This is a genomic window from Streptomyces sp. NPDC102279, from assembly GCF_044766365.1.
GTDB lineage: Bacteria > Actinomycetota > Actinomycetes > Streptomycetales > Streptomycetaceae > Streptomyces.
On the sequence record NZ_JBIWLU010000002.1, the window covers coordinates 624,610 to 667,272 of the forward strand.

Sequence of the window (42,663 nt, forward strand, 5' to 3'; positions counted from 1 at the left end):
AGCTGGGCCGTGGACAACGAGAGCCGGGGTGTCAGTGGGGGCCAGTACGCTGCAGGCAAGATCGGGGCAGCGCGTGCAGGGGGAGATCCATGGCCGACGAGTACCCGGAGTTCCGGCTGAGGTTGCCGAACGGCCGGATGGTGGCCCGGGGGCGGCTACTGCAGGAGAGGGGTGCGAGGGGAAGCCGGAAGTTCCTCGTGTTGGCGGGGTCCCCGGTACGAGCCAACACCGTGCCATCGTTCGCCACGCGGAGGCCGCCGTCGTATTACACGCGACAGCAGCTGATCGACACAGGGGCCATCCGCAAATCCGACCGTTGGCCCGGATGTCTGGAAACCATGTCAGACATCGAGTGCACCTCGCCGTCGACCGCCGCTGAAGTCCTCATGGGATGCAGTGTCAACGGGTGGGGAGTGTGGAAATCCGCCGATGGCCGCTCGCTCATCGAACATCTCGGACAGTCGTCGGCCGTGCCTAACCGACCATGGCTCGTGCGTGGTTCGAACGTCACCGGCCTCGACCTGGTCCAGCGCTTGTGGCTTCCTGACGGACTCGTCACTCTCGCCGCTGCCCGCCTGCGCCAGGGCGTTCGGCAGGGCATCAGCAAGGACGAGCTGCGCGCTCTGGTCCAAGAGGACTACGAGTCCACGGCCACATACAGCCAACAGCAACAACTTGTGGAGGACCTGCACGCCTTCCTTTCCCGGATGAAGCCGGGCGACACCGTGTGCACCATCTCCGGCGGACATTTGTACGTCGGTGAAGTCACCGGCGAGCCGGAGCAGAATCAGTCCGAGGACAGGCGGTCCAACCTGCGTCGGCCAGTGGAATGGCAGCCGGCCGGACACCCGTACGACGAACTTCCGGAGGAACTCCAGCAGAAGCTGTCCAACCAGCACGACGTCGTGGACCTCACCTCGGTCCAGGCCCACATCGAGGGCCTCGGCTTGACCGACCAGGAGTTGGTCGAGGAGGCGGAAGCCATAGAGCGCGACCCGAGCGTGGAGATCCCGGCGCTCACCGCCCGCCGCGAGCTGGAGCTGCCCGAGCCGACGGACGAACTGGCCGCGGAACTCCTCGTACACGACACCGAGTGGCTGCGCGAAGTTCGCGATCTGCTGTGGGACGAACGGCAGATGGTCTTGTACGGGCCGCCCGGCACTGGCAAGACGTACCTGGCGCTGAAGCTTGCCGAGTTCCTCGCCGGCGGGCCCGAGCAGGTCAAGCTCGTTCAGTTCCACCCGTCGTACGCGTACGAGGACTTCTTCGAAGGCTTTCGGCCTCAGGAGGATCCACAAACCAGGGAGGTCGCCTTCCGGCTGACCGCGGGCCCGCTGCGCGAACTCGCCGACCTCGCCTCCCGCGAGGGCAACCGCCACATTCCACACTTTCTGATCATCGACGAGATCAACCGAGCCAACCTGGCAAAGGTCTTCGGAGAGCTCTATTTCCTGCTGGAGTACCGCAACAAGTCAGTGCGGCTCACCTACTCCGGCGACGACTTCGCGCTGCCGCCCAACCTCTTCGTCATCGGCACGATGAACACCGCCGACCGGTCCATCGCCCTCGTGGACGCGGCGATGCGTCGCCGCTTCGCCTTCGTGGAACTGTCGCCGCGGACGGAGCCGACCCGCGGCCTGCTCCGCCGCTGGCTGGCCAAAGAGGGCAAGGACGAGGCACCGGCCGATCTGCTCGATGCGCTCAATTCCCGTATCGACGAGCCTGATTTCCGCATCGGCCCCTCGTACCTGATGAAGAAAAGCGTCTACCGGGAAGCCGGCCTGGAGCGAACCTGGCGGACGAAGATTCTTCCGCTGATGGAGGAGCATCACTACGGGGAAGGCGTGGACATCGACAAGAGGTACGGGCTGGCCGCGCTACGAGAGTCACTGGGGTGACATCCGCAGCGGAGTCCGTGGTCTCCGTCGAACTGGTCGAATATGCGCCGGCGACACGGCTCACCTTGCCGGACGCCGTCGGCCGCGCCCTCGCCGCTTCCGACATCGTGGACGCGACCCCCGACCCGTACACACCCGGGTACTGGTTGCTGCGGGCCGGCAGCAAGGTCGGGGCCGTGGCCGTCGCGACACCGGGCGGCGGTGCGCCGGCCACCGTACGTGTCACGCCCAAGGTGCCCATCGTCCGGCTCTTCTTCCTGCTCGGCTACAGCCTTGATCCGAAGAGGAGTTGGCGGGACGGCGAGGTGGAGGTCGCCGAGCATCGGGATCTCCTGCCCGCACTTGCCCACGCTGTGGAACGGCAGATGGACCGGGCGCTTCGGCAGGGACTGTTGCAGGGCTACCGGGTGACTGAGGAAGCAGCCCTCGTTGTCCGTGGCCGGATCAGGGAGGCCGAACAGATCAGGAGGCGCTTCGGGGCGATGCTGCCGATCGAGGTGGCGTACGACGAGTTCACCACCGACATCCCCGAGAACCGCATCCTGCGCACCGCTGTCGAGCGCCTCCTGTGCCTGCCCGGCGTCCCGCGCGATGTCCGTCGTAGGCTCCTTCACCAGCGCACCCGCCTGGCTGACGTCGCCGCGATCGTGGGTGGGCAGCCGATCCCCAACTGGCTTCCCACCCGCCTCAACTCCCGGTATCACCAGGCCCTGCACCTCGCCCGAGCGGTCCTGGACGGGTCCTCCCCCGAACACACCCCGGGCGGGCTCCGCATCGACGGATTCCTCTTCGACATGAACAAGCTCTTCGAGGACTTCGTGACGGTGGCCCTGCGTGAGGCCTTCCGGGGCACGGGTCACACGGCACGGCTCCAGGATTCGCACCATCTCGACCAAGCCGCCGCGATCCGCATGAGACCCGACTTCGTGCTGTACGGCGCGGACGGGATGCCGTCTGCCGTGGTGGACGCCAAGTACAAAGCGGAGAAGCGGCACGGCTTCCCGGACGCCGACCTCTACCAGATGCTCGCGTACTGCACGGCCCTCGGCCTGCCGGAAGGGCACCTGGTCTATGCGAAAGGCAACGCCGCACACGCCGCTCACCAGGTACGTCATGCGGGCATCGTCATCCATCAGCATGCCCTCGACCTCGATCAGGAACCGGCCGGGCTGCTCGCGGACCTAGAGAAGGTAGCCGAGCGGCTGGTGAACACCTCGCGCGTATGATCGACCACGGAGTGTCCGTCCAGGGTGGGGAGTGCACCTCGTGCCGCAGCTCGCGTTCGCCAGCAGTTTCTGGGAAAGCTTCGACGTCTTGGAGAAGCCCGTAAAAGCCGGCGTCCGCAAGGCGATGCAGAAGTTCCAGCGACTCACCGTGTCCGAACTCCACGCGGACAAGGGGCTGCACCTGGAGTCCGTGGAGAAGGCGCGCGACCCTCGTATGCGGACGATTCGCATCAACGACTTCTGGCGGGGCGTCGTCCTTGCGCCGGACGACGGCAGTGATGTGTTCTTGCTCGTCAACGTGGTCCGGCACGACGACGCCTACACCTGGGCGGCCAAGCGGCTGTACACGACGAACTCCGCGACGCGGGGGCTCGAAGTGCGCAATGTCGTCGCGATCGAGCAGCTGACTCCCGCCTTGGAGAAGGCCGCCGCGACCGCCGAGTCGCTGCTCTTCGCGAAGTACTCCGACACCGTGCTGCGCCACCTCGGCATCGACGACCAGGTCCTCAAAGCCGTACGGACGATCGTCGACAAGGCACAGCTGCAGGCGTTCGAGACATTGCTCCCGGAGGACCAGTGCGAGGTGCTGCAGTACCTCGCCGAGAAGTTCAGCCCGGACGACGTGTACCGGGACGTGGTCGCGGTGCGCCGCCCGGTGGACGCCGGACCGGATCCGGACGAGAGCCTGGCCGTCGTCATCGCCAACACCAAGAGCCGTATCACTCTGGTCACCGGTCCTGAAGAACTCGCCGAAATCTTGGAGAAGCCGTTCGCGGCCTGGCGGGTGTTCCTGCACCCCTCGCAGCGCCGAGTCGCCTACCGGGTGTCGTACGGCGGCCCCGTGCAGGTCACCGGCGGGCCGGGCACCGGCAAGACGGTCGCAGCATTGCATCGCGTGAAGCATCTCCTCACGCGCTCACCGGACGCTCGTGTCTTGCTCACCACCTACACGAACGCGCTCGCCGCCTCGCTGCGGGAGAACCTCTCGTTCCTCCTCGACCACGATCCGGCCCTGCTCGGCCGCGTCGACGTCACCACGGTCAACGCCTTTGCCCATGGCGTCGTGACCCGCCTCGACGGCAAAGCCCCCTCCCCGATCGGGGACCGGGACGAGCGTCTCCTGTGGCAGCGCGTGGCCAAGAAGCTCACGCTGCCGTGGACGGAGCAGTTCCTGTCACAGGAGTACCGGCATGTCGTCCTCGCTCAGGACCTGCGGACCCTGGGCGACTACCGCACGGCCGTACGCCGTGGCCGCGGCAGCGCCCTGTCGTCCGCGCGTCGTGAGCAGTTGTGGCCGGCCGTCGAGCTGTTCGAATCGATGATGCGCGACCAGAAAGCCACCACTCATCTGAAGATGTGCGCCCGCGCCGCGGAGCTCCTGGCAGCCTCGACGCCCACGCATGACCATGTCGTGGTCGACGAGGCGCAGGACCTGCACCCGGCGCAGTGGCGTGTCCTGCGTGGCGCGGTGGTCCCCGGCAGCGACGACCTGTTCATCACGGGGGACCCGCACCAGAGGATCTACGACGCGAAGGTCTCACTCGGTTCACTGGGCATCCCGGTGGCCGGCCGCACGCATCGCCTGCGCATCAACTACCGGAGTACGGAGGAGATCCTCACCTGGTCCACCGGCATCCTGAGCCCGGTGTCCGTCGACGACCTCGGTGGCGAGGGGAACGACACTCTGGCCGGCTACCGCTCGCTCCTGCACGGGCGTCGACCACAGACCTCGGGCTACGGCACCGAACAGGCAGAGGTCACTGCGCTGGTCGAGCGCGTCGAGGACTGGATCGCGCAAGGCATCCGGCCTTCCGAGATCGGGGTGTGCGCGCGCTTCAACGTGCTGCTGGACAAGGCGTACGACAAGCTGGCCGCGACCGGGATTCCCGTGGCCCGGGTCAGGGAGAATCCTGGCCCGGATGTGAACGGGGTGCGCCTCGCCACCATGCACGCCATGAAGGGGCTGGAGTTCCGCTGCGTCAGTGTCCTGGGGGTGACGGCGGGCGCCCTGCCGTTCTCCCGCGAGGTGACACCGGCTTCCGTCGACACGCTGCAGCACGACTCGGATCTACTGCGAGAGCGGTGCTTGCTGTTCGTGGCATGCACGCGATCGCGGGAGGCGTTGGCAGTGACATGGAGTGGGGCGGTCAGCTCGTTCGTTCCGCAGCCTGATTCACGCCGTGGGGCAATGGTGTGACGTTCCGTCATTTCTCAGGGGCAAGAGCGCCGCTGTCGAGACCGTCCCTGGCCAGTGCCGCGGCGTCCCGGCTAAGTTCCACCACCCTGCGCGCTCGCTCCTCGAACTCCTGGAGTTTACGAAAAGCTACCCCGTACCGTCGTTGCTCGGCGATGTCCATCTGTGGGATGCGAGCACCCTTGCCGTCGAGGCGGAAGGTGCCGCTGGAACTCGTGGAACGCCGGGTGTTGGCCGCGCCGCGCAGGAAGCCTTGAAGGTAGTCGGTGTCGAGCTGGTCGCTGACTGAGACCGGCTCTGGATCGCCGAGCGCGACAAGCCCTGCGCGCAGAAGGTCAGCGACGCTGACGGTAGGCCCGTCCAGAGAACTGGGGCCGTCGCCCGCGACCAGGGTCGGCAACAACCCCATCAACAGGCGTACCTGCTCGGTCAGTTCCGTACTCAAGACCTGATACTCAACCGCGTAGTCGCGATGGTGGTCCTCGACGTGGCGACCGGGCGTGAGGTCCACGACGTCGTCAAGCAGATCGATCAGGGGCACTTCCGCCATTTGCTCGGGGCGCGGTTCCAGGGGGCCATCCGGATCGCTCGCTGTCAGATCGACCATGTGGACACTGGTGACGGCGTCCCCAAGGGCCCGCGGGCGTCGCAGGTGCCAGATGTGAACCGGTAGCGCGTGTGAGGCCGCCGAGCCGGATGGAAGAGCGGTCACCTGGGTGAGGGCGCCCCGTCGCACTATTTCGGCGCGAATGCGGCGGCCGGCCTTGCGGTAGGCGACAGAGGCGGGGAGGACCATGAGGACGCGCCCGCCGGGCGCCGTATGCGCGTAGGCATGCTGCAGCCAGGCGAGTTCGCCTTCGGCACGAGACGGGATGCCGAACTCCCAACGCGAGTCGAGCAGCAGGTCCGCGCGACCCCAGTCGGGTTCACCGACAGGGGGATCACAGACCACCACGTCGGCCTTGAGATCCGCCCAGTGGTCATCGCGCAGCGAGTCCCCCGCGACGATGTCGACGTCGGTACGTCCCGTGAGTTCGGCCCGAAGTTGCGCGAACAGAGCGCTGCGGGCGTCGGCCTCCTGCCCTCGACACCTGGGTCCCTGCTCCGCACCGACCGCGAGCAGCAAGGTGCCGATACCGCAGGCCGGATCGAAGAGGGTCGCATCGGACGCGATCGCGCCGGCGAAGTGGCGCACGGCACGGACGATGCGCGTTGAGGTGACCCGATCGGATCCGGCCCGGCGTACAGAATCGGTGAAGCGCTCAGCGAGAGCGCTCACCGCTGCGGCCTCGCCATCGCTCCCAGCCAGATCATGCGCGAACCGGACGGCGTCCTCTGTAAGCCCGTCGGTCACCTCTCCCTTGGCAAGGAAGCGGGCGACAGCCACGAGCCCGCCGACCATGTCGTCACCGTAGACACGTCGCAACGCCTGCCACAACTGCACCTCGACTGAGGATTCTTGCCCCTTACGCTGCCCGTCCAGCCAATTCTGCACCTCGGCCAGGTCGAACAGCGGACTGTTGACACCACCTCCGGACGGCGTCGGGAAATCGGCGTACCGTCGCCGCCAGTTCGAGACGGCGGCGCGGGTGACACCCGCCAGCCTTGCGATCTCGGATCCGGTGACCAGCGGGCCGGCCGGTGGGGCAGGGTTGTCGGTCATACGGCCCACCGTACACAGCGTCAAATCACTCATCAACGCACGACATCGTTGACGGCGTTAACAACAGTGATTGTCGCTCTCTGTGCACAGATCCTGTCGGTGTGCTATCCAGAACGAGCCGCACCGCACATCAGGCCCCCGTAGAGAGCGAACCCTCGCTGGTCTGGCGCATTGCGCCCGTACCTCTGTGGCGCCTTCACCGTCGCCTACCGCACCGGCATGGGCGCCACGACCCTCAGCGCCCCCGGGACCACGTCCAGTGTGAAGCGCTCCCCCGGGGTCTCCAGTACGTCACCGTCGTACTCGAAGACGAGGGGCTGATCGTCCGTGCGCTCCACGACGACGCTCCGGCCGCGCGCGTAGACCACTCCCTCGCGGCCGACGTGGCCGCCGTCGCGGGAGAGTGCGGGGAGTTCGCGCAGCGGGAGGGCGGTGCCGACGACGCATACGTCGAGGAGGCCGTCGTCCATGACGGAGTCCGGGAGCAGTTTGAACCGGCCGCCGCGATGCCGGCCTCCGCCGACGTTCGCGAAGACGGTCGGGCCCTCCTGCACCACCTCGCCGTCGACCAGGACCCGGCCCGGGTACGGGGTGAACGTACGCAGGGACGTGGCGACCGCCTTCTCGTAGCGTTCGCGGCCGGCGTCGGTGATGTCGCGGGCCGTGATGAGGGACTGGGCGACGACGCCGGTGGAGGCCCCGAGCAGGGCCAGCGCTCCGTTCTCGGCGACGCGCGCCAGGTCGATCGCGCGGAAGTGCGGTGCCGTCACGGCGAGTTCGAGGACTTCACGCCAGGGACGGTCGGCCCAGATCTCGCGGTAGAAGGAGTTGCCGGTGCCGGTGGGGAGGATCAGCAGCGCGGGGACCCGGGCAGTGCGCGGGGATGCGGGGTCACCGTCGTTCGCCAGGCCCGCCGCCACGTCGTGCGCCGTCCCGTCGCCGCCGAGCGCGACCACGATGTCGGGTCCGCCGGGTGCCAGCGCCTCGGCGGCCAACTTACGTGCGTGGCCGGGCTGTTCGGTGACGGCGAGGGTGACGGCGTGGCCCGCGTCGGCGAACCGGCGGCGTACCGTCTCGGCCGTCTCGGGCAGGTACGTACCCGATACGGGGTTGGCTATCACCAGGACCGATGCGAACGGGGCGCTCATGACGACGGGCACTCCTAGCCGGGGTGGACAACACGGCGGCGCCGCCGGGATCCGGCGGCGCCGCTCGGGAACACGCTGCGGAGAGGGCAGGATTCGAACCTGCGCGGGCCGAAACCCGAACCAAGTTGCCTCGGTACCCCGTTGGGCCGCTTCGGGTACCTCTCCTCGCTCCGGTCCGCGGGCTCTCGTCCGCTTCCCGGTGCACCGCAGACATTTCCGCATCCGCCTGACATTCGCCTGAGACGGGCGCCTCAGGACGCTCGCAGTACGGCGCCCTTGGATCGGCGACGTGGTGGAGAACGCGCGGGAGCGCGCCCCGGCGGGACGCGCTCCGTTGGATTGCGGACGATCTCCCGGTTCAGTCGAGGTCCGGGTCACCTAGGCCGCGGTGGGCCAGTTCCAGGATGGACGCGGTGACCGCTTCGAGGTCGATGGGTTCGTCGCGGCTGATCAGGTCGTCGAGGAGGCCGTCCGCGGCGTGGAAGACCAGACGGCAGGCGAGGCCGGTGTCGCGGGCGCGGAAGGCTCCGACCAGCGAGCCTCGGGCGACGAAGTCGCACATCAGGTCCACCACGCGCTGGTTGGAGGCGTGGCAGAGCTCCAGGGCCTTGGCGTTGGCGGAGCGGTAGACGACGCGGTGCAGGTCGGCGTTGTGGACGGCGTGCTCGACCATGGTGCGGATCAGGCGGTCCAGGCTCGGCCACCAGGCGCCGCCCTCGTCGAGCATCGCGCGGGTGTCCCGCAGGAAGCCGTCGACGTACTCCTCCCACATCGCTCCGAGCAGGTGGTCCTTGGAGTCGAAGTAGAGGTAGAAGGTGCCCTTGGCCACCTCTCCCGCCTCGGCCAGCTCGGCGACCGTGGCCGCCGCGAAGCCCTTCTCCCGGAAGACCTCGGAAGCGCCTCTGATGAGCGCCGAGCGGCGGTCGTCGGGGCTCATGGTCCGGCGCTTGCGGCGCGCGGGCTTCACGGGGTGGGCCTCTGCTGCCGTCGCCATGGGCTCGCCTCCTGTCAGGGGATCCTCCGCCGGGTCCGTGAGGATCGCCTCCAATCTACCTTCCCCCACTGACTGACCGTCGGCCAGTTGACTGACTGACCGTCGGTCATTAGCCTCGAAGAGTCCTGACGTACAGCCGAAACACGCCCCGCACCGTCCTCGAGACCCGTCCCCCAAACCTTGATACGAGGGAACCGCGATGAGCGACACCACCGCCCCGGGCCAGCGGAAGGGGCTTCTGCTCGCCTTCCTCTGCTTCGGCGTGTTCATGGTCTATCTCGACGCCACGATCGTGAACGTGGCGCTGCCCGACATCCAGGAAGACCTGTCCACGGACATCACCCAGCTCCAGTGGATCATCGACGCGTACACGTTGACCTTCGCGTGCCTGCTGCTGACCTCCGGCACCCTGGGCGACATCCTCGGCCGCAAGAAGATCTTCCTCGCGGGCCTGATCGGCTTCACCCTCAGCTCCGTGATCTGCGCGCTGTCCGACTCGATCGGGGTGCTGCTCCTCGGCCGCACCCTCCAGGGTGTCTGCGGCTCCATCATGATCCCGGTCTCGCTCGCGCTGGTCTCGGCCGCGTACACCGCCCCCGCCGACCGCGCCAAGGCGATCGGCATCTGGGCCGGCGTCGGCGGCATCGCGCTGTCGACCGGTCCCGTGCTCGGCGGAGTGCTCGTCGACCACTACGGCTGGCAGAGCATCTTCTGGGTCAACGCGCCCGTCGGTGTGATCGCCACCGTCGTCCTCGCCAGACTGCTCACCGAGAACCGCTCCCCGCGGAAGCGGCAGCTCGACCTCGTCGGACAGCTGCTGTTCATCGCGACGATCGCGTCGTTGGCGTACGGACTGATCGAGGGCAACAGCGAGGGCTGGACGTCCGGGATCATCCTCGGGTCGTTCGCCGGGTCGGTCGTGACCCTGCTGCTCTTCGTGCTGTGGGAGCTGCGGCACCCCGACCCGATGCTGCCGATGAGCTTCTTCCGCAGCCCGATCGTCGTCGTCGCGGGCATCGTCAACTTCCTCAGCCTGTTCGGCCTGTTCGCGGCGATCTTCCTGCTCACGCTCTATCTGCAGACCATCAACCAGCTCAGCTCCATCGAGACCGGGGTACGGTTCCTCGCGCTCACCGTGCCGATCATGATCGCCTCGTTCGCCGCCAGCATCGTGGCCGCGAAGGTCGGGCCGCGGCTGCCGATCGCCATCGGTTCCGCGCTGTCCGCGGGCGGTCTCCTCGGGCTCACGGTCCTGGAGGTCGGTTCCGGATTCGGCAGCTACTGGTGGTCGCTGGCCCTGCTCGGCGTGGGTGTCTCGTTCACCGGCGCGCCCGCCACGGTCGCGCTCCTCGGGTCCGTACCGGCGGAACAGGCCGGGACCGCGTCCGGCGTCTCCAACACGTTCCGCCAGGTCGGCACCGTCTTCGGTGTCGCCCTCGCCGGCGCCCTGCTCCTGCGGCACCTGCGCGGCGGGATGCCCGACGCGCTGGCCAAGACCGACGTGCCCGCCCAGGCGCAGGCCAAGGCCGTCGAGCTGCTCGGCGACGGCGACCTGTCCCGTGTCGCCGCCCTCCCGCCGCAGATCCGGGGAACGGTGATGGAGGCGGTCAGCCCGGTCTACGTGGAGGGCATGCACATCGCCATGGAGATCGCCGGAGCAGGCGCCCTGGTCGGCGGGCTGTTCGCGCTGATCTTCCTCAAGGGCAGGCAGCCGGCCGCCCAGGCCGGGTCCGCCGCGGTGGACGACCACGGGCAGGACGGCCTCCCGGTCGAGACCGCCCGACAGCACTCCTGATGTCCGGCTCCGGTACGACTCCCGTGGGGCAGGACGCTTCCGGCGCCCCGCCCCGCGGGCAGGGCCCGGCGAAAGGTCCCGCCCGTGTCCGGCCAGCGTCCCGGGCACCCGGCGGAGACAGCATCATCCGCCAACTCGCCCGCTGGGGCAGCCGACTCGACCTCGGCGACGCACCCGATCGGGTCGTCGCGCACCTCAAGAGCCAGATCCTCAGCCAGCTCGGCGCCGCCCGCTCCGGATACGGGCACCCGCTCGGCAGGCGCATCAGCCGGGCCTACGGCAGCCCGCTGCAGGACGATCCGAAGCATGCCGTGCACTCGCTCTCCATGGCGACCGTCTGCCTGGACTTCGACGACACGGCCTACGCGGGCCACTTGTCGCACTCCACGGTCAACGTCCCCCTGGTCTACGCCAGTTCACTCGGTCTCGACGGGCGGCAGCTGTTGACCTCGGTACTCGCGGCCAACGAGACCGCCGCCCGTATCACCGCCGCCGCCACCCTCGGACCCTTCCGCGGCCAGACCGCGGGGCACACCCATCTCGCGGGGGCGGTCGCCGGCCGGCTGCGCGCGGAGGACGCCTCCGCCGACATCTGGGCGCACGCGCTGGGCATGGCGTTCTCGGTGCCGACGTGGAGCCTGTCGCGCGGGTTCTTCAGTACGGACGCCAAGCTGCTGGTGGCCGCCGTGCCGGTGCAGATCGGGCTGAGCGCGTGCGACGGGGCCCGCTTCGGGCTCACCGGGCCCGAGGACGTCCTCGAACACCCACAAGGATTCCTGCACCGGTTCGCGGACATACCGCTCCCCGAAGAGGCACTGGCCGGACTCGGCAGCCTCTGGCACACGGAGACCTTCTCGTACAAGATCCACCCGGGCAGCGCCTACACCAGTGCCGCCGTCGACTGCGCGGTCGAACTGCACGGCGCGCTGGGGGAAGTCGACCAGCGGGACATCACCGAGGTCGTCGTGGAGGGCTCGATCTTCACCGCCGGGCTCGACCGGATCGCCCGGCAGCACCGGATCGGCCCCGACTCCAGCGTGGCCGCCCTGAACTTCTCCCTCCCCTACAACGTCGCCACCGCGCTGCTCACCGGCTCCCTCCTCCCCGCCGACCTCGCGCACCCGGCGGTGGACGGCCCCGACCGCTGGGAACTCGCCGCCCGCGTACGCACCGAGCACGACCCGGCGTTCAGCCGGCTCGCTCTGCTGGCCACCGCCCCGCTGGGCCAGGCGCTGCGTCGCGCGGGTGAGCGGGCCGAGGCCTGGGTACGGGCCATCGACGCCCAGGCCGCCGAGGCCCTGCCGCCGGCCTGGCTGGAACCGGAGACCGACTTCCGGTGGGCCACCAAGAACCTCGGTGCCCGCGTCACCGTCCGGCTGCGCGACGGCCGCGAGCTGCGCGTCGAGCGGCGCGGCGCGGTGGGTGCCGCGAGCGGCGCCGACGGGACCGACCACGCCGCGCTCGCGCGCGCCAAGTTCCTCGCGTGCGGCGGCGATCCGGAGGCCGCCGACCTGGTCGGCCATCTCGACCACCTGAGTCCCGAGGAGGTCCGGCGCCTGGTGAACCTGGCACTCGCCGGGCCCGACGACGACCACACCTCGGGCCCACCCACAGACGCCCATGTCACCCGCGATGTCCGGGACATCCGAAAGGACCCAGCAATGGAGACCGCCGTTCTGGACGAGGCCTACGTGGCCCTGATCGCCGCCGCCACCACCGCCGCGACACCCGGCGACCGGGCGTCCGCGTCACAGCCGGGTGAACGCGACGCGGACTGGACCCTTGCCCATATCGCCCTCAGCGACCGGCTGTTGGCCTCCACGGCCCGACAGGTGCTGGCGGGAGGCGCTGCCGGACTGGACAACGGCCCCGCCATGGACCCGAAGGCCATCGAGGAACTGACCTCCTCGGTCGATCGCGACGTCCTGGTCGAACTCGTCCGCCGCAACGCCGCCGAACTCGTTGGCCTCCTCGCCCAGACGCCCCAGAATCAGCGGGCGACGCCGGTCACCGTGCGTCTCGTCGGCGACAAGGGCGAGGAACTGTTCAGCGGAGCCGTGCCGTGGGGCGAGATCGTGCGCCTGCGCGCCGAGGACCACATCCCCGGGCACACGGACCGGCTCCGGCGTACGGCGCGGGCGCCACAGGAGTCGTGAGAGGGAGCGCCCTTGGCGTACGCGCTCGTATCACCGCGGCCCGCCCGGCTCATCGGGAGAGTGGGGGCCGTCGACCCAGGGGGGATGTCCGATGGCTGGGCCAGGACAGGCAAGAGACCGGATACGGAACGAGGCACCGGGAGAGGACCGGATCGAACGGCAAAATGGTGGCCGGGCGCCGGGCGGAGCGCCGCGGAAGGGCGTCGGGGAGGTCGGCGCGGCTCCTGCCGGCGAGCACGCGGATCCGCGGTGCCTGGGGCGGGGTGAGGGCGCCGAGCTGCTCGCCGACGCCGGCTGGCGGCGGGCGGTGGTGCTCGGCGACAGCACCACCGACTCCGCCGGGATGACCGTCGTACCGGGCTGGGCACGCGCCCCGTGGACCGACCGCGTCACCTCCGCGCTGCGTGAGGCGCATCCGGGGTTCGCCTGTCTCCATCCACGGGGAAGGCGGGAGCTTCCGCTCTCCCACGTACGGTCCACCCAGCTCGGGGACGCCCTCGACTTCAACGGTGATCTCGCGCTGCTCGCCTGCGGCGGACCGGAGTTGAGGGCGCGCTCCTTCGACCCGGACGCCATGGAGTTCGAGTTGAGCAGGATCCTGGCCGCGTTGCGCGGCGCGTCCTGCCACGTGGTGCTGGTGGTCAGCCCGTTCGACCTGACGAGGGCCGGTGAGGTGCCCGCCGCCCAGCACGCCGGCCTACGGGCCCGGCAGCGCCTGCTCGCCGAGCGCATCGAAGCGGTGGTCCAGCGCCACGGATGCGTCCACGTCGACCTCGCCGCGCACGAGGGCACGTCCTCCGCCGATCTGTGGGGCGCGCGCCCGGGGCGGCTGAGCAGCCGGGGGCACGCGGTGGCGGCGGCCGCCGTGGTGCGGACGCTGGGAGGCCTGACCGCGAACTGAGGAAGGGGCACCGCGGTTCCCCGCCGGAGGTGACCGGCGGGCAACCGCGGTGCCCCTTCACCGTTGCTCTCTGCTCCCTACTGCTCCAGCGCCGCCTTCAGCCGCCCCAGGGTCGCCCGCATCCCCGCAGTGTTCGCCCGGTGCCGTACGGCAGGCTTGGTGCCCGTGAAGAATCCGAGCAGTTCGGCCGGCCGGCCCTTGCGTCCCGTACGCAGGTCCTCCCAGTACTCGGTGACCCGGGTGCCGTCCTCCTCGGGCGTGAACCGGTAGCCCCAGAGCGCGATCGGCAGGCCGAAACTGGTGACGCGGAAGGCGAAGTCGCGCCCCTCCTCGGCCCGCACGACACGGCAGTCGGTGAACCAGAGCCAGAGGCCCTTGCGGTTGAAGCCGGTGAACCTGGTGCCCTGGACGGCCGGACCACGGCCGCGCACCCGGACCCCGACGCACTCGGGGGAGAACGTGGCCATCCTCCGTACGTCGCTGATCGCGCGGTAGGCCCGCTCGGGGGTGGCGTGCACCAGCACGCTCTCCTCGACCTGCCATCTGCGTTCCTCGGACACGTCCCACGGCTCCCGTCCGGTGTCAGGCCTTGCTGAACACGAGTACGGCGTTCTGGCCGCCGAACCCGAAGGAGTTGCTCACCGCGACCTCGACCGGCAGCTCGCGGCCCGCCTTGGCCACCACGTCCAGGTCGACCTCCGGATCGAGGCTCTCCAGGTTCGCGGTGGGCGGGACGAAGCCGCTCTCGATCGTGAGCACCGTGGCCACGGCCTCGATCGCCCCCGCGGCGCCGAGTGCGTGACCCACCACCCCCTTGATGGAGGTTACCGCCGGGTGCTGTCCGACGACCCGACGGATCATGCGTGCTTCGGACACGTCGTTGAGCGGCGTGGAGGTGCCGTGCGCGTTGACGTGCGTCACGTCCGACCCGTCGACTCCCGCGTCCGACAGGGCGCTGCGGACGGCGAGTTCGGCGCCGGCGCCCAGCGGGTCGGGGGCCGTGGCGTGGTGGGCGTCGGCCGAGGCTCCGTAGCCGCTGACCATGGCCCGTATCCGGGCTCCGCGGGCCCTCGCGTGCTCGGCGCGTTCGAGTACGAGGACGGCGGCGCCCTCGGCCGGAACGAAGCCGTCACGGTCGGCGTCGAAGGGCCGGGAGGCCGTGGACCGGTCGTCGCGGCGCTTGGACAGGGCGCCCATCTGGCTGAAACCGGAGACGATCGACGGGACGAGGGGAGCCTCGGTGCCGCCGGTCACGACGATGTCGCACAGACCGCTGCGGAGCAGTTCGCGTGCCATGCCGATCGCGGTGGTCCCGGAGGCGCAGGCGGTGGCGGTCACGAAGTTGGGGCCGCGCGCCCCGCACTCCATCGCCACGTAGCCGGCGGACATGTTGATGGACAGCATCGGGATGAGCAGCGGCGAGACCTTGAGGGGGCCCTCGTCGCGCAGGACGGTGTGCTGCTTCTCCCAGGCGGCGGCGCCACCGATGCCGTTCCCGAGGACGACGCCGACCCGGGTGCCGTCCCAGGTGGACGGGTCGAGGCCGGCGTCCGCGATGGCCTCCGCGGCCGCGGCGATCGCGAACTGGTTGCAGCGGTCGAGGCGCCAGGCCTTGCGCCGGCCGACCGCCTTGGCCGGGTCGAAGTCCGGCACGGCGCAGCCGAAGTCGGCGGGTGTTCCCTCGAGTGCGGGGACCGGGCCGGCGGCCGTTCCCTCTCCCTCGCGGATGCGCTTCCAGGACGTCGGGACCCCGATCCCCGCGCAGCTCACCATCCCGACCCCGGTGACGGCGGCGTCGAAGCGGGAGGTGCCCGCCATCAGACGGCCACGCCCTTCGCCTCTATGACCTCCGCGGCGCGGGAGATGGTGTCCCGCGAGCTGATGTCCTCGTCGTTCACCGGCACCCCGAACTCCTCCTGGGCGGCCAGGGACAGTTCCACCATGGCCAGCGAGTCCAGTTCCAGGTCGTTGAAGGTCTGTTCGGGGCTGATCTCGTCGGCTTCCAGACCGAAGCCGGCCTGCAGCAGCTTGACCATACGGTTGTAGACGTCGCTCATGACTGCATCTCCTGTTGGTGTCGTGGTCGGTTCGCGGTTGATCGCTGATGAACACGGTCGGTCAGGCCGGTTGGATGTCCGGCCAGGTCAGCGTGCACGCGCCCCAGGTCAGGCCGCCACCGAAGGCGGTCAGGAGGACACGGCGGCCGGCGCTCAGGGCTCCGGAGCGGTCCGCGTCGCCGAGGGCGAGCGGGATGGACGCGGCGGCGGTGTTGCCGACACGGTCGATGTTGACGAAGCAGTCCGCGCGGTCGACGCCGATCCGGTCGGCGACGGCGTACAGGATCCGCAGGTTGGCCTGATGCGCCACGACGAGGTCCGGCAGCCCTCCGGTCCAGCCCGTGCGGTCCAGCACCCGGCGCGAGGACTCGGCCATCCGCTCGACGGCGTTGCGGAAGACCGCCTTGCCGTTCATCCGGAAGTACGGGTCCGCCGCGTCCCCGGCTGTCGGGTACGGGTCACGGGATCCGCCGGTGCGTACGGTGATCAGGTCGCTGCCTGTTCCGTCGCTCCCCAGGTCGAAGGGGCCGAGCGCGCCCGGCTCGTCCGGTTCCCCGGCGCGCAGCACCACCGCTCCGGCCCCGTCTCCGAAGATGGCGCGGCTGGAACGGTCCTCGGGGTCGAGGATGCGCGAGAAGGTCTCGGCGCCGATCACGAGGACGCGTTCCACGGTGCCGGCGGCGATCAGCCCCGCCCCGGCGGCGAGTCCGTAGAGGAAACCGGTGCACACCGCCGCCACGTCGAACGCCGGCACTGTGCCGAGGCCCAGTCGCGCGGCCACCAGGGGGGCGGTCGCCGGGCAGGGGTGGTCCGGGGTGGTCGTCGCGACGATGACCGCGTCGACTGCGGAACTCCCGCGCGCCGCAGCCGACTTCAGGGCCCGGCCGCCCGCCTCGACGGCGAGGTCGCTCGTGGCGGTCGAGGCGTCGGCGATGTGCCGCTGTCCGATGCCGGTGCGGCTGCGGATCCACGCGTCGGAGGTGTCGACGAGCTTCGACAGTTCCTCGTTGGTCAGCGCGTACGGAGGGACACAGGTGCCGAGTCCGCACACGACCGCCGCCCGGCCCGCGCCCGCGGCGTTCATGAGACCCCGCTCTCCAGCCGCGCCACCTCGTTGCTGACCTCGTCGAGATGGTCGGCCACCGCGGAGTAGGACTCGATGATCGACACCTCCACGTACGGCAGCCCGCTGCGCAGGCAGAACTCCTTGACGATGGGCTGCGCCTTGCGCAGGTTGGTGCGGGGCATCGACGGGAACAGATGGTGTTCGATCTGGTAGTTGAGGCCGCCGTAGAAGAAGTCGCTGAACCGGCTGGGCTTGAGGTTGCGGGAGGTGACCACCTGCCGGGTGAGCCAGTCCAGGTCCTCCTTCTCGCCGTCGCGGACCGGCATGCCCTTGTGGTTCGGCGCGAACATCAGGCCCATGTAGAAGCCGAACACGGCCTGGTGGAGGGCGAGGAAGGCGATCGCCTTGCCGGGCGGCAGCACCGTGAACAGCGCGGCGACGTAGAGCACCAGGTGCAGGGTGATGACGGTGAGTTCGGACTTCTTGTACTTGGTGATCGCGCCCCTGCTCGCGGCCACGTAGCCCGACATGTGCAGGCGCAGGCCTTCGAGCGTGATCAGGACGAAGAACATCCAGGACTGATGGCGGACCACGAACCGCTGGAACGGCGTGGTGCGCTTGACCCGGTCGCCGGCCTCGAAGATGACCTGCCGGCGCAGGATGTCGGGGTCCATCGAGAGGTGGTTGGGAAAATTGTGGTGGGCCGTGTGGTGCTTGACCCACCAGCCGAAGCTGACGCCGGTGAACAGGTTGCCGTGCACATAGCCGATGATGTTGCTGGCCTTGCGGGTCCGCACGATCTGCCGGTGGCCCGCGTCATGGCCGACCAGGTCGGTCTGGCCGAACATCAGGCCGAGGAACACGGCCACGGCCAGCTGCCACCAGGTGTCGCCCAGCAGCGCGAAGGCCGTCCAACCAGCGGCCAGGAGCAGGAAGTTGAACGCGATCTTGTAGACGTACCAGCTGGGGCGGGTATCCATCAGGCCGGCGTCCTTGACCAGCCGGGTGATCTCCTCCAGGGTGCCGGAGCCCTCGGCGTCCCGTACTCCCCTCTCGTTGACGGTGGTCATATCGCTTCCTCCAGGCCCATGTGGACGAGCCGCTTCCGCTGCATGGACTCGGACCACTCGTGGGCCGTGCCCACCCGTTCCTCGATGGTGGTGTCGACGAGGCGGCGGCCCGGCCAGATCTCGTAGTCGCCCGCGAGGTCGCGGTGCGCGTCCAGGCCCTCCTGGAAGAGGGTCTCGCGGCGCAGGGTCATCTCCGTGGCGGGCAGGTTCTCCCACAACTTCCGTCCACGAGTGATGAGTTCGAGGATGCGCCCCTTGTCCTCGGGGTGCGCGAGCAGGTGCTCGCGGGCGACGGAGCTACCCACCGTGAGGTGGCGGATCTCGTCGATGCCCGCGCCGCGCTCGACATCGGCGGCGGCCGGGTCGAAGACGCGCCACTTGAGCTCGGAGAGCTGTGCGGCGGGCGCGAGGACACCCTCGACGAGGATCGTCAGGACGACCACCCCGCCGATGAAGTCCTGCTGATCCCGAAGGACTTCGAGACCGAGGTTCTCCAGCGGCACGAGCACGGCGTCCCGGTCGGCGGCGGCGAGCCTGTCGATGGTGGCGAAGAGGTCGTGCTCGGCGACACCGAGGCTCAGCAGATGGCTGCGGAACACCATCGAGTGCCGGGCCTCGTCCATCAGCTGGGTCGTGTAGAACTCCATCGTCGCCGTGTCGGGCGCGAGGGCCACCATGTAGCCGAGCGCGCGCGTCGCCTTGTCCTCGGCGATGGAACGGAACGCCAGCTCCTGGGTGAGCGCCTCGTTCAGCGGCCCGGGACGCCGGGTCACCTCGTGCGGTCGTACGTTCTCGTCGTGGCCGAGGACCTTGCCGCGCAGCGTGCCCTGCGGCACCGCACGCAACCAGTACCGCAAGTCGCATTCGGCGGCGGTCAGTTCGAGGGAGTTGGCACCGTCGACCAGCGACGGCGCGTGGTCCCAGTCGGCTTCCGACGGAATGGCGGGATCGGGGGCCGTCCCCGTGGTGGTGTCGGTCATGATCAGCTCCGGGTCGTGTCGTCGGGCGGGGCGGCGGCCGGGGTGGAAGGGGCCAGGGCTCCGGAAGCCGGGGCGGAGGGGGCCGGTAGCCGGTGCAGGGCTCCGGCGAAGTTGAGCAGCGGGACCTCCGCGGTGCCGAGCCGGGCGTCGGTCACCAGGCCGAGGACCAGCTCGTGGTCGCCGGCCGGCACGGTGCGCGTCACCCGGCACTGCAGCCAGCCGACGGCCCCGCCGATCACCGGCACCCCGTCGGCGGTGTGTCCCGCCCAGACGCCGCGGCCGGGTCGGGTGAGCCCCTCACCCCGGTCGGAGCGGGCGAAGTGCCGTGCCAGCGGGTCCTGTTGGCTGCCCAGGACGTTGACGGCGAAGGTGCCTGCCGCCAGCAGGGCGGCGAGGCCCTGGCTGTCCCGGCGCAGCGCGACCGAGACCATCGGCGGCTTCATCGAGGCGAGTGTCAGAGTGCTGACGGTGACCCCGTGGGTGCCCTCATCGCGACTGCACGTCAGGACGGTCACCCCGGTGGCGAACTTTCTGGTGGTGGCGCGGACCGACGCGGTGCGGCTACCGGCCGGCCAGCGGGCGGCGGCGGTCTGCGTACTCGCGGAGGTCGCACCGGCCGACGCCGCGCCCGCCGATGTCGTGCTCGGGGAGGTCATGGCGTCGGCCTCGCGTCGAGCTGCTCGATCAGGCGGGTGCCGTCCGCGGCGGAGGCCGCGAACTCGGACCGGAAGCGCTGGAACGCCGGGTCGGCGACCGGTTCGAAGTCCAGGCCGAAGGGCTTGAGGAAGTTGCCGAACAGGGCCCGGTCGCCGAAGAGATGGATGGGCAGCACGAGCAACGCCCACTCGGGACCGGCGAGCCATATCCAGGCGAGCGCGACGATCGTCTGCGTGGCCAGGCTGTGCATCGTGTTGTAGAGGACGTAGTAGGCCTTGGAGATCGCCTTGTCCTCGCTGCGGTGGTAGGCGATCGCGCCCGGGATGTAGCCGATGAGGTCGATGTAGAGGAAGAGGGCCACGGCCGGCAGCCACCGCACCTCGGTGAGGTGCGCGAGGAAGAAACCGGCCGCGACGGCGAGACCCACCGCGTACTCGACGCGGATCAGCCGGTAGGTGACGGGGGTGTCGAAGGTGTTCTTGGCATCCATCAGGCGGCCCCCGCCGTGATCGCGGTGGGGGCGTCGTCCCCGGCCCGGAGTTCCTCGGCGCGCTCACGGGCCAGTTCGACGGCCCGCACGAGTGCCTCGTCGCCCACGACCTCGGCCTTGGCGAACAGGCTCGTGACGACCAGACCGATCGTCTCGCGGAACACCCGTTCCGCGACCGGGTCGAGGATGCCCGCGAGGCTCGGGATCCCGAAGTCGAACTCGGTGAAGAAGTCGATCAGGCTGTCGTCGCCCTCGGCGCGAACCCGCCAGGTGCCGGTGAACTCGGCGAAGTCCCCGTCGGTCTGGGTGAAGGCGATGGTCAGGCCCGCGCGGTCGATGGTGTCGGTCTCGCTCCAGCGCAGGATGCCGTTGCGGAAGTACACCTCCCAGTCGCTGTGTTCCTCGCCGGCCCCGCCCGCCGGCCCGGGGGTTGCCCGGGTCACCGTCACGGACCGTACGACGGGCGAGAGTCCGGGATAGCTGGCGAAATCCTTGACGCGGTCGAAAGCGTCGCCGGGCGCGACGGCGACCGCGCGGATCGTGACCTGTGCGCTGCGCATGGTCAGACACCTCCTGAGGTCGGTGTGTAGCGGGCGGCCTGGGTCCGGCAGGCGCGGTCCATCGCCTCGTAGAGGAACTCCAGGTCCGTGCTGTCGAGCACGGCGGGCGGTGTGAGGCGCAGGACCAGATGGGAGTTGAGCGAGTGGTTGGCGATGACGCCGTGCTGGATCAGCTCGATGAGCAGGTCACCGGCCGGGCCCGGCTCGGCGAACTCGATGCCGAGCATCAGCCCGCGTCCGCGCACCTCACGGACCACCTCGCCGAAGTGGCCGGTGACGATCGAGCGCACTCGGGTGAGGATCTGCCCGCCGAGCGTCCTGGAGCGGGTGACGAGGTCGTTGTCCTTGATCGCCTCGATGGCGCCGCGTGCGGCGGCCATGGCGAGCGGCGCCCCGGAGAAGGTGGAGGTGTGCAGGTACGGGTCCTGGTCGAAGGCCTTGAACACCGCCGGCGTCGCCACGACCGCCGACACGGGGACGACACCGCCGCTGAGCCCCTTGCCGACGAGCAGGATGTCCGGCACCACGCCCTCGGCGTCCGCGCCCCACCAGGTGCCGAGCCGTCCGAGGCCCGTCTGGATCTCGTCCAGCACCAGGAGGGCGTCGAACTCCTTGCACAGCGCCGCGACCTGGGTCAGATAGCCGGCCGGCGGTATGACCACCCCGGCCTCGCCCTGTACCGGTTCCACGAAGACGCAGCCCTCGCCCGGGATGCGTGCGAGTACGTCGCACAGCGCATCGGCGTCCCCGTACGGCACGTGTGTCGTGTCGGGCAGCAGGGGTCGGAACGGGTCCTGGAAGAGGCTCTTTCCGGTGAGCGTCAGGGCGCCCATCGTCTTGCCGTGGTATCCGCCGTGGGTGGCGACGAGCCGCGTCCGGCCGCGGGTGCGGGCCAGTTTGATCGCCGTCTCCACCGCCTCGGCGCCGGAGCCCGCGAAGTGGACCCGGCTCAGGCCCTCCGGTACGACGGACACCAGGGCGTCGGCGGCGAGCGCGGCCTGCGGCTCCAGGAAAATGCGGGTGGCGACGGGGTGGGTGTGCAGCTGTTCGGCCACCCTGCGGATGACGGCGGGATGCCGCGCTCCGGTCAGGAAGACCCCGTAGCCGCCGCAGTTGAGAAACCTGCGGCCCTCGCCGGTGGTGACCCATGCGCCTTCGGAGGCGACCTCGACATGGCCGCCGAACATCTCCCCGAGGGTGGCGCGGCCCTTGCTGAGCCTGCTGCGGTAGAGCCGGCCGAGTTCATGGCGGTCCGGCAGAACGTCCGGTGCGAGCGGGGTGATCGTCACGGTGCCTCCTCAGGCCAGCCGCAGCGGCTTGCCCGCCACGTGTTCGAGGAACGGGCCCTGGAAACTCGTGCGGGACGGCGGGTGGAAGGTCAGTCCGTGCGAGACGGCCGCGAGGTAGGCCACGTCGGAGGAGTTGATGAAGGCCATGCCGCCCAGCAGCTCGACGGCCCGGTTCACCGCCTCGCCGAGCGCGTCCTGTACCGCGTAACGCGCCACCAGGGTCTTCGCGAGCGCCTCGTTGCCCCGCTCGCCGTCCATCACCATGCGGGCGACGCCTTCGAGCAGCAGGTTCGCGGTCTCCAGCTTCGCGATCAGGTTCGACCGGTCCGACTCACCGCCGCGGCCCGACCGGTACAGGCGCTCGACCAGCGCGGAGACCATCCCCACGTACGCGGCGGAGATGAGCAGTTCGAACCAGATGAATCCGACCGTCTGCAGTTCGTCGAGCTCGCCGGCCTCCCCGAGTTCGGTCCGCATGATCAGCTGTTCGTCGACGAACACGTCCGTCAGCCGCACCTCGTTGCTCTCCGCGCCCGCCAGCGCCCAGCTCTGCCAGAAGGGGTGGCTGGTGATGCCGTCGGTCTGGCGCGGTACGAGCAGCACGGCCATCTCGGAGCCTCCGTCGGGCGTGGGCAGCGCCACGCTCGCCGTCAGGAGGTCCATCGACTGCGACAGACTGCACGGCTTCTTCGAGCCGTTGATGACGAACCCGCCCTCCGCCGCCGTGGCCCGCATGGTCGGCGTGAGGATGCCCTGCGAGGGCTTGCCCTCGGCGAATCCGGAGGCGACCAGGAGGTTCTGCTCGGCGATGCCTTCGAGCAGCGCCCACTCCATGCCGCTGCTCTTGATGGAGTCGGCGAGCGTGAAGAGGGTGGCCACGGAGAAGTGGTGCATCGTCGTGGCGACGGCCAGCGAGGGCGAGACGGCGCCGATGGCCCGTACGACGGCGAGCGCCTGCAGCGGGTCCGCGCCTGCGCCCTGGTACTCCTTCGGAATCACCAGCCCGGGGCCCTTGGCGGTACGGAAGTGGGTGAGGCCGGGGCTCTCCGGCTTCTCCAGATCGGCGAGCGGAATGTCATCGAGGTTCTTGAGCAGGCCGGGCAGATAGCTCTCGCAGATCTCCCGAGCCGCGTCCAGGGAACGCATGGCTTCCTCAGGGTCGGTGGATTTTCGGAACACGGGGGATGCAGGGATACCGGGGGCAGGGACACGGGGGGCAGGGACACGGGGGGGCAGGGACACAGCCGCGGCGGAACGCCGCGGCCGGCGCTACCGGGACCGGCCGCTGCCGAACACGGCCTCGCGGGGACGCGGACCCTGCACGCTGACGCTGACTCCCTGTACGTGGGAGGTGCGCAGGATCGGATAGTTGGCCTCGCCGAACACGCCGCCGGTCAGGCCCGTGCCGCCGTGGGTGGGCAGGTAGGGCAGGAAGCCGATGTGCGAGTCGTTCACCTTCAGCAGCCCGCCCTTGGTGACCCGTGCGGTGAACCGGTCGATCACCGAACGGTCGTCGGCCCACAGGGAGTTGCGCAGCCCGTACTCGTTGCTGTTGACCCAGTCGATGAACTTCTCCAGCAGTTCCTCGTCGTCGCCGTCGGCGCGTGCCGCGACGACCACGGGGAGCAGCGGGAAGAAGGTCTCGTGCGCCACCGCCCGTACGTCGCGTGCCCCTTCGAGGCCGCGCACCAGGACGACGGTGGGTTCGAGGAAGATGCCGGAGGAGTCACGGACGCCGTCGAGCTGCATGGCGTGGCCGCCGCAGACCAGTTCGGCGCCCGAGTCGAGTGCGTCCTGGAGGCAGGAGAAGAACTTCTCGTTCCGCAGCACCGGAGTGAGCAGCACGTCCTCGTCACCGGCGTGCCCCGGCTTCACCAGGGCGCTCTGGCGTACGAGTTCGTCGGTCAGCGACTCGGCGACGTCGGGGTGGGCGAGCACCTGGTTGGGGATCATGCACAGTTGTCCGGAGCCGTAGAAGCTCTCGGTGAGCGCCTCGGCGGCCAGCCGGACGTCGGCGTCCTTCCAGACCACCACCACGTCGTTGCCGGCGAGTTCGAGGATCGGCTTCTTGCCCGCGGCGACGCAGCGCTCCTGGAACCGGATGCCGTTCTCGCTGCTGCCGAAGTACATGATGTCGTCGACGTGCGGGCTCTGCAGCCAGGCGTTCAGCATCGGCGCCGGGTCGCCGCACACCACGCCGAGGGTGCCGGGCGGGGCCCCGACCTCCTCCAGCGCGGGCACCACCACCTCGTGCAGGACGTACATCACTCCGAGCGGCGCGCTGCGTGGGGCCCGTACGACCAGGGCGTTGCCCGCGAAGAGCGAGGTCACGCCGAGGAGCGCGCTCGAAAGAGGGGCGTTCTGGGGCGGGTTGAGGCAGACGACGCCGTCGGGCTGCCTGCGCACGGAGATCTCGCGGGCCCCGTGCCGGAACTCCTGGAGCATCTGTGTGCGGTAGAAGCCGAGCGACTCGGGCCCGAAGCACTCCAGCATGCCGGAGACCTGCCAGCGGGCGAGCGCCAGCGGATGGCCTTCCTTGACCAGGATGTCGATGATCTCCTCGGCCCGGTCGGCCAGCCGGTCGTGGAGCAGCGTACCGAGCTGTTCCAGGCGTACGTCCAGGGGGACCGCGGACCATTCGCGGCCGGCCCGGGCGGCGGCCTGGAGCGCGTGTTCGACCGTCTCGCGGTCCGCCTTCGCGACCCGGCCGACGATCGTGGGCGGCAGCTCGCTCCCCGCCGGACCGCCGTGCCACTGACCGCGCTCCAGCTTCCGCTTCAGCGTCAGATTCGTGAAGGCGTCGTCGAGAAGTGCCGCCGCATCCAGGACGTAGACCCATTCCGTACTCGGAATGTTCTTTCCGTCGACATAGGAGAGATATGTCGAGGCCCCAGGGGCGAGGACGACATCCTCCTGGGTGAGCGGCGCATCCCCCGCCATTTGCGTGCCGTTCACGCGGTCCCCGCTTTCTTCATACGCTTCGAACAGTCGGAGCATTCTTCTTCCGGCTGCTCTCAGTAATCTTCCAGCGAGGGCTGAGAAGGCTCTGAGACGGACCTGAGACGACCGTTTCAGGAGCATCGAAGACCGCGGTCCGAGTATCTGCGGGCAAGGGATGTGAAGGCGAGTCGGCTACGGCCGGGCGACAGGGGAACGAGATGTCAACGACTGAGGAATCGGTAGCCTTCGACTCCGTTGTGCAACCGCTGCGGAAGTATGCCGAGAACCCGAGCGCTTTCCTGGCGCTGAACAGCGGGACCGAGTATTTCCTCGCCCCCGGCACGGAGGGCGTCATCGCCTACCGGACGGCGGGCGGCTATCTGGTGCAGTTCGGCGGGGTGTTCGGCCCCGAAGGCGAACAGGAGAAGCTCCTGAACGCCTTCCTGCAATTTGCGCGTGCCAAGCGGCGCAAAGTTTGCGCAATCCAGCTCCAGCGCTCGGACGCCGACCTCTACGCCCGCTGCGGATTCACCGTGAACCAAGTGGGGTCCTCGTTCTCTTTGCACCTGCCCGCGTTCACGCTCAAGGGCTCCAAGTTCATGAAGCTGCGCAACAAGATCTCCCGTGCCAAACGCAGTGGCCTGCGGATCGACGAGGTCGCGCACGACGAGGTGGCCGGCGAGATCGACGCTCTCGACCAGCGCTGGCTGCGCAGCAAGGGCAAGCACGTCAAGGAGATCGAGTTCCTCGTCGGCCAGTGCGGCGGGCCCGCGCAGAGCGAGCGCCGTCTGTTCGTCGGCCGCGTCGAGGGCTCCGTCGTCGCGTACATCTCCTACTCCCCCGCGTACGGCTCCCGGGCCGGCTGGCTGCACGACCTCAGCCGCCGCGACAACGACGTGTCCCCGGGTGTGATGGAGGCGGTCAACGCCCACGCCATCGACACCTTCCGCACCGAGGGTGCCGAGTGGCTGCACTTCGGCTTCACTCCGTTCACCCGCCTCGACCCCGGTGTCGAGGTGGCCGCCGCCAGCCCCGTGACGGGGAAGTTCATGCGGTTCCTCGCCGACCACGGAGAGAAGGTGTACCCCTCGGCCAGCCAGCTCGCGTACAAGGAGAAGTGGGCTCCGCAGCTGGTGCTTCCCGAGTACCTGGCCTTCCACGGGCGGCCCCGCTTCGGGGCGATCTGGCAGATCCTGCGCGTGACCAAGTCGATCTGAGGGCGCCCGGACCCCGGACCCTCCGACACCGCCGCCCACGGCCCGATGCCGGGCCATGGGCACGTCTCTGCCATCGCACGCGGCGTCCGCGCCGCCGAGGTCTACCTGGTCCGCAGGGGTTCCTGCCGGAGGATCTCCTGGAACCTGGCGCGAAGAGCGTGCCCCGGTTCCAGGCCGAGCCCCTGGGACAGCCGCTGCCTGGTCCGGTGGTAGGCGTCGAGCGCCTCGGCCTGCCGGCCGGTGCTGTACAGCGCGGTGATCAACTGCTCGCAGAAGCGCTCACGCAACGGGTACTGGGCGTGCAACTGCTCCAGTTCGGTGACCACGTTGCGGTGCATGCCCAGCACGAACTGGGCCTCGAAGAGCTGCTCGTAGGCCGTCAGCCGGGTCTCGGTGAAGCGGGTGGAGGCCATCCGGCACAGCATGCCGTGGCCCGCGTCGAGCAGTGCGGGCCCGCGCCACAGCGCGAGCCCCTCGGTGAGCAGCCGGACCGCGCCGCCGGGGTCGGAGTCCTGGAGCGGCGCCGCCCTGCGGACCAGGTCGCAGAAATGCAGGGCGTCGATCTGACGGTCCGGCAGCGAGAGGACGTAGCCGAAGTTCGAGGTTCCGATCAGATTCCGCCGGCTGCCCATCCCGGTACGCGCCGCGATAATGCGGCGTAATCGCGCCATGTGGCCGTGAAGTGAATTGTCGGCATCACGCGGCGGGTTCTCTCCCCACAGTTCGTCGATGAGATCGTTGCGTGAGACGGGACGGTTCGGTGTCAGGGCGAGGGTCGCGACAATGGCGCGCAGTTTCTCCCCCGGTATCTTCACCGATATATGCTCGTCGGCCATCTCCAACGAGCCCAGCAGATGGATCTCCATTTTCGCTCCCACGTCTGATGACTCAGGGCACACACACCACAGTGACGGGACAGTACTGTCCCGTCACACCAAGGAATGCAGGGGAAAATCGGCGCCGCACCGGCGGCATCGAGTATCGACCGCACCACCGCACCGACCCCGGGATCTTCAGTCGCAGATCACGTGCAAGGGAGTCGATGCGTAGGAGAAAATGGAACGGCGTCCGTCACAGCGGACAGCCTCGATGGGCATCCGGATCAATGACTCTCGCCTTGCCCCGTGAGGCACTTTCAGCAACACCGTAAGTGGTAGCGACTTCCCCCGTGGCAACCATGGCCTGAACAGTAATTCTCGCGCCCACGGAGGGTCAACACGTTCGGGCCGCGTCGGCGAGTCGCCCAAACCGCCGCGTCCACGGATTACCCGATTCCACAACAGGTCAAAGAGCGGCAAAGACCGCTGGCGGGCATCGATACAACTCATTCGAACGGTATGTCGAGATCCGCTCACCTGTCACAGTGCGCGTGACGCGCGTCACGCGGGGTGGAGACAAAGCTGCGGGCGGGACGTGGCTCGCCCGCAGTGAGCGCCGCCTTCGTGTGCGGAGCGTGGCGACGCGACCTGGCGGACGCCGCGTCAGCCCCGAGGCCCCGTCGAGCACTTCACCCGTCTCCGAAACCTCCGTCACCCGTTCGAGCTGCAGGTTTCCATGCTGATGGAAAAGATGGTCATGGTCCGGGCCGCCGATCCACCATGAGGTTCGACGGGCCGTCCGGCACCCGGAGTGACGGGGTGGCGTGCGGACTCGTCGGTTTCGCTTCGCTCCTTCGCTCGGAAGAGGACAGCCAACATGCAGACGAACAAGCGAATCGCCGGTGCCGTGTCCGCGGTGGCCCTGATGTCGGGGCTCTTCACGGCGGCCGGTGTCACGACCGCCGGTGCCGCGGACGGGTGCGGCAACAACAACGGGATCACGCAGTACACGGCGTTCGGCACCCAGGGCCAGGGCTTCGAGCTGCGCCGCAACGGGTCCGGCAACAACACCTGCGTGTGGGGCCGGATCGTGGGCGGCAGCCCCGGCATGCACATCTGGGTGGACCGCAGCAACGACGGCGGCCGGACCTGGCAGGGCCACCTCGGCGAGGCCACCATCACGAGCGGCGGCAGTGTGTGGACGGAGGCCTTCGCCGACCGCAACGGCCAGGTGGCCCGCGCCTGCGGCGACTCGGGCTTCAACACGCCCATCCGCTGCACCGGTTGGTACTAGACGGAGGATCCGCCTCAGGCGGTTCGTGAGGGCGGTGGTGACGGCGGACGTTCGGCGTTCCGGCTCCGGCGCAACCGCCGCCTGTCCGTGACGTGGCCGTACGGCCACGGTACGGACAAGCCCTCGGTACCGCCCTCCTCGCAGCGTCACCCTCCCTACGGCGGGTGACGCTGCTCGGTCGCGGGGCGGGAACGGAACGGGAACGGGGTTCGGGACAGTCCGGGTGACTCGGATGTCCGCGCCTGGCGCGCTCCTCCCCTCCGTCCCCAGCGACCGTTCAGGAGAGACCCCTCATGCACCCACTGCTGCGCATCAGTGAGGAAGTTGGTGACGCGCTGGCCGAGAACCGGCCCGTCGTCGCCCTGGAATCAACGGTGATCGCGCACGGTCTGCCCTATCCGGGCAACGTGGAGACCGCGCTCGCCATCGAGAAGGCGGTCCGGGAGTCGGGTGCCGTACCGGCCACCGTCGGGCTGGACGCCGGCCGGTTCACCGTCGGCATGTCCGCCGACGACATGGAGCGCTTCGCCGTCGGCACCGGAGTGCCCAAGGTGTCCAGCAGGGACGTCGGCGTCGTCCTGGCCGGCGGCGGCATGGGGGCCACCACGGTGGCGTCCTCCCTGGTGGCCGCCGACCTCGCCGGTATCCCGTTCTTCTCCACCGCGGGCATCGGCGGCGTCCACCGGGGTGCGAGCGAGAGCTTCGACATCTCCGCCGACCTCGTCCAGTTCACCCGCAGCAAGGTGGCCGTCGTCTGCGCCGGCGCCAAGAGCATCCTCGACCTGGGGCTGACCCTGGAGTACCTGGAGACGCTGGGCGTGCCGGTGATCGGCTACCGCTTCGACCACTTCCCCGCCTTCTACTGCCGCTCCAGCGGGCTGCGCGTCCCGAAGCGGATCGACGACCCGGGCGACGTCGCGCACGCGGTGCGGATGCACTGGGCGGCCGGGCTGCCGGGCGGCCCCCTCATCACGGCGCCCATCGACGAGGAACACGCCCTGGACAGCGACCTCATGGAGGGGGTGATCCAGGAGGCGCTGCGTGCCGCCGAGGAGGACGGAGTGAGCGGTCCCGCCGCCACCCCGTATCTGATGAAGGCGGTCTCGCGGGCCACCGAGGGCCGTTCCGCCGCCGCCAACCGCGAGGTGCTCATCAGTACCGCCCGGCTCGCCGGACTCCTCGCCGTCGCCTACGCCGCCACCGCCGAACCGGACACGGAGGCCGCGGCATGACCTCCGCGATCGTCTTCGACATCGACGGCACCCTCGCCGACACGCCTTCCGCGATTGCCGAGTTGATCGGTGACGTGGTGCGCGGCCTCGGCGCCTCCCCGAGCCGCCCGCAGGTGCTGGCGACGGTCGGAAAGCCCCTGGAGGCCTCCCTCGCCGGGCTGTTGGGCGTCTCCGTCGACGACGGGGTGACGGCCGAGGCCGCCGCCCGCTACCGCGGCCGCTTCGCCACGGACGTCCTGAGCCAGGGCCCGGCGCTCCTGCTGCCGGGCGTGCCCGAAGGCCTGGACCGGCTGCGGGCGGCGGGGCACCTCCTCGGGGTCGCCACCTCCAAGATCTCCAGCAGCGCGCTCGCGCTGCTGGAGGCGACCGGCATTCTCGACCGCTTCGACACCGTCGTCTGCCACGACATGGTCGAACGCGGCAAGCCCCACCCCGACATGGCCCTGCGCGCCCTCGCCGACCTCGGCGCACCGGCGGCACGGTCCTGGTACGTCGGGGACACCGTCACCGACATGGCGATGGCCCGGGCCGCCGCCCTGCGCACCGTGGGCGTCGCGTACGGGGTCGACTCCGCCGAAGACCTCACGGCGGCCGGCGCCGACCACGTCGTCGCCGACTTCCCCTCCGTGATCCGCGCGCTCCCGCACGGGACCGCCGTCACCCCCCACGACCTCGCCGGGACCCGCCCGGAACCGACCGGAGCCCTGACATGACCGTCCAGACCTCCCCCGCCTCCGCCTCCCAGACCTCCGCCCCCGAAGTGACCGGATTCAGCGGGCGCATGAAGGCCGCGCTGCTCGCCCTGTCCATCGCCCAGTTCCTGGTGGCGCTCGACTACTCGATCATCTATGTGGCGCTGCCCAGCATCGGATCGGGACTCGGGCTCCCGCCGGAGCGGCTCCAGTGGGTGGTGTCCGCCTACGCCGTGTTCTTCGCCAGCTTCCTCGTCGTCGGTGGCCGCGCCGCGGACCTGACCGGCCCGCGCCGGCTCTTCCTCGGCGCCCTCGGCCTGTTCGGCGCCGGCTCGCTGGCGGCCGGACTGGCCGGGGACCAGTGGCTGCTGGTCGCCTCCCGCGCCGTCCAGGGCATCGGCGCCGCCGCCCTGACACCGGCCATGCTGGCCCTCATCGGGGCCGCGTTCCCCGCCGGTCCCGTCCGCTCCCGGGCGCTCGCGATCTGGGGCGCGATCGGCGCGGTGGGGCTCGCGGCCGGTGTGCTGATCGGCGGTGTCCTGACGGCAGCGCTCTCCTGGCGGTGGGTGTTCTTCGTGAACGTGCCGCTCATCCTGGTCACCCTCGCCCTCGCCCTGCGGGTGCTGCCTGCCGGTGAGCGCACGCAGGCCTCGGTACGGCGTCTCAACATCCCCGGCGCGGCCCTGTTCACCGGCGCCGTCCTCTTCCTGGTGGCGGCGCTCACCCAGGCCGCCGTCGACGGCTGGACCTCCGCCTCGTGCCTCGGCTGCCTCGCCGCCGCCGTCGCGCTGGGCACGGCCTGGTCGGCGTACGACCGTCGCCCGGCCGCCACTCCGCTGATCCCCCCGGCGCTGCTGCGGGTCCGCTCGCTGGCGGGTGCGAGCACGATGTCGGCCCTCTACATGGCGAGCGTCGGCGCGGAGTTCTTCCTGATCACGCTGTTCCTCCAGAACGTGTGGGGCTACGGCCCGCTCGGCGCCGGCATCGCCTTCCTGCCGCTGGCGCTCAGCGTGGTGGCGGGCAACCTCGTCACCGGCCGGCTCGCCGGGTCCTGCGGGATCCGTCCCACGCTCGCCACCGGATTCGCGGTCGGCGCGGCGGGGTTGGCCCTGCTCGGCCTCGGCACGAGCGGCTCGGACTACTGGACCGCCGTGCTGCCGGGTCTGCTGGTCAGCGGGCTCGGCCAGGGCATGGCCTTCGCGGGCATGTACATCGCGGGAACGAAGGACGTGCCGGACAGCGATCAGGGGACCGCGTCGGCCGTCCTGACGACGACGCAGTACACGGGCGGCGCGACGGGGCTGGCCGTGCTGGTCCTCGTGCTCGGCGACGCGCCCGGGGGCGGGGCGTTCGGCCGGGCCTACGCGCTGACCGCCGTGCTCGCCCTGGTCGCCGCGGCGGTGGCCCTGCGGACGCTCACGCCCCGTGCCGCGTCCGCCGGGGTGGATGCCGGAGGCGAGCGGTGACGCTGCCCCGCGTGATCGACCCCGGCACCGGCCCCACCACGGTCGTCGGCGGCACCCCGGTCTCCTTCCTCGTCACCGGGGACGACACGTCCGGCCGGTTCGGCCTCACCGAGCACCGGCTGCCGCCCCGCGCCCCGGGAGCACCGCTCCACTTCCACAGCGAGCTGACGGAGATGTTCTACGTGGCGAGCGGCGACGTGCTGCTCACGCTGGGCCGGGAGCGGCGCGTGGCGGGTCCGGGCACGTTCATGATGGTGCCGCCCGGGACCACCCACGCGTTCGGCAACCCCGGCGTCGACCCCGCGACGCTGCTGGTGATGTTCACCCCGGACGGCGGCCGGGAGAGGTACTTCCGCGAACTGGGCGAGCTGTTGACCTCCTCGCCCGAACCGACCCCCGAGATGATGGAGGAACTGGCGCGCAGGTTCGACCAGTTCCCCGCGACCGAGGGCCTCGTCGGCCCCGAGAAGTGAGGAGAGAACCGTGCCTGTGGTGACCGTGGACTGGTGGAAGGGCAACGACCGACAGAAACGAGCCGATCTCGTGGACGAACTGACCACGACGCTGGCCCGGATCGCGGGATGCCCGAGAGAGGCCGTGACCGTGCTCGTGCGGGACGTCGAGCAGGATCACTGGGGCCGAGGAGGTGTCCTGGCCGACGCGCCCGCCGAGGAATCGGGGGACGGCTCGTCGGCGCCGCGGGACGCCGAACCCGCTCTGGCGAGGCGCCGTTGACGGGTGCGGGCGGACACGGTGGGTGGCCGGCGGCGGGACGCCGCCGGCCGTCCGCCGTCTGCGGGGCGGGTCCGCGCGGGCGCGTCCCGGGCCTTGCCCGCGTTCACAACCTGATGCACCGTTCCGCCCGCGGGCCCGATCGGTGATGCGCCGCGCGAGGGTGCCGGGCTCCGCGGCACGGCGGGCGCCCCGCGCTGGCCGTACGCCCGGGAGGCCGCTTTACGTGTTCATGGGCCGCGAGCACAGGGCGACTTGCCCGCCTTCCGAGGCCGCCGGTCGGGCACGAGACGGGCACCCTCCGGCCGTGAACGGGCACAAAGGCACTGACCTCTGCGGCCGTTGACGAGCCACGCCGGGAACGGGCGGGCCGCTACGTGCCGTTACAACGCCTGTACGGAGCCGTCCCCGGCTCCGGCCTCGCCTGCTACCCGCGCACTCGCTCGCTCGGCATCGGTGGCCCTGGGCTCACAAGACGCCTCTGCGGGGCGACCGTTGTGAGCGGCCCTCCCCCGTGCCAACGGTCCGCGCCCGGTCGGGACCCTTGCGAAAACTTGTCCGATACCCGCCAGCGCGTCCCCTGCCCCGGATGTGAGAGCCATGAAGCCGCGACCGTCAGTACACATCGTGGGTCAGAATGTGAACGTCGACGACGGCCGCCCTGTGCCGTTCCCTGCAGAACGTGAAGGAACGGGACGCCGTCTCCGGTCCTGTCACGCGGGTCCCCTCTGTGGACGAACGGTGGTGCGGCGGCCGCACCCGGACCGAGGAGAGGACCCGCGCCATGCGCCAGCCAGCGCCGATTCGCTTTCGCATCCTCGGATCCCTGGAATGTTGGGACGGGGACGAACGCGTCCACGTCGGAGGCCCCGTCAGCGAACGGGTCCTGGTGACGCTGCTCCTCGAACCGCAGCGCGTGCTGCCGGTGCACCGGCTCGTCGAGGCCGTCTGGGACGAGGACGCGCCCGCCACCGCCGCGCACCAGGTCCGCAAGGCCGTCGCCGAGCTGCGGCAGCGCATCCCGGACGGACGGACCCTCATCGCGACCGACGGTCCCGGCTACCGCGCCGCCGTGACACCCGACCAGCTCGACCTGCTCCAGTTCACCGACGCCCTGCGCCGGGCCCGCGACCACACGGCCGCCGGTCTTCCCGCGGAGGCCACGGCACTGCTGCGCGAAGCCGTCGCCCTGTGGCGCGGCCCCGTGCTGTCCGGCAGCGGCGGAGCGGTCGTCGACGCGGCCTCCGCCTCGCTGGAGGAACGGCGCATGACCGCGGTGGAGCAGCTCTTCGACCTCCGACTCGACGCCGGAGAGAGCGCCGAGCTGATCGCCGAGATCCGCGACGCCATCGGCGGGAACCCCCTGCGCGAGACGCTGCGCGGCCGGCTGATGCTCGCCCTGTACCGCTCGGGCCGGCAGGCGGAGGCGCTGGAGGAGTACGGCACGATCCGCGCCGTGCTCGACGAGGAGCTCGGCATCCAGCCCGGCGACGCACTGCGCGAGCTGCACCAGGCCATCCTGCGCAACGACCCCGCACTGACCGCGCCGCCCACGGCCGATCCCACGGCGGCTCCGACGGTGACCGGCAGCCGCTCCACCCTCCCCTACGACCTGCGCGACTTCACCGGCCGCGAGGAGGAACTGCACAAGCTCCTCGGGTTCGTCGAGGACGCCACGGGCTCCGGCCCACTCATCGTCGCCATCGACGGCATGGGCGGCAGCGGCAAGACCTCCCTGGCCGTCCGCGCGGCCCACCGTCTCGCCGAGCGCTACCCCGACGCACAGCTCCACCTGGACCTGCGCGGTTACACCCCGGGCGAGGAACCGCTCGCGCCGGCCGCCGCGGCCGAGGCACTGCTGCGCATGCTCGGCGTTCCCGGCGAGCGCATCCCTGACGACCCGCAGGGCCGCATCGCCCTGTGGCGGTCCACGATGACCAGGCACCGGATGATCCTGCTGCTCGACAACGTCGTCGACGAGGCCCAGGTGAAGCCCCTACTGGCCTCACCCACCGGCACCGTCGTCCTCGTCACCAGCCGCGCCCTGCTCGTGGACCTCGACGCGGCCCACTCCGTCTCCCTGGGAACCATGGCGCCGCCGGACAGCGTCGCCCTGATCGTCGGCATCATCGGGGAGCGGCGGGCGCACGCCGAGGCCGCCGCCGTCACCGAACTGGCCGACCTCAGCGGGCACTTACCGCTCGCCCTGCGCATCGCGGCGGCCCGGCTGCGCAAACGGCCCCGCTGGACGGTGCGGTACCTCGTGGACCGGCTCCGGGACGACACCCACCGCCTCGCGGAACTCAGCGCCGGCGAGCGCAGCGTGGAGGTCACCCTGCGTCTGTCGTACGAGGGCCTGGACGCCGGCTACCGCAAGTCCTTCCGGCTGCTGGGCCAGCACCCGGGCGCCGACCTCGACGTCTACACGGCGGCGGCGCTGCTCGACCTCGGCGTCCGGGACGCGGAGGACATCCTCGAATACCTCCTCGACATGCACCTCGTGCAGCAGCACGAACCGGGCCGCTACGCGTTCCACGACCTCGTGCGCAGTTTCGCCCACATGCTGTCCCGGGCCCGGAGTTCCGGCGGCACCGGCGAGTTCAGCGAGGAGGCCGCGGGTGCGGTCCGCCGGCTGCTGGAGTTCTCGATCACCGCCTCGGACGCCGCCTGCGACCTGCTCTTCCCCGGCAGGGTGCGGATGGGCCGCCCGACGCCCTCGTTCCGTCCCGAGCTGGCCCCGCTCGGCACGCCGGAGGCCGCCCGCGACTGGTTCGAGCGCGAGCAGGACAGTCTCCTCGCGGCGATCGCCCTGGCCTTCCGGCGGGGGCTCGACCGCGAGGTCGCGCTGCTCGCGGCGAACGTCGTCTTCCACCTCGATCTGCGGGGCAGGCTCGACGACTTCCTCGCGCTGTGCCACACCGCGCTCGCCGCCGCCCGCCGTCTCGGCGAAGCCGATCTCCTGCGGCTGAGCCTGTCCAACCTGGCGGTCGCCTGCTGGAAGCGCGGCAGGTTCGAGGACGGCATAGCGGCGGCGGTGGAGGCTCACCGGCTCGCGGTCGACCTCGGTGACCGCCGCGGACAGGCCAAGGACACCGGGGTGCTGGGTTTGTTGCTCGCCACCACCGGCCGCTTCGAGGAAGCACTGCCCCGGCTGGAGCAGTCGATCGCCCTCAAGCGCGAACTGGGCGCCGAACGCGCCGAGGCGGAGTCCCTGTCGAACGTCAGCGGCGTCTACATGGAACGCGGTCACTTCGCGCAGGCGGTGCAGGCGGCGACCCGGTCGATCGAACTCGCCCGCAAGATCGGCGCGTTGGAGAAGGAACTCGTGGGACTGAACGACCTCGCGCAGATCCAGCTCGCCATGGGTGACGTCGAGACGGCGGCCCGTACCCTGGCGGCGGCCCGTGAACGCGCCCCCGGTGTACTGGCCCCGGCCGAACGGGCGTTGCAGCTCGTCCTCTCCGCTGAGGCCGAGGGCCGGCTCGGGCGCCGGCAGCAGGTGCTGCACTGGGCGGAGGAGGCCCTCGCCACCAAGGGTCTCGAGGACGCGCCCGTACGGGAGGCCACCGTGTGGAACACCGCCGGGCGGTTCTTCCGGCGTGGCGGCGATCACCGGCGGGCACTGGAACTCCACCGACAGGCGCACACCTCAGCGGCCCGGCTGAGCCACCGGGTGGAGGAGGCCTACGCCCTGGACGGCGTCGCCCAGGCGCTCGCGGCACTGGGGGACGCGACGGGGGCTGCCGAACAGGGCATCGCCGCCGAGGAGGCCTTCCAGGCCATGGCCATCCCGGGACGGGTCCGCCGAGGGGACTGACGTTCCCGTCCGGCCACCGAACGGACCGGCCACGCGCGTGTTCCGTGCGACCGCCGGCCCGAACACCCCATGCCGATGCCCGCCGTTGATCGCGGCGGGCATCGGCATGGGGTGCGCGGTTCAGCGGGTGAGGCGGACGCGGCGACCGGTGGACCCGGCGCCCCGGCCGCTCGCCGCACGCTCAGGCGGCGATGACGTTGGGCCCCTCGTCACCGTCCGCCCGGGCCGCCACCACGTTCGGACCCTCGTCACCGTCCGCACCGGCCGCCACCACGTTCGGCCCCTCGTCACCGTCCGCACCGGCCGTGACCACGTTCGGCCCCTCATCACCCTGGACACCCGCCGCCACCACGTTCGGGCCCTCGTCACCGTCCGCGCCCGCGGCCACCACGTTGGGACCCTCGTCACCCTCGGCGGCGACCGCGACCACGTTGGGGCCTTCGTCTCCGTCGGCGCCGGCGGCGGCGACGTTCGGACCCTCGTCGCCGAGGGCGCCCGCCGCCGTCACGTCGGGGGCTTCGTCACCGGCCGTTCCGGCGGCGACGTTCGGACCCTCGTCCCCGGTCGTACCGGCCGTGACGACGTTCGGGCCCTCGTCGGAGGCGGGCGTCAGGAGCAGGCTGTGGTTCGGGGCCGTGTGCCCGGCGAGCGAGATGCCGAAGACGGCGTTCGGGCCCTCGTCCGAGACCGGGCCCGCGGCCGTCGCGCCGGCGGCGATACCGGCGCCGAGGGCCAGGGTGATCGCCGCGTAGGCGAAGAAGCCCGCCGAGGTTCCGAAGCCCTTGCTGATCATGATGTCCGCCTTCTGTCGTCGCGGTGCGGTGCTGACAGAAAGAAAGGTCGCGTCCGGCGCTCCCGGCCCGTTCCGCGTCCGTTACCGCCCTCTCGGGCACGACGGGGAAGCGCCCGGGAACGGCGTCGGCGGGGCTCGGAACCCCGTCTTGGCACCCTCTCGGCGGCGCCGAAGAAGACTGCCCGCACAACCCCTTTCGGGCCGTACGGGCGGTCTTCGGGAACGGGGTCGACCGGACGCGCGGGGGCGCGGCGGGCTCAGATGTGGTCGGGTCGCCGGCTCACCTCCGCGCGCAGGAGACGTCCGACCGCGGTGACCGTCTCGGCGGCCTGCTGCGCCGACTCCGCGCTCAGCATCACGTGTCCCTCCGCGCCCGAGCCGTGGCCGGGGATGTCGTCCCCGGACGCGTACGGGAAGTGCACCCGGTGGACGCCGGGCAGTTCGGAGACCGCCTCCAGGCCGGACACCGACAGCAGCCGTCCCGTCGGCAGCCGGTAGGACGCGACGGCCGCGTACCGGTCGGCGGCCGGTACGTTCACGGGTTTCCCGGCGAGTGCCTGGACGAGCTCCTCGTCGGCGTCGAAGCCCGTCGCGAGCTCGATCAGCGAGGCAAGCGGCTCGTCCGGCCAGGTGGCCCGGGCACGCACCACGCGTGGTCCGTCGGCGGTCAGGACGACCACGGTGTAGGCGTAGCCGAACTCGTAACCGGCGAGGTCGAGAAGCTCGGTGACGATCGCGCGCGCCTCGGCCTCGTCCCGTTCTCCCAGGGGTGCGGGGAAGAGGTGACTGCTCGGATGCCAGGCGCCGTGCAGGGCCACGACACCCACCACCCGGTGCATGCCGTCGACGGTGAGGGTCACGACGCCGTACTCGGGGCCCTCCAGGTACTGCTCCACCAGATACGAGCGCTCACCGGCCGTGCCGTCCCGGGGGCCGGCGATCCCGGAGCAGGCGGGCAGGGTGCGTACGGTGACCTGCGCGCCGATCTCCTCGACGGCGGCGGGCAGTTCCTCCGCCGTACGGGCCCGGGCGGCGGGGACGTACGAGTGCCGGCTGCCGTTGAGCAGGGCCCGCATCGCCGCGGGTTCGCCCAGCAGCCGGGCCGCGTCGGCCGGGTTGGGGGTCAGTCCCAGGCGGGCGGCGGTCCCGGCGACCGCGGGGAGTTCGGCGGTGCCGGCGCAGGCCAGCAGCCGCTGGCTCCCGTGGACGCGGGCCGACGTCTCGATCACCCCGGCGAGGGCGTCCCCGTCCGTGAAGTCGAGCTGTTCCCACGGCACTTCGGTCGGAAGACAGGCGTCGCGGGGCGGGACCCCGTCCGTGAGCACGCGTACGGCGAACCCGGCCGCGACGGCCGCGCGCACCAGGCGGGGTGAGGGACAGAGCAGCAGCAGACGCTGCGGAGCACTCTCCGGAGGGTCGGGCTCTCGGTGGCGGTCGGCCGTCGCGCTCATGGCTGGCTCCTCGTCTCCTCGACGGCGGGCGGGACCGGGCGGACGCGATGCCCGCCGATGTCCCACGTGCCCCGGACAACTGATGGTTCGTACATGGGTGGTTGCTTCCTTGCGCGTAAGGGCGCCGGACCGGATCTCCTGGTCGTGCCCCGCGCGTCCCGGCGCGGAGTGGCGCTCGACGGGAGTGTCCCGGCGGCCGTTCCCGGATCCCTCCCCGTGCGTTCCCGGCCGCGGCCGGATCGCGGCTCTCGTGGACCGGTGACCGGGGAACCGGCCGGGAAGGGATCGGGAACGTGGCGAGGCAGGCTCTGTCCGGGACCTCGACCTACCACGGCGGCCGTCAGGATCCCCCTCGCTCCGCCGGGAGCAGAAGCACCCCCCACCCCGTCCCGGACCCCTCCGCGGCCGCCCCCCTTCCCCCGACTGGAGCCCCCCGTGAGCGCCACTTCCCAGGAGCCCGCCTCTGTACTGCCCTTCCGACGGGCCGGTGCGGACGCCGGCCGTGCCGTGCCGACCGCCACTGCTCCCGACCTCACCGGTACCGGTCTGCTGCGTCTGATGCGCGAGGACCTGCACGTCGTCGTCGAGCGCGACCCCTCCGTACGGGGCCGGCTGGAAGCGGCGCTGCATCCCGCGCTGACCGCGCTGTGGACCCACCGGGTCGCCCACCGGCTGCACACCCGGGGGCACCGGATGGCGGCACGGCTGCTGGCCCGCTGGGCACGGCGGCTGACCGCCGTCGAGATCCACCCCGGGGCGGTACTGGGCCGCCGCGTGTTCATCGACCACGGAGCCGCCGTGGTCATCGGCGAGACGTGCACGGTCGGCGACGACGTGACGATCTACCACCAGGTGACGCTCGGCGCGGTCGGCTGGTGGAGCGACAACAACCGGCCGCAGGGCGCCCGCAGGCATCCGGTGGTCGGCCGCAACGTCGTCCTCGGCACCAACGCCACCGTGCTGGGCCCGGTGACCGTCGGCGACGACGCCGTCATCGGCGCGCAGGCCCTGGTCAACAAGGACGTTCCGGAGGGAACGCGGATGCTGGCCGCCACCGCGACGACGGGCAGGCGGGGCCGCCCCTCCGAGGACGTCATCGCGAGCATCGCCTCGGCCGGCTCCTGGTAGTCCGGCACCGCGCCCTACGTCTCCGGAACCTCCTTGTAGCCACGGGCCCGACCACCGTCCCCCGTACCAGAACTGACGAGGAATCACATCATGCGCACTCTCGCACCGCACACCTCCCGACCGCCCCTGGTCCGGCCGGCCGTCGCCGACGGCATCGACGACCTGGTGGGCGCCACGCCCCTGGTCCGCCTGAGGACCGACGGACTGGCGGCGGGCGCGGAGATCCTGGCCAAGCTGGAGGCGGCCAACCCGATGTCCAGCAGCAAGGACCGGGCGGCCCTCTACATGCTGAAGGCGGCGGAGTCCCGGGGCGATCTCGCGCCGGGAGGCACGATCGTCGAGGCCACGTCAGGGAACACCGGCATCTCACTCGCCGCCCTCGCCGCCGCCCGCGGCCACCGCTGCGTCATCGTCCTGCCCGACAACGCCACGACCGAGCGGGTCCGGCTGCTCGCGGCGCTGGGTGCCGAGGTCGTCCAGACCCCCGCCGACCGCGGCTACCCGGGCGCGATCGAGAAGGCCGAGGAGATCCACGCGGCCACCCCGGGCTCCTGGTTCCCCTGCCAGCACGAGAACGCGGACAACGTCGAGGCGCACTACGCCACCACCGGACCGGAGATCACCGCCGCGCTCACCGCGACCGGACGCCGCGTCGACACGCTCGTCTGCGCGGTCGGCACCGGCGGGACCCTCACCGGCATCGCCCGCCACCTGCGGGAGCAGGACTCGGGCGTACGGATCGTCGCGGTCGAACCGCTGGGGTCCCCGCTGCTGTCGGGCGGACAGCCCGGACGGCACCGTATCCCGGGCCTCAACGGCGGGTTCGTCGCCCCGACCACCGACGTCTCCCTGATCGACGAGGTGATCACGGTCAGCGACACGGACGCGCTGCGCACCGCTCGTGAACTCGCCTCCGGCCAGGGCCTGTTCGTCGGGGTCTCGTCCGGTGCGGCCGTGCACGCCGCCCACCTGGTGGCGGCCCGCCCCGAGTACCGCGACCGGACCGTCGTCACCGTCCTGCCGGACACGGGCGAGCGCTACCTGAGCATGTGGGAGGACGTCTCGTGACACTCCTGGTCTCCACGCTCAAGAGGTTCGGCGACGCCGTCAGGGTCCGCATCGGGGAGACGACGACCACCCGGTACATCGCACTCGCCGAGACGACGGACGGCCGACTCGGCATCTTCCACCACCACATGCTCCCCGGCGCCGCCGGAGCGGCCCCGCACTACCACACGCGCATCTCCGAGACGTTCTACGTCCTCTCCGGAGAGGTCACCGTCCACGACGGCACGGGCTGGCAGAAGGCACACGCGGGCGATCTGCTGCACGTGCCCGAGCACGCGGTGCACGGCTTCCGCAACGAGAGCGACGCCCCGGCGGAGATGCTGATCATCTTCACGCCGGCGGAGAACCGCGAGGGCTACTTCACGGGCCTGGCGGAACTCCTGGCCGACGGAAACGCCCCGACGCGGGCCGAGATGGTGGCGCTCATGGAGAAGTACGACCAGTTCGAGATCGACGAGCCCTGACCATTCGGCGTCCGCCGCACGAGCGCCGGTCCCCCGGGCGTGTCCCTCCCCGGCCGTGCCCGCCCGTTCGGCCCGGCCCGAACGTTCCGGGCCGAACGTTCCGGGCCGAACGTTCCGGGCCGAACGTTCCGGGCCGAACGTTCCGGGCCGGCCCTCCCTTCCCCGTTGTCTCCCTCCCCGTCCCCGCCCGTTCCCCCCAACCGTTCGAACCTTCCAGGAGTCACACATGAACCCCGTCAACTGGGCCCGCTTCGGCCTGCTCGCCGCCCTCTGGGGATGCAGCTTCGCCTTCATCAAGGTGTCGCTCGACGCCTTCGAGCCCCTCCAACTCGCCTTCGGCCGCCTCCTCGTGGGCGCTCTCGTCGTGTCGGTGATCCTCGCCGTGACCAAGGGCTCCGTCCCGGACCGGAAGGTCTGGGGACACATCGTCGTCGCCTCGGTGTTCGGCAACGTCGTGCCGTTCACCCTCTTCGCCGTCGGCGAGCAGCACACCACCGCCACCATCGCCGGTGTCATCCAGGGCGCCACCCCGCTGGTCACGCTCGGCCTCGCGGCCCTCGCCATCCGCACGGAGAAGCCCACGGCCCGCAGGGTGACCGGTCTCGTCATCGGCTTCGTCGGACTGATCGTCGTCGTCGGACCGTGGCGGACCCACGGCTTCGGTTCCCTCGGCGGCCAACTGGCCTGCGTCGGGGCGGCGGTCAGCTACGCGATCAGTTTCGTCTACCTGCGTCGTTTCATCGCACCGCACAAGATCCCGGCGCTCGCCGTGACCGCCGCACAGCTCACCTCCGCCATGGTCATCACCGGTCTGATCACCACGTTCACCATCGGCTGGGACCTGCCGGGCGAGCTGACGGCCGGCCCGCTGCTGTCACTCCTGGTCCTCGGCGGAGCGTCCACCGGTATCGCCTTCGTGCTGATGAACCGGCTCATCGCGGACGCCGGTCCCACCACGGCCTCCGGCGTCAACTACCTGGTCCCGGTGTTCTCCGTGATCGTCGGAGCGTCCGCCCTCGGCGAGTCCGTGACGTGGAACGTGCCGGTGGGCGGCGCCGTGGTCATCTCCGCGCTCGCGCTCGCCGAGGGCCGGCTGCCGCTGCCGTCCCGCCGTAGCGCCGGCCCGTCCGTGGCCGCCACGACTCCCGCGCCCGTCCCCGACCGGTCGCAGGCGACCGTCACCCAGGAAGCCTGCTGACCTGGCCGACCGCCGTCCCGCACCACACGAACGCCGCACGGCGCGCTCCCGACCCGGGGCGCGCCGTGCGGCGTTCGCGCGTGCGTGCGTCCACGTATCCGGGACCGGCAGCGGGCGGGCAGGCGGGCAGGCGGGCAGGCGGGCAGGCGGGCAGGCGGGCAGGCGGGCAGGCGGGCAGGCGGGCAGGCGGGCAGGCGGGCAGGCGGGCA

Annotated in this window: 36 protein-coding genes and 1 tRNA gene; 18 read left to right on the forward strand and 19 right to left on the reverse strand. The window is 70.8% G+C overall.

Annotated elements, in window-relative coordinates:
* Positions 1-89 precede the first annotated feature (89 nt).
* The 3 genes from ACIRQH_RS06205 to ACIRQH_RS06215 are packed head-to-tail and all read left to right on the forward strand — an operon-like array spanning position 90 to position 5,321.
* The gene (locus ACIRQH_RS06205) at positions 90-1,898 is read left to right on the forward strand and encodes a DUF4357 domain-containing protein (protein WP_404224465.1); all 1,809 of its coding nucleotides are present in this window, start codon (positions 90-92) and stop codon (positions 1,896-1,898) included.
* Positions 1,895-3,124 (forward strand): McrC family protein, encoded by a 1,230-nt coding sequence (locus ACIRQH_RS06210; RefSeq protein WP_404224467.1) that lies wholly within the window; start codon positions 1,895-1,897, stop codon positions 3,122-3,124. Before ACIRQH_RS06205 ends, ACIRQH_RS06210 begins: the two co-directional genes overlap by 4 nt.
* A gap of 40 nt (positions 3,125-3,164) precedes the next feature.
* A complete protein-coding gene (locus ACIRQH_RS06215; protein ID WP_404224468.1) occupies positions 3,165-5,321 on the forward strand; it encodes a UvrD-helicase domain-containing protein in 2,157 nt (718 codons plus the stop codon).
* 7 nt (positions 5,322-5,328) lie between these two features.
* Here ACIRQH_RS06215 and ACIRQH_RS06220 read toward each other — a convergent pair whose 3' ends face one another.
* The 4 genes from ACIRQH_RS06220 to ACIRQH_RS06235 all read right to left on the reverse strand — a co-directional run bounded on the left by ACIRQH_RS06220 (position 5,329) and on the right by ACIRQH_RS06235 (position 9,123).
* Positions 5,329-6,981, reverse strand: coding sequence for an N-6 DNA methylase (locus ACIRQH_RS06220; protein WP_404224470.1), 1,653 nt, complete (start codon positions 6,979-6,981; stop codon positions 5,329-5,331).
* 206 nt (positions 6,982-7,187) lie between these two features.
* Complete coding sequence (locus ACIRQH_RS06225) at positions 7,188-8,129, reverse strand: diacylglycerol/lipid kinase family protein (protein ID WP_404224472.1); 942 nt, start codon at positions 8,127-8,129, stop codon at positions 7,188-7,190.
* A gap of 78 nt (positions 8,130-8,207) precedes the next feature.
* Positions 8,208-8,294 (reverse strand) — tRNA-Cys (locus ACIRQH_RS06230).
* Positions 8,295-8,487: 193 nt separating this feature from the next.
* Entirely contained in the window at positions 8,488-9,123 is a 636-nt protein-coding gene (locus ACIRQH_RS06235) for a TetR/AcrR family transcriptional regulator (protein WP_404224474.1), read from the reverse strand.
* Between the two features lie 199 nt (positions 9,124-9,322).
* Here ACIRQH_RS06235 and ACIRQH_RS06240 point away from each other — a divergent pair, with 199 nt between their 5' ends.
* The 3 genes from ACIRQH_RS06240 (at position 9,323) to ACIRQH_RS06250 (ending at position 13,975) form a co-directional block, all read left to right on the forward strand.
* Positions 9,323-10,918 (forward strand): DHA2 family efflux MFS transporter permease subunit, encoded by a 1,596-nt coding sequence (locus tag ACIRQH_RS06240; protein WP_404224476.1) that lies wholly within the window; start codon positions 9,323-9,325, stop codon positions 10,916-10,918.
* 23 nt (positions 10,919-10,941) lie between these two features.
* The gene (locus tag ACIRQH_RS06245; protein ID WP_404224478.1) at positions 10,942-13,074 is read left to right on the forward strand and encodes an MmgE/PrpD family protein; all 2,133 of its coding nucleotides are present in this window, start codon (positions 10,942-10,944) and stop codon (positions 13,072-13,074) included.
* 91 nt (positions 13,075-13,165) lie between these two features.
* Positions 13,166-13,975 (forward strand): GDSL-type esterase/lipase family protein, encoded by an 810-nt coding sequence (locus ACIRQH_RS06250; protein WP_388931795.1) that lies wholly within the window; start codon positions 13,166-13,168, stop codon positions 13,973-13,975.
* Positions 13,976-14,052: 77 nt separating this feature from the next.
* On the opposite strand, the gene ACIRQH_RS06255 is transcribed toward ACIRQH_RS06250, so the two are convergent.
* The 12 genes from ACIRQH_RS06255 to ACIRQH_RS06310 all read right to left on the reverse strand — a co-directional run bounded on the left by ACIRQH_RS06255 (position 14,053) and on the right by ACIRQH_RS06310 (position 25,084).
* Positions 14,053-14,535: an SRPBCC family protein gene (locus ACIRQH_RS06255; protein WP_358817746.1), complete on the reverse strand. Its 483-nt coding sequence runs from the start codon at positions 14,533-14,535 to the stop codon at positions 14,053-14,055.
* A gap of 22 nt (positions 14,536-14,557) precedes the next feature.
* Positions 14,558-15,793: a beta-ketoacyl-[acyl-carrier-protein] synthase family protein gene (locus ACIRQH_RS06260; protein WP_388931798.1), complete on the reverse strand. Its 1,236-nt coding sequence runs from the start codon at positions 15,791-15,793 to the stop codon at positions 14,558-14,560.
* Positions 15,793-16,032, reverse strand: coding sequence for an acyl carrier protein (locus ACIRQH_RS06265; protein ID WP_081220508.1), 240 nt, complete (start codon positions 16,030-16,032; stop codon positions 15,793-15,795). Before ACIRQH_RS06265 ends, ACIRQH_RS06260 begins: the two co-directional genes overlap by 1 nt.
* Before the next feature lie 61 nt (positions 16,033-16,093).
* On the reverse strand, positions 16,094-17,116 hold the full coding sequence (locus ACIRQH_RS06270) for a beta-ketoacyl-ACP synthase III (protein WP_404224481.1): 1,023 nt from the start codon (positions 17,114-17,116) through the stop codon (positions 16,094-16,096).
* Positions 17,113-18,168, reverse strand: coding sequence for a fatty acid desaturase family protein (locus ACIRQH_RS06275; protein ID WP_388871049.1), 1,056 nt, complete (start codon positions 18,166-18,168; stop codon positions 17,113-17,115). The genes ACIRQH_RS06270 and ACIRQH_RS06275 overlap by 4 nt, the downstream gene beginning before the upstream one ends.
* Positions 18,165-19,148, reverse strand: coding sequence for a VlmB-like protein (locus ACIRQH_RS06280; protein ID WP_358817750.1), 984 nt, complete (start codon positions 19,146-19,148; stop codon positions 18,165-18,167). The genes ACIRQH_RS06275 and ACIRQH_RS06280 overlap by 4 nt, the downstream gene beginning before the upstream one ends.
* 2 nt (positions 19,149-19,150) lie before the next feature.
* Positions 19,151-19,804: a flavin reductase family protein gene (locus tag ACIRQH_RS06285; protein ID WP_404224483.1), complete on the reverse strand. Its 654-nt coding sequence runs from the start codon at positions 19,802-19,804 to the stop codon at positions 19,151-19,153.
* Positions 19,801-20,295, reverse strand: a complete 495-nt coding sequence (locus ACIRQH_RS06290) for a hypothetical protein (RefSeq protein WP_358817752.1) — start codon at positions 20,293-20,295, stop codon at positions 19,801-19,803. The genes ACIRQH_RS06285 and ACIRQH_RS06290 overlap by 4 nt, the downstream gene beginning before the upstream one ends.
* Positions 20,295-20,855 carry an SRPBCC family protein gene (locus ACIRQH_RS06295; RefSeq protein ID WP_358817753.1) on the reverse strand — a complete coding sequence of 187 codons (561 nt, stop codon included), beginning with the start codon at positions 20,853-20,855 and terminating at the stop codon, positions 20,295-20,297. The genes ACIRQH_RS06290 and ACIRQH_RS06295 overlap by 1 nt, the downstream gene beginning before the upstream one ends.
* Before the next feature lie 2 nt (positions 20,856-20,857).
* Positions 20,858-22,138: an aspartate aminotransferase family protein gene (locus ACIRQH_RS06300; protein WP_404224565.1), complete on the reverse strand. Its 1,281-nt coding sequence runs from the start codon at positions 22,136-22,138 to the stop codon at positions 20,858-20,860.
* Between the two features lie 15 nt (positions 22,139-22,153).
* Positions 22,154-23,290 carry an acyl-CoA dehydrogenase family protein gene (locus ACIRQH_RS06305; protein ID WP_358817755.1) on the reverse strand — a complete coding sequence of 379 codons (1,137 nt, stop codon included), beginning with the start codon at positions 23,288-23,290 and terminating at the stop codon, positions 22,154-22,156.
* A 123-nt stretch (positions 23,291-23,413) separates the two neighbouring features.
* Positions 23,414-25,084, reverse strand: a complete 1,671-nt coding sequence (locus ACIRQH_RS06310; RefSeq protein ID WP_388871145.1) for an aldehyde dehydrogenase family protein — start codon at positions 25,082-25,084, stop codon at positions 23,414-23,416.
* A 218-nt stretch (positions 25,085-25,302) separates the two neighbouring features.
* Here ACIRQH_RS06310 and ACIRQH_RS06315 point away from each other — a divergent pair, with 218 nt between their 5' ends.
* Positions 25,303-26,301, forward strand: a complete 999-nt coding sequence (locus tag ACIRQH_RS06315; RefSeq protein ID WP_358817756.1) for a DUF2156 domain-containing protein — start codon at positions 25,303-25,305, stop codon at positions 26,299-26,301.
* Between the two features lie 101 nt (positions 26,302-26,402).
* Here ACIRQH_RS06315 and ACIRQH_RS06320 read toward each other — a convergent pair whose 3' ends face one another.
* Positions 26,403-27,167 (reverse strand): AfsR/SARP family transcriptional regulator, encoded by a 765-nt coding sequence (locus ACIRQH_RS06320; RefSeq protein ID WP_358817757.1) that lies wholly within the window; start codon positions 27,165-27,167, stop codon positions 26,403-26,405.
* An 829-nt stretch (positions 27,168-27,996) separates the two neighbouring features.
* Between ACIRQH_RS06320 and ACIRQH_RS06325 the strand changes: the two genes are divergently transcribed.
* The 7 genes from ACIRQH_RS06325 to ACIRQH_RS06355 all read left to right on the forward strand — a co-directional run bounded on the left by ACIRQH_RS06325 (position 27,997) and on the right by ACIRQH_RS06355 (position 36,352).
* Positions 27,997-28,413 carry a glycosyl hydrolase gene (locus ACIRQH_RS06325; protein ID WP_358817758.1) on the forward strand — a complete coding sequence of 139 codons (417 nt, stop codon included), beginning with the start codon at positions 27,997-27,999 and terminating at the stop codon, positions 28,411-28,413.
* Positions 28,414-28,706: 293 nt separating this feature from the next.
* Positions 28,707-29,645, forward strand: a complete 939-nt coding sequence (locus tag ACIRQH_RS06330; RefSeq protein ID WP_404224487.1) for a pseudouridine-5'-phosphate glycosidase — start codon at positions 28,707-28,709, stop codon at positions 29,643-29,645.
* Positions 29,642-30,358: an HAD family hydrolase gene (locus tag ACIRQH_RS06335; protein WP_404224489.1), complete on the forward strand. Its 717-nt coding sequence runs from the start codon at positions 29,642-29,644 to the stop codon at positions 30,356-30,358. Before ACIRQH_RS06330 ends, ACIRQH_RS06335 begins: the two co-directional genes overlap by 4 nt.
* The gene (locus tag ACIRQH_RS06340; RefSeq protein WP_404224491.1) at positions 30,355-31,803 is read left to right on the forward strand and encodes an MFS transporter; all 1,449 of its coding nucleotides are present in this window, start codon (positions 30,355-30,357) and stop codon (positions 31,801-31,803) included. The genes ACIRQH_RS06335 and ACIRQH_RS06340 overlap by 4 nt, the downstream gene beginning before the upstream one ends.
* Positions 31,800-32,276, forward strand: coding sequence for a cupin domain-containing protein (locus ACIRQH_RS06345; RefSeq protein WP_404224493.1), 477 nt, complete (start codon positions 31,800-31,802; stop codon positions 32,274-32,276). Before ACIRQH_RS06340 ends, ACIRQH_RS06345 begins: the two co-directional genes overlap by 4 nt.
* 10 nt (positions 32,277-32,286) lie before the next feature.
* Positions 32,287-32,538, forward strand: coding sequence for a 4-oxalocrotonate tautomerase family protein (locus ACIRQH_RS06350; RefSeq protein ID WP_388871067.1), 252 nt, complete (start codon positions 32,287-32,289; stop codon positions 32,536-32,538).
* 781 nt (positions 32,539-33,319) lie between these two features.
* Positions 33,320-36,352: a BTAD domain-containing putative transcriptional regulator gene (locus ACIRQH_RS06355; RefSeq protein ID WP_388871070.1), complete on the forward strand. Its 3,033-nt coding sequence runs from the start codon at positions 33,320-33,322 to the stop codon at positions 36,350-36,352.
* A 181-nt stretch (positions 36,353-36,533) separates the two neighbouring features.
* On the opposite strand, the gene ACIRQH_RS06360 is transcribed toward ACIRQH_RS06355, so the two are convergent.
* Positions 36,534-37,145 carry a hypothetical protein gene (locus ACIRQH_RS06360; RefSeq protein ID WP_404224495.1) on the reverse strand — a complete coding sequence of 204 codons (612 nt, stop codon included), beginning with the start codon at positions 37,143-37,145 and terminating at the stop codon, positions 36,534-36,536.
* A 257-nt stretch (positions 37,146-37,402) separates the two neighbouring features.
* A complete protein-coding gene (locus ACIRQH_RS06365) occupies positions 37,403-38,596 on the reverse strand; it encodes a hypothetical protein (protein WP_404224497.1) in 1,194 nt (397 codons plus the stop codon).
* Positions 38,597-39,154: 558 nt separating this feature from the next.
* Between ACIRQH_RS06365 and epsC the strand changes: the two genes are divergently transcribed.
* The 4 genes from epsC to ACIRQH_RS06385 all read left to right on the forward strand — a co-directional run bounded on the left by epsC (position 39,155) and on the right by ACIRQH_RS06385 (position 42,454).
* Positions 39,155-39,724 (forward strand): serine O-acetyltransferase EpsC, encoded by a 570-nt coding sequence (gene epsC / locus ACIRQH_RS06370; protein WP_388871147.1) that lies wholly within the window; start codon positions 39,155-39,157, stop codon positions 39,722-39,724.
* A 90-nt stretch (positions 39,725-39,814) separates the two neighbouring features.
* Positions 39,815-40,792 (forward strand): PLP-dependent cysteine synthase family protein, encoded by a 978-nt coding sequence (locus ACIRQH_RS06375; protein WP_388871078.1) that lies wholly within the window; start codon positions 39,815-39,817, stop codon positions 40,790-40,792.
* On the forward strand, positions 40,789-41,256 hold the full coding sequence (locus tag ACIRQH_RS06380) for a cupin domain-containing protein (RefSeq protein ID WP_388871081.1): 468 nt from the start codon (positions 40,789-40,791) through the stop codon (positions 41,254-41,256). Before ACIRQH_RS06375 ends, ACIRQH_RS06380 begins: the two co-directional genes overlap by 4 nt.
* A 226-nt stretch (positions 41,257-41,482) precedes the next feature.
* Positions 41,483-42,454: a DMT family transporter gene (locus tag ACIRQH_RS06385; RefSeq protein WP_388871083.1), complete on the forward strand. Its 972-nt coding sequence runs from the start codon at positions 41,483-41,485 to the stop codon at positions 42,452-42,454.
* Positions 42,455-42,663: the final 209 nt, after the last annotated feature.

What these genes read in the sequence shown, in the direction of transcription:
- ACIRQH_RS06205 (WP_404224465.1), top strand. Translation starts at nt 90, where the DNA reads ATGGCCGACGAGTACCCGGAGTTCCGGCTGAGGTTGCCGAACGGCCGG.
- ACIRQH_RS06220 (WP_404224470.1), bottom strand. Translation starts at nt 6,981, where the DNA reads ATGACCGACAACCCTGCCCCACCGGCCGGCCCGCTGGTCACCGGATCC.
- ACIRQH_RS06225 (WP_404224472.1), bottom strand. Translation starts at nt 8,129, where the DNA reads ATGAGCGCCCCGTTCGCATCGGTCCTGGTGATAGCCAACCCCGTATCG.
- ACIRQH_RS06235 (WP_404224474.1), bottom strand. Translation starts at nt 9,123, where the DNA reads ATGGCGACGGCAGCAGAGGCCCACCCCGTGAAGCCCGCGCGCCGCAAG.
- ACIRQH_RS06240 (WP_404224476.1), top strand. Translation starts at nt 9,323, where the DNA reads ATGAGCGACACCACCGCCCCGGGCCAGCGGAAGGGGCTTCTGCTCGCC.
- ACIRQH_RS06250 (WP_388931795.1), top strand. Translation starts at nt 13,166, where the DNA reads ATGGCTGGGCCAGGACAGGCAAGAGACCGGATACGGAACGAGGCACCG.
- ACIRQH_RS06260 (WP_388931798.1), bottom strand. Translation starts at nt 15,793, where the DNA reads ATGGCGGGCACCTCCCGCTTCGACGCCGCCGTCACCGGGGTCGGGATG.
- ACIRQH_RS06265 (WP_081220508.1), bottom strand. Translation starts at nt 16,032, where the DNA reads ATGAGCGACGTCTACAACCGTATGGTCAAGCTGCTGCAGGCCGGCTTC.
- ACIRQH_RS06270 (WP_404224481.1), bottom strand. Translation starts at nt 17,116, where the DNA reads ATGAACGCCGCGGGCGCGGGCCGGGCGGCGGTCGTGTGCGGACTCGGC.
- ACIRQH_RS06275 (WP_388871049.1), bottom strand. Translation starts at nt 18,168, where the DNA reads ATGACCACCGTCAACGAGAGGGGAGTACGGGACGCCGAGGGCTCCGGC.
- ACIRQH_RS06280 (WP_358817750.1), bottom strand. Translation starts at nt 19,148, where the DNA reads ATGACCGACACCACCACGGGGACGGCCCCCGATCCCGCCATTCCGTCG.
- ACIRQH_RS06285 (WP_404224483.1), bottom strand. Translation starts at nt 19,804, where the DNA reads ATGACCTCCCCGAGCACGACATCGGCGGGCGCGGCGTCGGCCGGTGCG.
- ACIRQH_RS06290 (WP_358817752.1), bottom strand. Translation starts at nt 20,295, where the DNA reads ATGGATGCCAAGAACACCTTCGACACCCCCGTCACCTACCGGCTGATC.
- ACIRQH_RS06295 (WP_358817753.1), bottom strand. Translation starts at nt 20,855, where the DNA reads ATGCGCAGCGCACAGGTCACGATCCGCGCGGTCGCCGTCGCGCCCGGC.
- ACIRQH_RS06305 (WP_358817755.1), bottom strand. Translation starts at nt 23,290, where the DNA reads ATGCGTTCCCTGGACGCGGCTCGGGAGATCTGCGAGAGCTATCTGCCC.
- ACIRQH_RS06310 (WP_388871145.1), bottom strand. Translation starts at nt 25,084, where the DNA reads ATGGCGGGGGATGCGCCGCTCACCCAGGAGGATGTCGTCCTCGCCCCT.
- ACIRQH_RS06315 (WP_358817756.1), top strand. Translation starts at nt 25,303, where the DNA reads ATGTCAACGACTGAGGAATCGGTAGCCTTCGACTCCGTTGTGCAACCG.
- ACIRQH_RS06320 (WP_358817757.1), bottom strand. Translation starts at nt 27,167, where the DNA reads ATGGAGATCCATCTGCTGGGCTCGTTGGAGATGGCCGACGAGCATATA.
- ACIRQH_RS06325 (WP_358817758.1), top strand. Translation starts at nt 27,997, where the DNA reads ATGCAGACGAACAAGCGAATCGCCGGTGCCGTGTCCGCGGTGGCCCTG.
- ACIRQH_RS06330 (WP_404224487.1), top strand. Translation starts at nt 28,707, where the DNA reads ATGCACCCACTGCTGCGCATCAGTGAGGAAGTTGGTGACGCGCTGGCC.
- ACIRQH_RS06335 (WP_404224489.1), top strand. Translation starts at nt 29,642, where the DNA reads ATGACCTCCGCGATCGTCTTCGACATCGACGGCACCCTCGCCGACACG.
- ACIRQH_RS06340 (WP_404224491.1), top strand. Translation starts at nt 30,355, where the DNA reads ATGACCGTCCAGACCTCCCCCGCCTCCGCCTCCCAGACCTCCGCCCCC.
- ACIRQH_RS06355 (WP_388871070.1), top strand. Translation starts at nt 33,320, where the DNA reads ATGCGCCAGCCAGCGCCGATTCGCTTTCGCATCCTCGGATCCCTGGAA.
- ACIRQH_RS06360 (WP_404224495.1), bottom strand. Translation starts at nt 37,145, where the DNA reads ATGATCAGCAAGGGCTTCGGAACCTCGGCGGGCTTCTTCGCCTACGCG.
- ACIRQH_RS06365 (WP_404224497.1), bottom strand. Translation starts at nt 38,596, where the DNA reads ATGAGCGCGACGGCCGACCGCCACCGAGAGCCCGACCCTCCGGAGAGT.
- epsC (WP_388871147.1), top strand. Translation starts at nt 39,155, where the DNA reads ATGCGCGAGGACCTGCACGTCGTCGTCGAGCGCGACCCCTCCGTACGG.
- ACIRQH_RS06375 (WP_388871078.1), top strand. Translation starts at nt 39,815, where the DNA reads ATGCGCACTCTCGCACCGCACACCTCCCGACCGCCCCTGGTCCGGCCG.
- ACIRQH_RS06385 (WP_388871083.1), top strand. Translation starts at nt 41,483, where the DNA reads ATGAACCCCGTCAACTGGGCCCGCTTCGGCCTGCTCGCCGCCCTCTGG.